The organism is Amycolatopsis sp. DSM 110486, assembly GCF_019468465.1.
Taxonomy (GTDB): Bacteria; Actinomycetota; Actinomycetes; order Mycobacteriales; family Pseudonocardiaceae; genus Amycolatopsis.
On sequence record NZ_CP080519.1, the window covers coordinates 3,948,291 to 4,003,733 of the forward strand.

General features: G+C 70.1%; 55 protein-coding genes (2 of these 55 running past the window's edge). 31 read left to right on the forward strand and 24 right to left on the reverse strand.

Annotated elements, in window-relative coordinates; genetic code table 11:
• The 5 genes in view from K1T34_RS19120 to K1T34_RS19140 are tightly spaced (at most 43 nt apart) and all read left to right on the forward strand, a layout consistent with a single transcriptional unit that may run on beyond the window.
• A protein-coding gene (locus tag K1T34_RS19120) for an SDR family NAD(P)-dependent oxidoreductase (RefSeq protein ID WP_220245602.1) crosses the window boundary here: on the forward strand, positions 1-579 show its 3' portion. The gene continues 153 nt to the left of window position 1, outside the view; 579 of the gene's 732 nt are visible here — the last part of the coding sequence; its start codon lies beyond the left edge, outside the window; the stop codon is at positions 577-579.
• Positions 576-1,985 carry an AMP-binding protein gene (locus K1T34_RS19125; RefSeq protein WP_220245603.1) on the forward strand — a complete coding sequence of 470 codons (1,410 nt, stop codon included), beginning with the start codon at positions 576-578 and terminating at the stop codon, positions 1,983-1,985. The genes K1T34_RS19120 and K1T34_RS19125 overlap by 4 nt, the downstream gene beginning before the upstream one ends.
• On the forward strand, positions 1,982-3,034 hold the full coding sequence (locus tag K1T34_RS19130; RefSeq protein WP_220245604.1) for an acyl-protein synthetase: 1,053 nt from the start codon (positions 1,982-1,984) through the stop codon (positions 3,032-3,034). Before K1T34_RS19125 ends, K1T34_RS19130 begins: the two co-directional genes overlap by 4 nt.
• The gene (locus K1T34_RS19135; RefSeq protein ID WP_220245605.1) at positions 3,031-4,275 is read left to right on the forward strand and encodes an acyl-CoA reductase; all 1,245 of its coding nucleotides are present in this window, start codon (positions 3,031-3,033) and stop codon (positions 4,273-4,275) included. The genes K1T34_RS19130 and K1T34_RS19135 overlap by 4 nt, the downstream gene beginning before the upstream one ends.
• A 43-nt stretch (positions 4,276-4,318) precedes the next feature.
• The gene (locus K1T34_RS19140) at positions 4,319-5,302 is read left to right on the forward strand and encodes a lysylphosphatidylglycerol synthase transmembrane domain-containing protein (protein WP_220245606.1); all 984 of its coding nucleotides are present in this window, start codon (positions 4,319-4,321) and stop codon (positions 5,300-5,302) included.
• 59 nt (positions 5,303-5,361) lie between these two features.
• On the opposite strand, the gene K1T34_RS19145 is transcribed toward K1T34_RS19140, so the two are convergent.
• Positions 5,362-7,293, reverse strand: coding sequence for a DUF6541 family protein (locus tag K1T34_RS19145; RefSeq protein WP_220245607.1), 1,932 nt, complete (start codon positions 7,291-7,293; stop codon positions 5,362-5,364).
• Between the two features lie 293 nt (positions 7,294-7,586).
• On the opposite strand from K1T34_RS19145, the gene K1T34_RS19150 reads away from it, so the two are divergent.
• The 3 genes from K1T34_RS19150 (at position 7,587) to K1T34_RS19160 (ending at position 11,307) form a co-directional block, all read left to right on the forward strand.
• On the forward strand, positions 7,587-9,125 hold the full coding sequence (locus tag K1T34_RS19150) for a hypothetical protein (RefSeq protein ID WP_220247286.1): 1,539 nt from the start codon (positions 7,587-7,589) through the stop codon (positions 9,123-9,125).
• The gene (locus tag K1T34_RS19155) at positions 9,122-10,492 is read left to right on the forward strand and encodes a hypothetical protein (RefSeq protein WP_220245608.1); all 1,371 of its coding nucleotides are present in this window, start codon (positions 9,122-9,124) and stop codon (positions 10,490-10,492) included. Before K1T34_RS19150 ends, K1T34_RS19155 begins: the two co-directional genes overlap by 4 nt.
• A gap of 65 nt (positions 10,493-10,557) precedes the next feature.
• Positions 10,558-11,307, forward strand: a complete 750-nt coding sequence (locus K1T34_RS19160) for a 1-acyl-sn-glycerol-3-phosphate acyltransferase (RefSeq protein WP_220245609.1) — start codon at positions 10,558-10,560, stop codon at positions 11,305-11,307.
• 250 nt (positions 11,308-11,557) lie between these two features.
• On the opposite strand, the gene K1T34_RS19165 is transcribed toward K1T34_RS19160, so the two are convergent.
• The gene (locus tag K1T34_RS19165) at positions 11,558-12,343 is read right to left on the reverse strand and encodes an HAD family hydrolase (RefSeq protein ID WP_220247287.1); all 786 of its coding nucleotides are present in this window, start codon (positions 12,341-12,343) and stop codon (positions 11,558-11,560) included.
• 93 nt (positions 12,344-12,436) lie between these two features.
• Between K1T34_RS19165 and K1T34_RS19170 the strand changes: the two genes are divergently transcribed.
• Positions 12,437-13,324: an LLM class flavin-dependent oxidoreductase gene (locus tag K1T34_RS19170; protein WP_220245610.1), complete on the forward strand. Its 888-nt coding sequence runs from the start codon at positions 12,437-12,439 to the stop codon at positions 13,322-13,324.
• Between the two features lie 187 nt (positions 13,325-13,511).
• Here K1T34_RS19170 and K1T34_RS19175 read toward each other — a convergent pair whose 3' ends face one another.
• Positions 13,512-15,524 (reverse strand): DUF6541 family protein, encoded by a 2,013-nt coding sequence (locus K1T34_RS19175; protein ID WP_220245611.1) that lies wholly within the window; start codon positions 15,522-15,524, stop codon positions 13,512-13,514.
• Positions 15,525-15,612: 88 nt separating this feature from the next.
• Between K1T34_RS19175 and glf the strand changes: the two genes are divergently transcribed.
• The 5 genes from glf to K1T34_RS19200 all read left to right on the forward strand — a co-directional run bounded on the left by glf (position 15,613) and on the right by K1T34_RS19200 (position 20,705).
• Positions 15,613-16,836 (forward strand): UDP-galactopyranose mutase, encoded by a 1,224-nt coding sequence (gene glf / locus K1T34_RS19180; protein ID WP_220245612.1) that lies wholly within the window; start codon positions 15,613-15,615, stop codon positions 16,834-16,836.
• The gene (locus K1T34_RS19185) at positions 16,829-17,389 is read left to right on the forward strand and encodes a phosphatase PAP2 family protein (protein ID WP_255638583.1); all 561 of its coding nucleotides are present in this window, start codon (positions 16,829-16,831) and stop codon (positions 17,387-17,389) included. The genes glf and K1T34_RS19185 overlap by 8 nt, the downstream gene beginning before the upstream one ends.
• The gene (locus K1T34_RS19190) at positions 17,386-18,435 is read left to right on the forward strand and encodes a decaprenyl-phosphate phosphoribosyltransferase (protein WP_220245613.1); all 1,050 of its coding nucleotides are present in this window, start codon (positions 17,386-17,388) and stop codon (positions 18,433-18,435) included. The genes K1T34_RS19185 and K1T34_RS19190 overlap by 4 nt, the downstream gene beginning before the upstream one ends.
• Before the next feature lie 129 nt (positions 18,436-18,564).
• The gene (locus K1T34_RS53405) at positions 18,565-19,224 is read left to right on the forward strand and encodes a hypothetical protein (protein WP_255638584.1); all 660 of its coding nucleotides are present in this window, start codon (positions 18,565-18,567) and stop codon (positions 19,222-19,224) included.
• A gap of 89 nt (positions 19,225-19,313) precedes the next feature.
• Positions 19,314-20,705: a hypothetical protein gene (locus K1T34_RS19200; protein WP_255638585.1), complete on the forward strand. Its 1,392-nt coding sequence runs from the start codon at positions 19,314-19,316 to the stop codon at positions 20,703-20,705.
• 4 nt (positions 20,706-20,709) lie between these two features.
• Here K1T34_RS19200 and K1T34_RS19205 read toward each other — a convergent pair whose 3' ends face one another.
• The 7 genes from K1T34_RS19205 to K1T34_RS19235 all read right to left on the reverse strand — a co-directional run bounded on the left by K1T34_RS19205 (position 20,710) and on the right by K1T34_RS19235 (position 27,074).
• Positions 20,710-21,345, reverse strand: coding sequence for a VC0807 family protein (locus K1T34_RS19205; RefSeq protein WP_220245614.1), 636 nt, complete (start codon positions 21,343-21,345; stop codon positions 20,710-20,712).
• Positions 21,346-21,510: 165 nt separating this feature from the next.
• Positions 21,511-22,125, reverse strand: coding sequence for a hypothetical protein (locus tag K1T34_RS19210; RefSeq protein WP_220245615.1), 615 nt, complete (start codon positions 22,123-22,125; stop codon positions 21,511-21,513).
• Positions 22,125-22,841 carry a hypothetical protein gene (locus K1T34_RS19215; RefSeq protein WP_220245616.1) on the reverse strand — a complete coding sequence of 239 codons (717 nt, stop codon included), beginning with the start codon at positions 22,839-22,841 and terminating at the stop codon, positions 22,125-22,127. The genes K1T34_RS19210 and K1T34_RS19215 overlap by 1 nt, the downstream gene beginning before the upstream one ends.
• Positions 22,838-24,361, reverse strand: a complete 1,524-nt coding sequence (locus K1T34_RS19220; protein WP_220245617.1) for a WXG100 family type VII secretion target — start codon at positions 24,359-24,361, stop codon at positions 22,838-22,840. Before K1T34_RS19220 ends, K1T34_RS19215 begins: the two co-directional genes overlap by 4 nt.
• A gap of 2 nt (positions 24,362-24,363) precedes the next feature.
• Positions 24,364-24,876: a YbaB/EbfC family nucleoid-associated protein gene (locus tag K1T34_RS19225; protein ID WP_220245618.1), complete on the reverse strand. Its 513-nt coding sequence runs from the start codon at positions 24,874-24,876 to the stop codon at positions 24,364-24,366.
• Between the two features lie 72 nt (positions 24,877-24,948).
• The gene (locus K1T34_RS19230) at positions 24,949-25,704 is read right to left on the reverse strand and encodes a decaprenylphospho-beta-D-erythro-pentofuranosid-2-ulose 2-reductase (RefSeq protein ID WP_220245619.1); all 756 of its coding nucleotides are present in this window, start codon (positions 25,702-25,704) and stop codon (positions 24,949-24,951) included.
• Positions 25,701-27,074 carry an FAD-binding oxidoreductase gene (locus tag K1T34_RS19235; RefSeq protein WP_220245620.1) on the reverse strand — a complete coding sequence of 458 codons (1,374 nt, stop codon included), beginning with the start codon at positions 27,072-27,074 and terminating at the stop codon, positions 25,701-25,703. The genes K1T34_RS19230 and K1T34_RS19235 overlap by 4 nt, the downstream gene beginning before the upstream one ends.
• A gap of 211 nt (positions 27,075-27,285) precedes the next feature.
• Here K1T34_RS19235 and K1T34_RS19240 point away from each other — a divergent pair, with 211 nt between their 5' ends.
• The 3 genes from K1T34_RS19240 to K1T34_RS19250 all read left to right on the forward strand — a co-directional run bounded on the left by K1T34_RS19240 (position 27,286) and on the right by K1T34_RS19250 (position 30,779).
• Positions 27,286-27,753 (forward strand): GtrA family protein, encoded by a 468-nt coding sequence (locus K1T34_RS19240; protein WP_220245621.1) that lies wholly within the window; start codon positions 27,286-27,288, stop codon positions 27,751-27,753.
• Between the two features lie 5 nt (positions 27,754-27,758).
• Entirely contained in the window at positions 27,759-29,669 is a 1,911-nt protein-coding gene (locus K1T34_RS19245; RefSeq protein ID WP_220245622.1) for a glycosyltransferase, read from the forward strand.
• A gap of 96 nt (positions 29,670-29,765) precedes the next feature.
• Positions 29,766-30,779 (forward strand): acyl-CoA dehydrogenase family protein, encoded by a 1,014-nt coding sequence (locus K1T34_RS19250; RefSeq protein WP_220245623.1) that lies wholly within the window; start codon positions 29,766-29,768, stop codon positions 30,777-30,779.
• Here the strand turns inward: K1T34_RS19250 and K1T34_RS19255 are convergent.
• The 6 genes from K1T34_RS19255 to K1T34_RS19280 all read right to left on the reverse strand — a co-directional run bounded on the left by K1T34_RS19255 (position 30,776) and on the right by K1T34_RS19280 (position 35,666).
• Complete coding sequence (locus K1T34_RS19255) at positions 30,776-31,975, reverse strand: cytochrome P450 (RefSeq protein WP_220245624.1); 1,200 nt, start codon at positions 31,973-31,975, stop codon at positions 30,776-30,778. The two genes, K1T34_RS19250 and K1T34_RS19255, sit on opposite strands and share 4 nt — an antisense overlap.
• 25 nt (positions 31,976-32,000) lie before the next feature.
• Positions 32,001-32,816 carry an ABC transporter permease gene (locus K1T34_RS19260; RefSeq protein WP_220245625.1) on the reverse strand — a complete coding sequence of 272 codons (816 nt, stop codon included), beginning with the start codon at positions 32,814-32,816 and terminating at the stop codon, positions 32,001-32,003.
• Positions 32,813-33,787, reverse strand: a complete 975-nt coding sequence (locus K1T34_RS19265) for an ATP-binding cassette domain-containing protein (protein WP_220245626.1) — start codon at positions 33,785-33,787, stop codon at positions 32,813-32,815. The genes K1T34_RS19260 and K1T34_RS19265 overlap by 4 nt, the downstream gene beginning before the upstream one ends.
• A gap of 27 nt (positions 33,788-33,814) precedes the next feature.
• Positions 33,815-34,657, reverse strand: a complete 843-nt coding sequence (locus K1T34_RS19270; RefSeq protein WP_220245627.1) for a DUF4097 family beta strand repeat-containing protein — start codon at positions 34,655-34,657, stop codon at positions 33,815-33,817.
• Positions 34,658-34,732: 75 nt separating this feature from the next.
• Positions 34,733-35,260 carry a ribbon-helix-helix protein, CopG family gene (locus K1T34_RS19275; RefSeq protein ID WP_220245628.1) on the reverse strand — a complete coding sequence of 176 codons (528 nt, stop codon included), beginning with the start codon at positions 35,258-35,260 and terminating at the stop codon, positions 34,733-34,735.
• 163 nt (positions 35,261-35,423) lie between these two features.
• Positions 35,424-35,666 (reverse strand): hypothetical protein, encoded by a 243-nt coding sequence (locus tag K1T34_RS19280; RefSeq protein WP_220245629.1) that lies wholly within the window; start codon positions 35,664-35,666, stop codon positions 35,424-35,426.
• Between the two features lie 135 nt (positions 35,667-35,801).
• On the opposite strand from K1T34_RS19280, the gene K1T34_RS19285 reads away from it, so the two are divergent.
• The 3 genes from K1T34_RS19285 to K1T34_RS19295 are packed head-to-tail and all read left to right on the forward strand — an operon-like array spanning position 35,802 to position 38,094.
• On the forward strand, positions 35,802-36,533 hold the full coding sequence (locus K1T34_RS19285) for an ESX secretion-associated protein EspG (protein ID WP_220245630.1): 732 nt from the start codon (positions 35,802-35,804) through the stop codon (positions 36,531-36,533).
• Between the two features lie 32 nt (positions 36,534-36,565).
• Positions 36,566-36,994 carry a hypothetical protein gene (locus K1T34_RS19290; protein WP_220245631.1) on the forward strand — a complete coding sequence of 143 codons (429 nt, stop codon included), beginning with the start codon at positions 36,566-36,568 and terminating at the stop codon, positions 36,992-36,994.
• A complete protein-coding gene (locus tag K1T34_RS19295; protein ID WP_220245632.1) occupies positions 36,991-38,094 on the forward strand; it encodes a hypothetical protein in 1,104 nt (367 codons plus the stop codon). The genes K1T34_RS19290 and K1T34_RS19295 overlap by 4 nt, the downstream gene beginning before the upstream one ends.
• Positions 38,095-38,150: 56 nt before the next feature.
• Here K1T34_RS19295 and K1T34_RS19300 read toward each other — a convergent pair whose 3' ends face one another.
• From K1T34_RS19300 to K1T34_RS19310, 3 genes are read right to left on the reverse strand one after another with little or no spacing between them, the layout of a single operon-like run.
• Entirely contained in the window at positions 38,151-39,059 is a 909-nt protein-coding gene (locus tag K1T34_RS19300) for a glycosyltransferase (RefSeq protein WP_220245633.1), read from the reverse strand.
• A complete protein-coding gene (locus K1T34_RS19305) occupies positions 39,059-39,874 on the reverse strand; it encodes an ABC transporter ATP-binding protein (RefSeq protein WP_220245634.1) in 816 nt (271 codons plus the stop codon). Before K1T34_RS19305 ends, K1T34_RS19300 begins: the two co-directional genes overlap by 1 nt.
• Before the next feature lie 3 nt (positions 39,875-39,877).
• Positions 39,878-40,831 (reverse strand): ABC transporter permease, encoded by a 954-nt coding sequence (locus K1T34_RS19310; RefSeq protein WP_220245635.1) that lies wholly within the window; start codon positions 40,829-40,831, stop codon positions 39,878-39,880.
• Between the two features lie 144 nt (positions 40,832-40,975).
• Here K1T34_RS19310 and K1T34_RS19315 point away from each other — a divergent pair, with 144 nt between their 5' ends.
• Genes K1T34_RS19315 through K1T34_RS19335 form a run of 5 tightly spaced genes read left to right on the forward strand, consistent with a single transcriptional unit; the run spans position 40,976 to position 44,127 of the window.
• Positions 40,976-41,605 carry a hypothetical protein gene (locus K1T34_RS19315; RefSeq protein ID WP_220247290.1) on the forward strand — a complete coding sequence of 210 codons (630 nt, stop codon included), beginning with the start codon at positions 40,976-40,978 and terminating at the stop codon, positions 41,603-41,605.
• 33 nt (positions 41,606-41,638) lie between these two features.
• A complete protein-coding gene (locus K1T34_RS19320; RefSeq protein WP_220245636.1) occupies positions 41,639-42,085 on the forward strand; it encodes a hypothetical protein in 447 nt (148 codons plus the stop codon).
• The gene (locus tag K1T34_RS19325; protein WP_220245637.1) at positions 42,082-42,543 is read left to right on the forward strand and encodes a GNAT family N-acetyltransferase; all 462 of its coding nucleotides are present in this window, start codon (positions 42,082-42,084) and stop codon (positions 42,541-42,543) included. Before K1T34_RS19320 ends, K1T34_RS19325 begins: the two co-directional genes overlap by 4 nt.
• A 32-nt stretch (positions 42,544-42,575) precedes the next feature.
• Complete coding sequence (gene pseI / locus K1T34_RS19330) at positions 42,576-43,625, forward strand: pseudaminic acid synthase (protein ID WP_220245638.1); 1,050 nt, start codon at positions 42,576-42,578, stop codon at positions 43,623-43,625.
• 10 nt (positions 43,626-43,635) lie between these two features.
• On the forward strand, positions 43,636-44,127 hold the full coding sequence (locus K1T34_RS19335; protein ID WP_220245639.1) for a DUF4345 domain-containing protein: 492 nt from the start codon (positions 43,636-43,638) through the stop codon (positions 44,125-44,127).
• Here K1T34_RS19335 and K1T34_RS19340 read toward each other — a convergent pair.
• The gene (locus K1T34_RS19340) at positions 44,031-45,206 is read right to left on the reverse strand and encodes a DegT/DnrJ/EryC1/StrS aminotransferase family protein (RefSeq protein WP_220245640.1); all 1,176 of its coding nucleotides are present in this window, start codon (positions 45,204-45,206) and stop codon (positions 44,031-44,033) included. The two genes, K1T34_RS19335 and K1T34_RS19340, sit on opposite strands and share 97 nt — an antisense overlap.
• Positions 45,199-46,182, reverse strand: coding sequence for a UDP-N-acetylglucosamine 4,6-dehydratase (inverting) (gene pseB / locus K1T34_RS19345; protein ID WP_220245641.1), 984 nt, complete (start codon positions 46,180-46,182; stop codon positions 45,199-45,201). The genes K1T34_RS19340 and pseB overlap by 8 nt, the downstream gene beginning before the upstream one ends.
• A gap of 53 nt (positions 46,183-46,235) precedes the next feature.
• On the opposite strand from pseB, the gene K1T34_RS19350 reads away from it, so the two are divergent.
• From K1T34_RS19350 to K1T34_RS19365, 4 genes are read left to right on the forward strand one after another with little or no spacing between them, the layout of a single operon-like run.
• Positions 46,236-46,982 carry a cytidylyltransferase domain-containing protein gene (locus K1T34_RS19350; RefSeq protein WP_370643739.1) on the forward strand — a complete coding sequence of 249 codons (747 nt, stop codon included), beginning with the start codon at positions 46,236-46,238 and terminating at the stop codon, positions 46,980-46,982.
• Complete coding sequence (locus tag K1T34_RS19355; protein WP_220245643.1) at positions 46,979-47,950, forward strand: spore coat protein; 972 nt, start codon at positions 46,979-46,981, stop codon at positions 47,948-47,950. The genes K1T34_RS19350 and K1T34_RS19355 overlap by 4 nt, the downstream gene beginning before the upstream one ends.
• Positions 47,931-48,476, forward strand: coding sequence for an SMI1/KNR4 family protein (locus K1T34_RS19360; protein WP_220245644.1), 546 nt, complete (start codon positions 47,931-47,933; stop codon positions 48,474-48,476). Before K1T34_RS19355 ends, K1T34_RS19360 begins: the two co-directional genes overlap by 20 nt.
• Positions 48,477-48,515: 39 nt before the next feature.
• Positions 48,516-49,658 carry an epoxide hydrolase family protein gene (locus K1T34_RS19365; RefSeq protein WP_220245645.1) on the forward strand — a complete coding sequence of 381 codons (1,143 nt, stop codon included), beginning with the start codon at positions 48,516-48,518 and terminating at the stop codon, positions 49,656-49,658.
• Between the two features lie 755 nt (positions 49,659-50,413).
• Here K1T34_RS19365 and K1T34_RS19370 read toward each other — a convergent pair.
• Positions 50,414-50,989, reverse strand: coding sequence for a bacterial proteasome activator family protein (locus tag K1T34_RS19370; protein ID WP_220245646.1), 576 nt, complete (start codon positions 50,987-50,989; stop codon positions 50,414-50,416).
• A 103-nt stretch (positions 50,990-51,092) separates the two neighbouring features.
• Between K1T34_RS19370 and K1T34_RS19375 the strand changes: the two genes are divergently transcribed.
• A complete protein-coding gene (locus K1T34_RS19375; RefSeq protein ID WP_220245647.1) occupies positions 51,093-52,292 on the forward strand; it encodes a cysteine desulfurase-like protein in 1,200 nt (399 codons plus the stop codon).
• A gap of 21 nt (positions 52,293-52,313) precedes the next feature.
• Here the strand turns inward: K1T34_RS19375 and K1T34_RS19380 are convergent, their stop codons facing one another.
• On the reverse strand, positions 52,314-53,291 hold the full coding sequence (locus K1T34_RS19380) for an NAD(P)H-quinone oxidoreductase (protein WP_220245648.1): 978 nt from the start codon (positions 53,289-53,291) through the stop codon (positions 52,314-52,316).
• Between the two features lie 83 nt (positions 53,292-53,374).
• Here K1T34_RS19380 and K1T34_RS19385 point away from each other — a divergent pair, with 83 nt between their 5' ends.
• Positions 53,375-54,871: a M28 family metallopeptidase gene (locus K1T34_RS19385; protein ID WP_220245649.1), complete on the forward strand. Its 1,497-nt coding sequence runs from the start codon at positions 53,375-53,377 to the stop codon at positions 54,869-54,871.
• A gap of 71 nt (positions 54,872-54,942) precedes the next feature.
• Here K1T34_RS19385 and K1T34_RS19390 read toward each other — a convergent pair whose 3' ends face one another.
• Positions 54,943-55,443, reverse strand: partial view of a neutral zinc metallopeptidase gene (locus K1T34_RS19390; protein ID WP_220245650.1) — the 3' portion only. 432 nt of this gene lie beyond the right edge of the window; 501 of the gene's 933 nt are visible here — the last part of the coding sequence; the start codon falls outside the window, past its right edge; it ends in the stop codon at positions 54,943-54,945.

Consider the following 55,443-nt stretch of genomic DNA (forward strand, 5'->3'; position numbering starts at 1 on the left):
GCCGCCGCCGGCCTTGCGCTCGACGTCACCGACGCCAAGGCCGTGTCGACGGTCGTCCGCGGGGTCGCGAAGGAGCACGGCAGGCTCGACGTCGTGGTCGCCAACGCCGGGATCATGGAGGACGCGCTCCTCGGCATGATCCGCGAGGAGCTCGTCGACACCACGCTGGCCACCAACGTCGCCGGCACGCTGCACACTGTGCAGGCCGCGGCGCGGGCCATGATGCGTAAAAAATCCGGCGCGATCGTGGTGCTCGCCTCCGTGGTGGGACAGTACGGAAGCGCAGGTCAGACCGTGTACGCGGCGTCGAAGGCGGCGGTGGCCAACATCGCGCGCTCGGCCGCGAAGGAGCTCGGCCGCTCGGGTATCCGCGTGAACGCGGTGGCGCCCGGCGTGATCGAGACGGACCTCACCTCGGGGCTGTCCGAGGACGCGAAGGCGGGCAACGTCGCGAAGACGCCGCTGGGCCGGCTCGGGACCGCCGAGGACGTGGCGAAGGCGATCCGGTTCCTGGTGAGCGACGACGCCGCGTTCATCACCGGACAGGTGCTGGGGATCGACGGAGGCTTGGTGCTGTGACGCTGTGGGGTGCGGGTGCCCGGCTGGTCGACGCGGCCGGGGGCCGCACGCTGGCGGGCGACGAGCTGGACGCGGAGGTCGCGCGCGTCGCGGCCGCGCTCGGTGAGCTGCCCGCGGGTGTGCTGTTCGCGCGGATGTCCGTCGACCTGGTGAGCGTGCTGCGCTACCTCGGCGCCGTCGAGGCCCACCGCGCGGTGGCGCTGATCGACCCGGCGCTCGACGCCGACGTGCTCGCGGGCCTGATCACGCGGTTCCGGCCCGCCGCCGTGCTGGCCGCGCCGGACGCCCCGGTGCCCGAGGGCTACACGGCGTCCGGCGAGAACTGGGTGCGCGAGTCGGCTGACGGCGTGAAGCCGCACCCCGAGCTCGCCGTGCTGCTGCCGACGAGTGGTTCCACTGGCAACCCCAAGCTCGTCCGCCTCTCGCGCACCGGTTTGCTCGCCAACGCCGAGGCGATCGCCGAAGTGCTGAGCGTCGACGCCGACGAGATCGCCCCCACCTGCCTGCCGTTGCACTACAGCTACGGCCTTTCGGTGCTGAATTCGCACCTCGTGCGTGGCGCGACCGTGGTGATCGAAGCGTCGGGCGTGCTCGGCCGCGGATTCTGGGACGCGGTGAACGAATACGGCATCACGTCGCTGTCCGGCGTGCCGTACCACTACGAAATGTTGCGGCGCCTCAAGTTCGACCCCGAGAAGTACCCGACGCTGCGCACGCTCACGCAGGCCGGCGGCAAGCTGCGCGACGAGCTCGTGGTCGAGTTCAACGACAAGATGCGCGCGGTCGGCGGCCGGATGTACGTGATGTACGGCCAGACCGAGGCCTCGCCGCGCATGACCACCGTGCCCGCCGAGCGCCTCGCCGACAAGATCGGCTCCGCCGGCCCCGCGCTTCCCGGCGGCGCGTTCTCCGTCCGCCGCGACGACGGGATCGAGACCAAGCACCCCAAGATCGTCGGTGAGGTCGTCTACCGTGGACCCAACGTGATGATGGGCTACGCCGACGACGAGGCCGGCCTGGCCGCGGGCGACGAGTGCGGCGGGCTGCTCGCCACCGGTGACCTCGGGTACCTCGACGAAGAGGGGTACCTGTTCATCACCGGGCGGCTCAAGCGCATCGGCAAGGTGTTCGGCAACCGCGTGAGCCTCGACGACCTGGAGCTCGCCGTGCGCCAGGCCGCGGTGGGCATCGACGTGGTGGCGGCCGTGCCGGCGGGCGACAAGGTCGTGCTGTGGGCCGAGCTGCCCGAGGGCGACGGCGCCAAGGCGATCTGCAAGGACGCGTCGCGCGCGTTGTCGGAGCGGCTGCACCTGCACACCAGCGGGTTCGACGTGCGGCCGATCGACACGGTGCCGCTGCTGGCCAGCGGGAAGATCGACTACCGGTCGTTGGAAGGACGGGTATGAGTGTGTTCACGCGCTCGCAGGCCGAGCGGGAGGCGCAGCTGCTTCCCGAGCTCGCGGAGCTGACCGCGCACCACCGCGCGAGCTCCGAGGGCTACGACCGGATCCTGACGTCGCTCGGAATCGCGCCGAACGCGCAGTTCGCCACGATCGCGGACCTGCCGTGGCTGCCGGTGCGCATGTTCAAGACCCACGACCTCAAGTCCATCCCCGACGCCGAGGTGTTCAAGACGCTCACGTCTTCGGGCACCACCGGCGCCGGCGCGTCGCGCATCTACCTGGACAAGGACGCGGCGGGCGCGCAGACCAAGCAGCTCGGCGCGACGCTGCAGGAAGTCCTCGGCGGCGAGCGGCTCCCGATGCTGATGGTCGACACCATCGGCATCATCAAGAACCGCCGTTCGTTCTCCGCGCGCGGCGCCGGCGTGCTGGGCATGGCCAACTTCGGCCGCAAGCACACGTACGTGCTCGACGAGAACGACCAGCCCGACGTCGAGGCCGTGAAGAAGTTCCTCGCCGAGTACGGGGACAAGCCGTTCCTGATCTTCGGGTTCACCTTCATGGTGTGGCTCTACCTGTACGAGGTGGCGCGCGACCACGGGCTTGATCTCTCCAACGGCATCCTGATCCACTCCGGCGGCTGGAAGAAGCTGATCGACCGCGCCGTGGACAACACCGAGTTCCGCCTTCGGTTCAAAGAGGACACCGGCCTCACGCGGATCCACAACTACTACGGGATGATCGAGCAGATCGGCACTGTGTTCCTCGAAGGGCCGTCGGGGAACTCCCTGTACTGCCCGGATTTCGCCGACGTCGTGATCCGTGATCCGGAGACGTGGCGCGAGCAGCCGGTGGGCAAGCCGGGTGTGATCGAGGTCGTCTCGACGCTGCCGCGCTCGTACCCGGGGCACGTGCTGCTGACCGAAGACCTCGGTGTGTACAACGGCATCGACGACGGAGACTGGCCCGGCAAGCACTTCTCCGTGCTGGGGCGGCTGCCGAAGGCCGAGGCGCGGGGTTGTTCGGACACGTTCTCGGGGGCGGCCGCATGATGTCTCTGGAGCAGCGGTTCCCTGTTGCGGAGCCGGTTGAGGTTGGTTCGCTGCTGGCCGAGGTGCGCGCCGAACCGCCGGGTGGCCGGCTGACCGTCGGCGACCCGCGCGTGGTCGAGTTCGTCACGAAGTTCGCGCGCAAGCTCCTCGCGCCCGCCCTCGCGCGGCGTTACCCGGAGCTGGCCTCGCTGGGTTTCTTCCTGCGCAAGGGAGAGCTCGCGAAAGCACTGTCCACTTTGGAAACCTCCGGCGACTCGCTGCGGTTCCCGCGCGGTCTCGTGTTTCACGTGCCGCCGGCCAACGTCGACACGATCTTCGTGTATTCGTGGGCCCTTTCGGCGCTGGCGGGCAACCCGAACGTCGTGCGCGTGTCGTCGCGCTCGGCGGGGGCGGCGGAGGCCGTGCTGGAGGCGTTGAACGCGGCGCTGGACGACGTGTCGCCGGCGACCGCGGCGACCATCCGCGCGACCCAGCGCATGGTCACCTACGACCGCAGCGACGAGGTCAGCGGCGCCCTGTCGCTGGCCGCCGACCTGCGCGTGATCTGGGGCGGCGACGGTTCCGTCGCCGCGCTGCGCAAGTACCCGCTGGCGCCGCACGCGCGCGACCTCACGTTCCCGGACCGCTCGTCGTTCGCGGTCGCGTCGGTGCGCGGCTGGCAGGAGGCCACGCCGGAGCAGCGGCGGGCGGCGGCCGAGGGCTTCTACAACGACTCGTACTGGTTCGACCAGGCCGCGTGCTCGTCGCCGCGGGCGGTGTTCTGGGTCGGCGACGCCGACGGTGCGCGCGTGGCGGGCGAAGAGTTCCGGGCGCTGCTGGCATCGGTGCTCGAGGCCAAGCAGCACGTGACCGAGCCGGCGATGGCCGTGCAGAAGCGCGTGTCGGCCTACGGCGCGGCCGTCGACGGGCTCGTGTCGGCGATCTCTTTCGACGGAAATTCCCTGGCGACGCTGGAGCTCACCGACGCCACCGTGATGCCCCGCGAATGGCTCGGCGCCGGCACTTTCGCCAACGCGCACCTCGCCTCGTTGGGTGAACTCGTGCCGCTGGTTCTGCGCAAGGACCAGACCGTGGCCCAGTTCGGATTTACCCGCGACGAGCTGCTTGAGTTCGTGACGGAGCTGGCCGGGCGCGGTGTCGATCGGGTGGTGCCGTTCGGCTCTGCCTTGACCTTTGCGGGCGTCTGGGACGGTTACGATCTGCTTGCCGAGTTCAGCCGTCTGGTCACGGTGCAGACCTGACCAGGGGTGATGCGTCTGTGTTGCGTTGTGAGGAGACTGGTCAGTGACGACCGTTCGAACGCCTGAGGAGGACTCTCCGGCTCCTGCGCAGCCGAAGAAGTCCACCAAGGCGAAGATCCTCGACGCGGTGCGGTGGCTCGCGATCGTGCTCGTGGTGGTCTTCGCGGCCAAGGCGCTCACCGACAACTGGACCGAGTTCTGGCACACGCTGTCCGATGTGGCCTGGCAGTCGTCGGTGCTCAGCCTGGCCGCGCTGGTGCTGGCGATCATGGTGTCGACCTGGGGCTGGCAGGTTCTGGTCGACGACCTCGGCAAACCCATCGGCTACATCCGTGGCGCGCAGATCTGCCTGGTCGGCTCGCTCGGCAAGTACGTGCCGGGTTCCGTGTGGGCGTACCTGCTGCAGATGGAGCTGGGGCGCAAAGCGGGACTCGCGCGGGCCCGCATTTTCACGGGTTCGCTGATCCAGCTGGGCGTCGGCGTCGTGTCGGCGCTGGTCGTGTCGCTGCTGGCGGCGCCGACGGTGTTCAGCAACAGCCCGCGCGCGATGTGGCTGTTCGTGCTCATCCCGGTCGGCCTGGCGCTGCTCCACCCGCGCGTGCTGACGTGGGGCACTTCACTGGTGCTGAAAATTTTGCGGCGCCCGCCCCTCGAACGCCCCTTGACCTGGGCCGTGGTCCTCAAGACCTTCGGCGCTTCGACGCTGGCCTGGGTCCTGCAGGGCGTCCACCTGTGGCTCCTGGCCAACTCCGTCGGCGCGCCGGGCTTCAACGGCTTCGTGCTCTGCGTCGGCGCCATGGCCGTCGCGATGACCGTGGGCACCTTCGCCTTCATCCTGCCCAGCGGCATCGGCGTCCGCGAGGTGGCCCAGGTCGCCGTCCTCACGGCCAGCGGCCTCACCGTCGGCCAGGCCACTGCCTTCGCCGTGGCGTCGCGCGTCATGTTCACGGTCGCCGACCTCCTCACGGCGGGCTTCGCCGCGAGCGCGGCCTGGGCCACGAACCGCCGCATGGTCGCCGCCGCCTGACGCGGCTGGTCGCCGGCCGGCTGCGGTCCGGACCTCAGCCGGCTGAAAAACCCGCCGCCTCAGCCCTTCAACCGGTAAATCACCGCGTCCGAGTTCCGGTACACCTGCTCCAAGAACGGCAACCCGGCCAGCCCTACCAGCCCCGGCGACGCGTACGGCGGGTTCGGCGGCGCCATCGGCCGGCCCTGGATCACCCAGTGGATGTTGAGCCGCTGGACTGCCGAGCGCACCGCCGGGTCCGTCTCGTACTCGCGGAAGTTCCACGCCAGGTACAGCGCGTCCGAAGGGGGAGATGTGCCGTCGTCGTGGGCGGCGACGGTGCGGACGCCCGTGAGGGCATACGTCCAGACCGTGCCGTCGAGACGGTCGTTCATCGCCCACTCGCCCGGGGCCGCGAGGTGGCCGAGCTGGACCATCGCGGCTTCCTCGCCGGGCGTGATGGTCTGGTCGCGGGGGTTCGCGGAGCGGTAGCCGGAGGCGACGCGGTCGCTGTTCGATACCGCGTACAGGCCCTTCGTCGCGCCCACGAAGCCCAGCAGTACGAGCACCGCCAGGATCACCGACGGGACGCGCGGCGGCAGGTGCTCGCCGAGCCACTGCTGCACTGACGCCACGCCGTGGCCCGCGATGAACGACAGCGGCACGATCGCCATCGAAATGAAGCGGTACGGGTCGTCCCACCACGGTCGCGAAAACGCCATCACCAGCGGCAAGTTCGACGACGACACGGCGGCGTACGCGAGACCGGTGATCAGCGCCGTCACGCCGATCCACCGCAGGTCGCCGAGCCGCCGGAAGAAGATGAAGCCCAGCAGCAACGCCGCCGAAAGCCACAGCTGCGGATGCGGTTCCCAGTGCTGGAAGCCCAGCAACGCGCCGATCGCGGTGCTCGCGCGGTACTCGCTCGGCCAGCCCAGGTACGGCAGGCTGCCGTTGGCCAGGCCGAGCGCGCCGAACAGCTGCAGCCACGCCACCAGAACCGACGCCACCGCGATCGGCAGCAGCGCGAGCAGGTCGTGGCCGAAGCGGTGCCAGCGTCGGCCCGGGGAGAACCAGCGTTGCAGCAGCAGCGGCCCGGCGAACAGGATCGCGCCGAACAGCGTCGACGAGTGGATGCACAGCAGCCCGACCGCGGCCGCGACCAGCAGGAATCCGGTGTCGGGCGCCACGCGCTCCAGGTAGCGCCGCAGCACCACGGCCGCCAGCGGCGTCAAAGCCAGCCCCAGCAGGAACGGGAACAGCGGCCCGCGGTTCATCGACTCGTACGTGCTCATCACCGGTGCCGCCGACACGAGCGCCACCGCGCCGGCCAGCACCGCGCGGCCGCGGAACTCGCGCACCAGCACGACCAGCGACAGCGCCAGCAGACCCGGCAGCACGACGGTGTTCACGTCGAGCGTCAGCGGGATCGACGACTCGCCGGTCAGCGAGTACTGGATCGCGGCGAGCAGGTGGTACGCGTTGGGGTAGAAGGGCGGGTGGGCGTCGCCGTACCAGTTGAGCGTGCCCATGCCGAACAGGCTGCCGTCGCCGGTGGTCGCGATGTAGCGGACGCCGTTGGCCGCGTACGGCGCGTCACCGCCCTGCGCGATCGCGCCGAGGTGGCCCATGCCGCGCACGGCGGCGTAGAACCCGAGCCCCGTCGCCAGCAGCAGGCATCCGATCACGCCCCACTGCCCGCGCGCGGACCACACCCGCGGTTCCGCCACCGGCGGCCAGCGCCGCACCGTCAGCCGCCTCAGTCCGAACGCGACAGCCACGAAGACCACAGTGGTCACGCAGAACGTGAGCGTGTTGAACGGAAGCCCCATCGCCGCGGTCCACGGCCCCGCGAGACCGCCGATCGCGTAGCTCAGCAGCGGGGTGAGCCCGGCGAGCACCCAGCCACGCAGGCCCGCGGCCAGGCCGGTGAGCACCCCGGGCAGACCGACCACGAGCAGCAGGACGGCGAGACTCGCCACATCGGACAGCAGCGTGGGTTCGCTCGGCAACAGACTTCCTCGGCTGTGACGGATCCGCTCGGTACCTCCGGGTGGCGGATCGGAATCGGAGTCACAGATTAGCGGGCCCGATATACACCCGAACGGCTTATGTCCGAGAAGCGTAGGGAAGCGATTGACTGGACCAGCGTGAAGTGACGGCCGGAACCGCCAGACAACGCTGTGTATTCCGGCCAATTGCTCACCCGAAAGTGAGGTTTCGTCGCGGGGATTCACCGTGACAGCAGGTGGCGTCGGGGTGGCGGCCGGTGGGGACCGGCCGGGGGCTGGAGGCAGGGGGTCGCGTGGTCTACGCGGTCGTGGGGGGCTGGCTGGTGCTCGGCGCGCTCGTCGTCGCGACCTGGCGCCGGATCGCCACCGACGCCGGGTGGCGGGCGTTCGTGCTGGTGCTCGTGCTCGCGTTTTCGCTGGTGCACCAGCTGTTGTTCGCCACCGTGACCGAAGACGCGCTCGTCACCTTCCGTTATGCGCAGAACATCGCCGACGGCAACGGGCCCGTGTTCAATCCCGGTGACCGGACCGAGGGTTACGCGAATTTCCTGTGGCTCGTGGTGATCGCGTTGCCGCGCGCGGCATTCGGCGCGGATATCCCGACGTCGGCCGTTGTACTGGGTGTTGTCGCGGTGTTGGGGTGCGTTCTTCTCGCGTACTTCCTCACCAATCGCATCGTGCGCCTCGCGCTGCCGGAAGGCGCGGAACCGCAGCCCGCGATCGGTGTCGCGGCGGCCGTGCTGACGGCCGGCGCGAGCGGCCTCGCCGTGTACGGGCCGTCGGGCACCGAGCTGCCGATGTTCGTGCTGCTGGTGCTGGCCGTGGCCTACGCGCTGGTCGCCCGCCGGTCCGTGGTGGCGGGGGTTCTCGTGGCCGGCGCGGTGATGACCCGGCCGGAAGGTCTGGTGCTCGCCGTCGTCGCGGGGCTGTGGCTGGCGCTCGCCGCCGCGCGCGGCCGGCACGACTGGTGGACGCCGGCGGGCTACGTGCTGGGCGCGCTGGTGTTCCTCGTGCCGTGGACGGCCTGGCGCGCCACGTACTACCACCACTTCCTGCCCGACTCCGCCGTGCGCGTCCTCGGCCCCGACTGGCGTTACCTCGCGGGATTTTCACTGGCACACCTGGGTTTCCTGGTGCTTGCCGTTGCCGCTGTGGTGGGGTTGCTCGCACTGCGCACGCCCGAACGCGCGGCCGAACCGCGCGCGGCGCTGTGGCTGCTGTTCGCGTTGGCCTTGTGCTTCACGGTTTTCGTGGTCGTGCTCGACGGCGACACCGGCCCGTCGTGGCGGCTGCTCGTGCCTGTGCCGCCGCTGCTGGCCGTCGCTGCGGTGGGCGCGTACGGCGTCCTGACGGCCGCGAACCCGTCACCGAAGCCGCGCACGGTGTCGCATCTGGTGCCGGTGGTGGCGGCCGTGCTGACCGGGTTCGCGGTGCTCGTGTCGGTGGTGAGCCCGGACGTGCTCAAGAGCGTGCGGGCGTGGCACACCGACAGTGCACAGCTCGCGGAAGTCGGCGACTGGCTCGCTTCGTACCTGCCGCCCGGCTCCGTGGTGAGCGCCGGCGCGCCGGGCGCCATCGCCAGCCGCGCGGGCTCGCGGCTGCTGGTGGGCACCAACCTGATGCGCGCAACGGTGGCCGTCCCCGAGGAATCCGGCTACGCCAAGAGCCAGCACTGCGCCGCCGACACCCGCGCCTGGTACCGCGTCGCGACGTTCCGCCGCACCGGCACGCCGTTCTGGATCTCCGTGTACCCGCGCGCAGACGAGGCCAGCCTGCTCATCGACTACCTCGATCGAGCACCGGACTTCCAGTACGTATCGTGCCCGGGATGACGGTGGCGCGCCGGTCCACGGCCCTCGGGTTCGGGGTCTTCGGCGTGTCCCTGGCCGTGTTGCTGGTGCGCTTTCTCGTGCCGCGCCCCGTGTCCATGTCCGACAACGGCGACGGCTTCCGCGTCCTGTGCGGCGCCGGCATCACGTGGACCAGCAAGCCGGAGCAGTACGTCCACCTGGTGTACGAGGCCACACCCGGCGGCTGCGACCCGACGTACCAGCTGAGCCAGAGCTGGCTCGCGCGGCTGGCGGTGGGGTTCGGGTCGCGGTCGGAGCTGAGCCTGGTCGCGCTCGGCGTGATTTCTTCGGTTGTCGCCGCGGCAGCGGTGGCCGTGGTGGTGGCCGGGTTGCCGTACGGGCCGCGGGTGCGCTTGCCCGTGGCCGTCGGTTTGCTGCTGATGGTGGCGGATTCGGCGTTTTTCGGCTATTTCTCTTCGACTTTGGGCGAGGGGACGGCTTTTCTCGGCATTTTGCTGGCCGTCGGCGGCCTGCTGCTGATGGGGCGACGGTGGCTTTGGGTCGGCGCCGCGGTGACCGTCGTCGGCGGGTTGATGGCGGTGAACGCCAAGGTGCAGACGTTGATGGTCTTGCCGTTGCTGGTCATCGCGGTGCTGCTGGTGACGCGTTCTCGTTGGGTGCCGGGGGTTCTCGTGGTTCTCGCTCTGGCCGGCGGGACCTGGTGGGCTCAGACGGCCGTCGCCCCGGCTGTCGCTCCCGACGGCACGGCGTCTGCCCGACCCGGCGACGACTCGCGCGACATCAACATGGTGAACACGGTGTTCCTGAACATCATCGACGGCCACCACGACACGGCCGCGGATCTGGCGGCTCTCGGCCTGCCGCCGTCGTTTGGGCAATACGCGGGCAACGGCTGGTGGCACCCGCATCCCGTGACGTTGGACCCGCAGTACGCGCAGTACCGCGACCGCTTGAGCCGGCGCGACGTCGTGGAGTGGTTCGTCACGCACCCGGACCGCACCCTGGGCATTTTGAACCGCGCGGCCGGCGATCTGCTCACGGCGCGCCCTCCGTACCTGGCCTCCTTCGACGCTTCGGCCGGCTTGCCGCCGGCAGCGCAGGAGTACCGGGTGCCACTGTGGTCTGGCCTGACGGGGTTGCTGGCGCCCCTGGGCTTGTTCGCCTTGCTGCCCGTGTGGCTCCTCGTCGGCTGGCGCGCGTGGCGACATCGGCGGGCCGCGCTGGGCGTCGCCCTCGCGCTCCTCCTGACGACTGCGGTGGGCCAGTTCGCCGTGGCCGCGTTGGGCGACGGGATCGAGAACGTGAAGCACCAGGTCGTCGCGTTGTTCTGCACGCTGGTGGCGGTGGTGCTCGGTTGTTGCCCGGCGGTGGCGAAAGTTCCCGAATGACGCGTTTCGTGCCGACGATCACTTTGAGTAGCCGCGAAAAACCTACGGTCCCGTAGCCTCGCGGTATGGCCGACTTCGTGTACCCGCCCGTGCTGGTTGCCGCGCGGACGATGTTCCGGGTGCTGGACAACCGCATCCGCATCGAGGGCGCGCAGCACGTGCCGGCGCGCGGCGGGGCGGTGATCGCGTGCACGCACGTCAGCTACCTGGACTTCATCTATTGCGGCCTGGGCGCCCGGCCGGCCAAACGGCTGGTGCGGTTCATGGCCAAGCACGAGATCTTCGCGAACCGAGTGGCGGGACCGTTGATGCGGGGCATGCACCACATCCCCGTCGACAGGTCTGCCGGCCAGGCTTCGTACGAGGAGGCCGTCGCGCGGCTGCGTGCAGGGGAGGTCGTCGGCGTGTTTCCTGAAGCGACGATCAGCCGGTCGTTCACGGTGAAGGCCTTGAAGACGGGCGCTGTGCGCATGGCCGCGGAGGCCGGGGTACCCATCGTGCCGATGGCACTGTGGGGCACGCAGCGCCTGTGGACGAAGGGGCACCCGAAGGACCTCACGCGGCGCCACGTGCCCATCTCGATCCTGCTCGGCGCCCCGATGCACCCGATGCACCCGGGGCTCGCGGACGACTGCGAAGCGGGGACCGCCGAACTGCGCTCCCGCCTGTCGGAGCTCCTCGACCGCGCCCAGGCGGACTACCCGGAATCCCCCACGCCCTCCGAACGCTGGTGGCTCCCGGCCCACCTCGGCGGCACCGCCCCTACCCCGGAAGACGCCGCAGCTTTGGACGCCCGCCCCGCCACCCGGGACTGACTTGCCACTGCCGCTGGCAAGTCGCCGTGTCGATTGGCAAGTGGGAGCGGCAAGCGGCAACTAGCCGGTGAAGTGGCAAGTCAGGCCTCGAGTGGCGAACTCCGTGCCATGGCAAGTGCGCTGGTGAGCGGCAACTCGTCCAGCCCGCTGGCAAGACAGATCGCCAAGTGGCAAGTCGCCGTCACCACAGGCAAGTACCGAAGCCAGCGGCAAGATCCCACCGAGATCCCACTCCGAGTGGCAAGACCGCCTAAAACCACCGCTCCAAAACCTGCGCCACCCCATCCTCCGCAGCCGGCCCCGTCACCTCGTCCGCCACGTCCAGCACTGCGCGGTGACCGTTCGCCATCGCCACCCCGTGCCCGGCCCACTGCAGCATCTCCACGTCGTTCGGCATGTCGCCGAAAGCGATCACCCGCCCGGCCGGCACCGAAAACCGCTCAGCCACATCCGCCAACCCCGTCGCCTTCGTGACCCCGTGCGCCGACAGCTCGATCAGCCCGCCCGAAGACGAGTAGGTGATGTCGACCGCCCCGTCCAGCACCGCCCGCGCCGCCCTCGCCATTTCCTCCGACCCCAGGCCCCGGTGGCTGATCAGCAGCTTGATCGCCGAGTGCCCCAGTACCTCGGCGCGCGGAGCCGTCCGGCCCTCGCCGTCGCCCCACGGGTTCCGGTACTCCGGCTCGATCACAAAACTCCGGACATCCGTGCTGATCCGCTCCGTCGCCAGCCGGCACCCAGGCAGCGCCTTGTCCAGCGCCGAGGCCAGATCGTTCAGCAGCACAGGCGAAAGCAGCCCATGCACCGCCACCACCTCCGAAGAAGCGATATCCAGCAGCACCGCGCCGTTCGCACAAACCGCATACCCCGTCAGCCCCAACGGCCCCGCGATCGGCGGGATCCACCGCGGCGGCCGGCCGGTGCACAGGACGAACGGGACGCCGTCGGCGCGTACCCGTCGCACGACCTCGATGGTGCGAGCGGAAAGGACCTCGGTGGGGCCGAGCAGGGTGCCGTCGACGTCGGACGCGATCAAGCGGGGTTTCTCCACTGGCCCATTGTCCCCGAACCGGGCACGGGCACCGCCCGTTCGAGCGAATGTCGGTGGTTGCCGATACCGTCCACCCTCGTGCGAGCAGGCATCGTGATCCTTCCGGAAGATCGTTGGTGGGCGGCCGAGCCCAAGTGGCGGGCCGCCGAGGAGTACGGCTTCGACCACGCGTGGACCTACGACCACCTGGGTTGGAGATCCCTGGTCGACGGCCCGTGGTTCTCGGCCGTGCCCACCCTCACGGCCGCCGCCATGGTCACGTCCACCATCCGCCTGGGCACGTTCGTCGCGTCGCCCGTGGCGCGGCACCCGGTGCCGTTCGCGCGCGAGCTGATCACCCTCGACGACGTGTCCGACGGCCGGTTCGTGCTGGGCGTCGGCGCGGGCGTGGACTCGAAGAACTACGACGTGCAGGTGCTCGGCGCGCCCGACTTCACGCCGAAGCAGCGCGCCGACCGCTTCACGGAGTTCGTCGAATCGCTCGACGGCCTGCTGATGACCGACCGCTTCGACTTCGAGGGCGAGTACTACCAGGCCCACGGCGCCCGCAACCTCCCCGGCACCGTGCAGCGCCCACGGCTGCCGTTCGTCGTCGCGGCCAACGGACCGCGCACGATGACGCTGGCCGCCCGCTTCGGCGCCGGCTGGGCCACCACCGGCCGCGGCGGCGCGACCACCGACGAGTGGTGGCAGGGCATCGCCGAGCTCAGCCGCGTGTTCGACGAGCGTCTCGACGCCGCCGGCCGCGAGCGCGACTCCGTGCACCGCTACCTGAGCCTCGACGCGGCGCCGGTCTTCTCGCTGAGCAGCGTCGCCGCGTTCAGCGAAGCCGTCGAACGCTCGCGCGAGCTGGGCTTCACCGACGTCATCGCGCACTGGCCGCGTTCGAGCGGCCCGTACGAGGGCCACGAGTCCGTGCTGGAGCAGGTCGTGGAGAACGTGCTGCCCACGCTCAAGAACAGGTAGGCCGTTCAGGTGACTTCATCCCCGCCGGGAAACCGATTTCCCGACCCGGGCGTCAAGCAGGTGAGAAGAGGGGGAGACGGCCCTTCACCGGGCCGCTCTTCTCACCCGTGAGCACCCCGGGGGTGCTGGGGAATGGGAGGTCCTCGTGGCCGCGGCCGGGGCAGCCGCGGCCACGAGGCTCACAAAATCACTTCACGATCGTGTAGATCACCGCACCGGGATTCCGGTAGTCGACCCGCAGGAAATCGAGCCCGTCCAGCCTCTGCAGCCCGGGCGCGATCGGCGTGTCCTTGCGGATCGTGCCGCTGCCCACCAGCACGTGGTGCACGTCCAGCCGCCGCACGGCGTCGCGCACGCGCGGGTCCGTGTCGTAGTCGCGGAAGTGCAGGGCCAGGTACACGGCGTCCGGATCGACGTGGCCGCCGCCGTCGTAGTGGCCGGCCACCGGGTGCACGCCGGCGATCGCGTACATCCACGCGGTGCCGTCCATGCGGTCGTTGAGCACCTTCTCCTGCGCGGGGATCCCCATCGTGCCGAGGTGCTCCATGGCGGCGATCTCGTCGGCGCTCACCGGCGGCGTCACCTCGCCCTCGGGCCCGTTGTAGTACAGGTACGAGACGGCCGTCGCGTTCGCGTTGCGGTAGAACCCGCCGGTCAGCACGGCCATCGCGGCCACCACGACCACGGCCGTCACCAGGCCGAGCCGAGCCAGCACCTGCGGCCGCGAGCGCACCCACGAGCCGCTGCGGGCCAGCCGCGCGATCCACCGCTGCAGCTCCGCCATGCCGTGGCCCGCGAGCAGGCACAGCGGGATCGCGGCCAGCGCCATCAGCCGGTACCGGTCGTTCCACCACGGTCGTGACAGCGACACCACCCACGGCAGGTAGCCGTAGCAGGTGACCAGCACGAAGAATCCCGAAAGCCCGATCGCCGACAGCAGCACCCAGCGCATCCGCCGCAGTGTGAAAAACGTGAGCGTGCCCAGCGCGAGCAGCACCGTCAGCCAGATCTGCGGCCGGCTGAGCACCTGCTGGAACGTCACGAGCAGCTTCAGCGCGAGCGGGATCGGCAGGTTCGAGTTCCACGAGTAGTACGGGTACGCGCCGGAGGTGAACCCGATCGCGCCCAGGATCTGCGGCGCCGCCAGCACGCCGCTGACCACCAGGACCGGCAGCATCCGCAGCACGTCGCCCAGGATCACGCGCCACGCCGGCGTCTCGAGAGCCACGCCGTCCACGCGCTTGCGCCGCAGCGACCGGTACCAGCGCTGCACCACCAGCGGCAACGCGAACAGCACCGCGCCGAACAGCGCGCTCGAGTGCGCCGCGAGCAGCCCGTCGGCCGTCAACGCCAGGATCAGGCCCGTGTCGACGCCCGGGCGCACCAGGAACCGCTGCAGCGCCACCACGGCCAGCGGCGTGAGCACGATGCCCAGCGCGTACGGCAGCAGCCCGCTCGACACCGACTCGTACGCACCCGTCGTGGCGGCCGCCGCGACCAGCGCCGTGCAGCCCGCGTACACCGCGCGCCCGCCGAGCTGGCGGATCAGCGCCACCATCGACAGCGCGAACAGGCCTGCGACCGGCATGGTGATGGCGTTGAGCGTGACCGGGACGCTCGTGCCCGAGATCTGGTAGACCAGCGCGCCGACCAGGTGGTACGCGTTCGGGTAGAACGAGCCGTCGGGGTACCAGTTGATGGTGCCCATACCGGTGAGCGAGCCGTCGCCGGTGTCGGCGATGTAGCGGATGCCGTTCGCGTGGAACACGGTGTCCCAGCGCTGGAAGACGGCCGTCGTGCCGCCGCGCGCCGAGAGCACCACGGCGATCGACAGGCCCACGGCCACGACCAGGCACCCGGCCACGGCCCAGTGCGCCCGTTTGCTCCACTCGATCGGCGGCTCCTCCGCCCCCGGCCGCAGCCAGCCGCGGGCCATCAGCAGCCGCCGGACGCCGTACATGAGGGCCGCCAGACCCACGGTGCACAGGGCGGCGGATCCGACGTTGTACGGGAGCCCGGCGTCGGCGAGCCATGGGCCGGCCAGACCCGCTATGGCGTAGCTGACCAGCGGCGCGAGGCCGGCCAGCGCCCAGCCGCGCACTCCGGCCGCCCAGCCCACCAGGCCGCCGGGTATCGCCAGCACGGTCAGGTAGGTGACGACCGCTACCAAGTAGCTTCCCAAGGTGTCCGGTGCAGGCATGCTTCTCACGTGTGTCGGTGCGTTACGGCCGGCGGTATGCCGAGGTCGGTTCGGGCCACGGTGTCAGGACTGCGTACCCTGGGCGCCCGTGAGCGAGCACACGAACCCCGCCAAGATTACTGAACACGAGTTCGCCGGCTACGACCTCGTCGTCGTCGGGTCCGGTTTCTTCGGGCTGACCGTCGCCGAGCGGGCCGCGGCCGAGCTCGGCAAGAAGGTTCTGGTGCTCGAGCGCCGGAGCCACCTCGGCGGCAACGCCTACTCGGAGGCCGAGCCCGAGACCGGTATCGAGGTGCACAAGTACGGTGCGCACCTGTTCCACACTTCGAACAAGCGCGTGTGGGAGTACGTCAACCGCTTCACCGAGTTCACCGGCTACCAGCACCGGGTGTTCGCCAAGGTCAAGGACCAGGTCTACTCGTTCCCGATGAACCTGGCCCTGATCAACCAGTTCTTCGGCAAGTCCCACACCCCGGACGAGGCCCGTGAGCTCATCGCCAAGCAGGCGTCCGAGTTCCAGACCGACGCCGCCGAGAACCTCGAGGAAAAGGCCATCTCGCTGGTCGGCCGCCCGCTGTACGAGGCCTTCATCCGTGGGTACACCGCGAAGCAGTGGGAGAACGACCCCAAGAACCTGGGCGCGAACATCATCACGCGCCTGCCGGTCCGGTACACGTTCGACAACCGGTATTTCAACGACACCTACGAGGGCCTGCCCGTCGACGGGTACACCGCGTGGCTCGAGAAGATGGCCGAGCACGAGAACATCGAGATCCGGCTGAACGTCGACTACTTCGACGTACGCGACCAGATCCCCGCGGGCACGCCGACCGTCTACACCGGGCCGCTGGACCGCTACTTCGACTACTCGGCGGGCCGGTTCACCTGGCGCACCGTCGACTTCGAGTCCGAGGTAGCGGAGACCGGTGACTTCCAGGGCGCCCCGGTCGTGAACTACAACGACCAGGAAGTGCCCTACACCCGCATCATCGAGTTCCGCCACTTCCACCCGGAGCGGGACTACCCGAAGGACAAGACCGTCATCTTCCGCGAGTTCTCGCGCTTCGCGACGGAAGACGACGAGCCGTACTACCCGATCAACACGCCGGAGAACCGCGAGAAGCTCGAGAGCTACCGCGAACTGGCCAAGGCCGAGGCCCGCGAGAAGAACGTGCTGTTCGGCGGCCGCCTTGGCACGTACAAGTACCTCGACATGCACATGGCGATCGGCTCGGCGCTGTCGATGTTCGACAACAAGATCGCGCCGCACCTCACCGAGGGCAAGCCCCTCGACGGGTCGATCGATGCTTGAGCAGCGTGCTGTTCCGGCCGAGGCCGGAACTCCCGTCGTGACGCCGGCGGCCGAACCGAGTGGTGAGGTCGCCGTGTTGTCCCAGGCCCAGCGCTTCCTGAAGAAGCCGGGCACGGTGCAGGTCGCGCGCGGGATGTCGCTGTTCGGCGAGCACAGCGCGGGCTGGTTCGCGCTCGGCCTGATCGGCGCCGCGGTGGACAAGCCACGGCGCAAGGACTGGCTCGTCGCGTCCGCCGGCGTCGTCGGCGCGCACGCCGCCTCGATCGCCGTGAAACGCGTGGTCAGGCGGCGTCGTCCGGACCACCCGAGCGTCGAGGTCCTGGTCGGCACGCCGAGCAAGCTGAGCTTCCCGTCTTCGCACGCGACGTCCACGACGGCCGCGGCAGTGCTCTACTCCGGACTCACCGGGCGTAACCTGGTCCCCGCCCTCGTACCGCCGATGCTGGCCTCGCGGCTGCTGCTCGGCGTCCACTATCCGACCGACGTACTGGCCGGTGCGGCCCTGGGAGGCCTCGTCGGTGGTCTGATCCGACGGAAGCTGAAGAGACGATGAGCGAAACGACCGACGAGCGTGCCGAGAACTCGACCGACCCGGCTGAATCCGCGAAGGCGGACGAAGCCGTGAAGGTCGAGACGGAGGAAGCTGCCGCTGACGCGGCCGCCTCCTCGACCGCCGTTTCGGAGCCGGCGACCCCGGCTGCCGCTTCGGCCGGCACGAACCCCGTGGCGCTGGTGCTGGGCGTGATCAAGACTGCGCGCCCGAAGCAGTGGGTGAAGAACGTGCTGGTGTTCGCCGCACCGTTCTTCGCGTTCTCGAAGGCGACCAACCGCACCGAGCTGGTCATCGACGCGCTGATCGCGTTCGTGGCCTTCTCGCTGACGGCCTCGTCGGTCTACCTCATCAACGACGCCGTCGACGTCGACGCCGACCGCGCCCACCCGACGAAGCGCAACCGGCCCATCGCGGCCGGGATCGTGCCGGTGCCGGTGGCTTACGCCGCCGCGGTGGTGTTCTTCCTGGCCGGTCTCGCGGTGTCCTTCACCGCGAGCTGGGAGCTGGCCGTGGTGCTCGGCGTGTACGAAGCCGTGCAGCTCGGGTACTGCTTCGGGCTCAAGCACCAGCCGGTGGTGGACCTCGCGATCGTCGGCTCGGGCTTCCTGATGCGCTCGATCGCCGGTGGTGTCGCCGGCGGGATCGCCATGTCGCAGTGGTTCCTGCTGGTCACGGCGTTCGGCTCGCTGTTCATGGTGGCGGGCAAGCGCTACGCGGAGATCATGCTGTTCGAACGCACGGGCGCGAAGATCCGGTCGTCGCTGAAGAAGTACTCGGCGAGTTACCTGCGTTTCGTTTGGGCGACGTCGGCGGCCATTCTGATCATGTCCTACTGCCTGTGGGCGTTCGAGATCCGGCAGGCGGAGCACGATTCGCTGTGGGCTGTCGTGTCTATGGTGCCGTTCGTGATCGCTGTGCTGCGGTACGCGGTGGACGTCGATGGTGGCAACGCCGGGGCGCCGGATGAGATCGCCTTGCGGGACCGGGTGTTGCAGGTGCTCGGGTTGACGTGGGTTGTGACGTTGTTCCTGTCGTTCTACCTGTGAGTCGTTTTACCTGTGAATTGCGCTGGAATTTAGACAGCTGAGCTTCAGGCTGCGCACAGAAATACCGGTCATCCTCGGACGTGGGGGCGAGCAGGCCGCTCGTCCCCACTTCAGCCGGAGGAGCCGAAGATGAGTGACCAGGTCCCGCCGGAGCAGTCCGGTGATGGTGGTTTGCCGCAGGATGCGACGGCGGAGGGTTCGCAGCCCGGTGTCGGTGGTGCGGCTGCTGCTGGTGGTTCTGGGGATGACACGCACGTGACGGCGGAGAACCAGCAGCAGGGGGTTGGCGCCGGCGGGCAGCAGGCGCCGGGGCCGCAGCAGGTCCCGCCGGGACAGCAGCAGGCAGGAGCTCCACAGCCTGGAATGCAGCAGCCGGGTGTGCAGCAGCCCGGCGCGCAGCAGCCCGGCATGCAGCAGCCTGGAATGCCGCAGCCTGGAATGCCGCAGCAGCCGTACGGTCAGCAGCCTCCGCCTGGTGCGTGGGGCGCACCGCAGCCGGCTCGCCGGCCCGGCGGGTTCCGCCGGTTCGTGGGCAACCGGGTGACCCAGCTGGTCGGTGTCGGCGTCCTGGGGCTGCTCGTCGGCGGCGGGATCGTCGGCGGCGTCATGGCCGCGACTCAGCACGACGGGCGGCCGGGGATGTCGCACTTCCGCGATGGCGGTGGTGGTGGCGGGTACCGAGATTTCCGTGGTGGGCCTGGGTTCGGCCAGGGTGGGCCTGGTGGCCCCGGTGGAACTGGAACCAGCAACGGAACAGGAACCGGAACAGGGACTGGTGACGGGATCTGATCGCTCGGTCCCGCGCTGGCTCGTGCGCGGCCTGAAGGGACCAGAGTAGGTCACAGAAAGATCACGGCGGTTGTGTACGGTGTCGCGTGATGCGAAGCGACACCGTCGTCCGGCCGGCCATCGACAGGTGGCTGCCGCTCGGTGTCGCGGCCGTGTCAGCCGCCGTGTTCCTGCTGGCCAGCCGACATTTGGTCGACGACGCATACGTCACGCTGTCCTACGCCCGCAATCTCGCCCTGCACGGCCACTGGGGCCTCGTCGAGCAAGGCACGGCCAACACGGCCACCTCGCCGCTGCACGTAGCCGCTGTGGCCGCCGTGACGGTCGTTGTGCGCGACGCGGTGGTGGGGGCCGGCGTGGTGTTCGTGGCCGCGCAGGTGCTGCTCGCGACAGGACTCAACAGGCTCGCCGAAAAAACCGGCCTCCCGCGCCAGTTCGTGCTGCTCGCCTTCGCCGCCTTGCTGCTCAACCCGCTGCTCGTGTCAGCGGTCGGGCTGGAGGTGTTGCCTGCGGCGGCCGGTGCGGTGTGGATGCTGGTGTTCGCGACGGAACGGCGGCCCGCCGCGCTCGGGTTTGCCGCCGGGGCCTTGCTGCTCGTGCGGGTCGATCTGCTGGTGGTCGCGCTGGTGGTGTTCGTGGCGCGGCCGAGGTTCTGGGAGGGCGTCTGGCGGACGACGTTCGCGGCCCTTGTCGTTGCGGTGCCGTGGTTTGCGTTCAGCTGGTTCGTGCTCGGGTCGGCGGTGCCGGACACCGTCGTCTTTCAGCAGCCGACGGTGCCGTGGCTCGACTTCCCGGCCGCCACGCTGATTTCGTTTCTGCCGGTGCCGCTCGCGGCCATCGTGGCGCTGGTCCGCCGGGACGAAGCCACTCGGCCGTTCGCCGTACTCGCGGGGGCCGGGATCGTGCACTCGGTGGTCGTCGCGTCGCCTGATCCGTGGTCGTACGCGCCCGCGATCGTTGGTGCGACGGTGTTTCTCGCGGCGTGGATCTGCGTGACGCCGCACCGCGTCCCGGCGGCGGCCGCGGCGGGGCTGGTGCTCGCCGCCGCGGTCGGCGTGTATGTGGCGCCCGGTCTGCCGCGACGGTTCGCGCCGATCACGGGCAACCTCGCCGCGACGGATGAGTACCGCGAGATCGGCACGCAGCTGGCCACGCTGGCGAAGGGGCGCGCCGTGGAGAGCCCCAGCGAAACGGGTGCGCTCGCGTACGCGTGCGATTGTCACCTCGTCGGCGAGTTCTCCGACCGCGGTGCCGTCGACCCCGCGATCACCGAGACGAAGCTGCGCAGCAACGAGCTCGGCCGGGCCCTGATCGAAGCCAACTTCCACCACTTCGACCACGGCGTCGCGCCCACGACCCCGGACCTGGTGCTCGAAACGACGCCGCGCGCGCCTCCGCCGACGGCGCTGGCGGCCTGGACCATCGACTCACCCCGCGCCGGCATGCAGCACCTCTACCTGGCGCCGGCGCGCGGGCAGTGACCGGTCAGCGCACGGTCGCCGGCCGCTGCCACACCGTGCGCATCGAACCCTCGCGCACGAGCAGCACCTGCGTCACCACCTGCAGGAGCACGAAGAACGCGATCGACACCACCGTGTCCAACGCGGGCACGTCGTCGATGGGCAGCGTGTACGCCATGGCGATGCTCACGCCGCTGTGCACCAGTCCGCCGACGCCCCAGACCACGGCGAGCACCCGCCACAGACGCCGGAACGACGGCCGCTGCTCCCACGCGTCGTCGAGCTGCGCGCCCTTGCCCGGCAGCAGCGTGCGGGCGGCCTTGTAGGTGACCGGCCGGCGGCCGATGACCAGGCTCGCCAGCAGCCAGACGCCGGCGAGCGAACTGAACCACGCGTTGCGCACCAGCAGCAGCCGCGCGTCGCCGGTGAGCAGCGTCGTCACCACGCTCACGGCGACGATCGCCAGCACGAACAAGCCCATCCCGTCCACTCGCCGCCTCGTGACGGCCGTGTAGAGCACGCGCAACGCCGGAGGCAGGCCGCTCAGCAGCAGCGCCCACACGGGCACCACGCCGAACGCCCTCAGCAGGTAGTAGCCCCCGACGGGTGCGCCGATGTCGATGAGCAGGGCGAACGCGGACGAACGGAAGTCTTTACCCATACGTCCGAGTCTTCGGGGGAACGCGGGCCGGAACCATCGTCGGTCCGGTCACCCGGCATCCACCGATCGGTTGATGCCCGTTACTGGCCCGGCCAAAAGTAGGCCGACCCCCACGCGGCACGTAACCGTTGCCACGAAGCCATTCGGCCGTGACTGTGGTCGGATTTAGTAGCGATCGGCACCGTAGCGGCGCGAGAGGGCCCTTCGCACCTTCATCGGCGCCAGCAGGTCACGCTGGGTCAGCGTGGAGCCGTCGGCGAAGGTGAACCGGATCCCCGGCTCGGGTGGGAAGCTGCGGCCGGGGGTCACGGCGTCGAGCCGCGCCACGACGTCGGCCGGGAACTCCTCGGCCGTCACGAAGAAGTCCTTCGTGTCCGGCTCGGCCACGAACTTCGTCGGGTACACGAGCGCGAGCCGCCGATCCGTCCAGGTCAGGCGCGCGGCGCCGGCGGAGAACGTCAGGTGGTCGGCGATCCGCACGGCCACGGCCGTACGCGCCGCGGCTTCCACGCGGTAGGCCAGCGACGGGTCGTCGGTCCAGTCCTCGTCGGGCAGCCCCGCGGGCGTCGGCCAGCGGCCCGGCGCCGTCGTGACCTTCACCGGCTCGCGCGCCGGCGTGTACGGCAGGTGCAGCGCGCCGCCGACCCACGCGACGACGTGGCCGTGCGCCGGCGGACAGCCCAGCAGCAGCCGTTCCTTCTTGCGCAGCCACACCTTCGCGTAGTCGCGCTCGATGATCTCGTCGACCTCGCCCGCCTGCTTCAGCTCCTGCGCGCGCATCACGCGGCTCCGTTCGTGCGGGCCAGCAGCCAGTCGAACGCCTCGGGCTCGGCCACGCCGAACCGCAGGTCGAGCCCGGAACCGTCCACAAGCGACATCCGCAGGCCCGGTTCACGGCCGCGCGAAGCCACGGCGAACCCCGCGATCTGCTCACGCGGCAGCGACGCCGCCACCTCGAACTCCCGCACCGCCACCGGCTCACCCTCGCGGTTGGCGCCGTACGTCTTGCGCCGGTCCGTGACGATCTCCGCCACGTCCTTGCCGAACTTCGCCATCCCCCGTCCGAAGCCCATCGCCTTGCCCAGCAACGACTTCTCCGGCTCCTCGACGGGCTCCGGCGCCACCACGACCCGCAACAGCAGCAATCGCGAGTTGGTCAGCACCCACAACGCGGGCCGCGCACCTCTCACCAGCTGCTCGGCGAGAAGCCCGGACCGGTCACCGAAAACGATCACGGCGGGTTTCGGCTTGGGGCCGGTCCCGCCGCTGCCGCTGTCCTCGTCACCGGACAACGCCGCGTCCACCACCCCGCCGGCGAAATCCGCCAGCCCCGAGCCGACTTTGCGCATGAGACTCTTCGCGGGATTGCCGAACTCGTCGAGACCACGGACGTCGTACCCGATGACACCACCGAAGGCAGCCCACAACAAACGTTCATGGGAATGCAGGTGTGGCCGCGCCTGCGTGGCGGCACCCAGGGGATCGGCGAGATTCATTCTTCGAGTGAGAACCCTCGGTCGGTCGCCTCGCGGCGCTCTTCGGCACTGTCGGTCTGCGACTGGATGTACCCGTACTTCACACCCTGCTCGATGCCCTGCTCGAGGATGTTGCCCTTGGCCCCGCGCCACGCCGCCTTGCCGACACTCGATGTGCCGCTCATGCCGGCCAGCCGCAAGCCGGTCTCGGTCAGGTTGTGGGTCAGCGCGTCGCTGCCTTCGGTCAGAGCATCGCCGATCACGTTGCCGTCGTCGTCGAGCATCCGCCGGACGTTCGCGAAGTGGTTGGTCGTTCGCGACATGCCCGTTGCGGAGTCGGCCTTCGTGAGGATCTTCGCGAGCGGGTTCTTGTCGATCAGGTCCGCCACGCGTTTCTCGAGGAAGTTGCCGTTGCGCAGGCCTTCCACGCGCTCCACGACCTTCTTCAACGGCCCCGTGCGCAGCTTCTGCAGGATCTTCTCGAGTTCCTCGATGAGCGGCCGAAGCTTGCCCAGCAGCTGCTTGACCTTCATCCCGAGCCGCCCGCCGGTCACCGCGACCTCGCCCGTGGTCGCGGCACCCGCGGCCCCCACCGACGCGCCGGCCGTGATCCACGAAGCCGCCAGGGCCGCGAGCCACTCGATGATCAGGCCCATCACCAGCTCTTGCAGGATGTCGATCACGATCTCCACGAACGCGTCGAACAGGTCCGCCGCCAGCTCCAGGATCTGCTGCAGGCCGCGCACCTCGTCCGCGAACGCCGCCGCGCCCTCGGAGAACTCGCCCATCTGCGTGCGGAACGCGTCGCCGCCGGAGCCTTCCCACGGCTCCTTCGTGAGGTCCGCGCGCTTGCGCTCGTGCTCGCCGGCGCCGTCGAGCCACTGCGCCACCTGCGCCCAGCCCTGCGCGGTGCTGCGCATCTGCTCGGGGTCGCCGATCGCCGGCTCCAGCACGAACTCCACGAGCGGGCTGATCACGATGCCGATGAGGAACCCGAGCCCGTTGTCGATCAGCGACTTCCCGGGGCTCGTCACCAGCTGGATCTGCTCCATGCGCGTGTGCACGGCCGCGATCGCCACGTCCGGTGGGCTGCTCGCAGAAGAAACCTCGGTCGACGTCGACAGCCACGAGCTGCCGTAGCCGCCGTTCTGCTCCAGGTAGCTCTTGCGGCCCGCGTCGCCCGCGTGGTTCACGTCCGACAGCGACCCCGCGCCGCTGCCGCCGTCGGCGAGCTCCTTGCCGAGCCCGGTCACGGCGTCGGTGGTCGCGTCCTCGTGGCCCTGGTACGCCTGCGCGGCCAGCGTGGTCTTGTCCGCGATCGCCTCCAGGAACGTTTTCGCCTGGTCGGCGAGGTCCTGGCACTCCTGCAACGAGTCGAAGTACTTGTACGCCATCAGCTCGCCGAGCGGGCCGAAGCAGTCGTCGCTCACGCGTGCCTGCTGCAGCAGCTGCGCGAGGCTGCCGAAGTGCCCGGCCGCTTCCTTCGAGCCGCTCGCGTGCGCGTTGAGCGCCGCCGGCTCGATCTTGAACCCACTGGTCACGATCACTCCCGCCGAAGAACGGGACCCCCGAAGTCGTCGTCTTCGACGGCTCGCGGGTTCGTCTCGTTCCGAGCGTTCTGCGGCGGTTGTGGCATTTGTGGCGGCTGGCCAGGCTGCCCGGGTTGCCCAGGCGCGGCCAGCGAGCTGGCGGGCGGCGGCGCACTCGGCCCGAGCGGCTCGACGTGCGCGTTGAACGCCTCGCGGAACTGCTCCGCCCGCTCACCCAGCACGGGCTCCACGGTCTGGTTCAGCGCCGCCGCGGCCTGCTGCGTCGCCGAGCGGATGGCGCCGAGGATCTCCTGCTGCAACGCGGTGTGCGAGCGCCGCATCGCCTGCGGGCTCAGCTGCAGCCCGAGCACGGCACCCGACGGGGCGACGGTGACCGTCACCGACCCGTCGGCGTTGCGGGCGTGCCCGCGCAGGTTCGCGATCTGGTCCTTGAGTTCGGCGGCGCGGGCCGCCTGCTCCTGGAACCGCTGGAGCACGGCGTCGAGCCGCGCTGCCTGGCCCGGCATGGTGGAACCCCAGAAAGGTGAAAGACCTTCGTGCACCATATGCGACGAAGGTCCCGCCTCGGGCGTTCCCGGTCAGATCGGCAGTTTCCGGAAAATCGGACGCGGCACGTGCCGCAGCACCGACATCACCAGCCGGAACTGCGCCGGCGCCCACACCAAGTCCTTGCCAGTGCGCGCCGCGGCCACGGCGATGTCGGCCACCTGCTCGGCGGTCTGGGCCAGGGGAGCGTCCTTCAGCCCGGCCGTCATCTTGGTCTTGACGTGACCCGGGCGGACGACGGTGACCTTCACGCCGTGGTCGGCGAGCGCCTCGCCGAGGCCCAGGTAGAAGCCGTCGAAGCCGGCCTTGGTGGAGCCGTACACGAAGTTCGAGCGCCGCACGCGCTCACCGGCCACCGAGGACAGCGCGATGATCGTGCCGTGGCCCTGGCCCTTGAGCTTCTCCGACAGCGCCACGCCCACCGACACGGCGGCCGCGTAGTTCACCGTCGCCAGCTCCACGGCCTTGGCGTGGTCCTGCCAGACCTCCTCGGGGTCGCCCAGCAGGCCGAACGCGACCACGGCCACGTCGATGTCGCCGCCGGCGAACGCGCGGTCGAGCACGGCGGGGTGCGAAGCCGTGTCCTTGGCGTCGAAGTCCACAGTGGACACCTCGGCGCCGCGATCCTTCAGGCGCTGTGCCGCGGCGTCGAGCCGGGGCGACGGACGCGCGGCCAGCACGACCCGCAGCGGCTTCTCCGCGAGGTACTTCTCCGCGATGGCCAGCGCGATGTCGGACGTGCCGCCGAGCAGCAGCAGGGACTGGGGGTTGCCAACGGCGTCGATCACAGTGCGAGCCTCCGGCTCATGTCAGAGGCGAAAACGCCTTCGGGGTCAACGGCGGCGCGGACCTTGCGCCACTCCTCGAGCCGCGGGTACATCTTCGCGAACGTCTCGGCGCCGGTCCGCGAGTCCTTCGCGGTGTACAGGCGGCCGCCCGCGGCGAGCACCTCGTCGTCGAGCTCGAGGCAGAACCGGCTCAGGCCGGTCTTGATCGGGAAGTCCACGCTCAGCATCCAGCCGGGCGAGGGCCACGACATCGGCGCCGGGTTGGCGTCGCCCATGCGCTTGAACACGTTGAGGAACGAGTAGTGCCCCGACGTCGCGATCCGCCGGCAGATGGCCTTGAGCTGGTCTTCCGCGCCGAACGGCACCGAGAACTGGTACTGCAGGAAGCCCTTGGAGCCGTACGCGCGGTTCCACTCCGAGATCATGTCCAGCGGGTGGTAGAACTGCGTCAGGTTCTGGACCTTGCCGCGCACGCCCTTCTTGGGCACGGTCTTCTGCCACAGCTCGTTGATCAGGCCGAAGGTGAGCTTGTTGCCCAGGCCGTTGGGGAACACGTCGGGCAGCGTCGCGAGCTTCGGCGCGTCGAACTTCAGCGGTTCGCTGCGCAGCTTCGCGGGCAGCTGGTCCAGCGTGGCGAGCGAGCCGCGCGAGAACGTGGCCCGGCCGAGCCGCGAGTCCGACGAGATCAGGTCCGGGACCGACATCGAGTAGTCGTAGTTGAGGTCCGAACCGTCGGTGAACAGCGCGAGGGTCTCGTCGAGGCTCGACGTGCGGTCGGCGTCCACGTAGAAATATGCCGACTCCGTCTTTTTCATCCGCACGGTGGCGCGCGTGATGATGCCGGTGAGGCCGATGCCGGCCACTGTCGCCCAGAACAGTTCCGCCTCGTCGCCGTCCGGCGTGAGGGCGCGGACGCGACCGTCGGCCGTGAGCAGGTCCATCGACACCACGTGGTTGCCGAAGCTGCCGGCCGAGTGGTGGTTCTTGCCGTGGATGTCGTTGGCGATCGCGCCGCCGATCGTGACCTGGCGCGTGCCCGGCAGCACCGGCACCCAGAGGCCGTGGGGGAGCGCCTCGCGCATGAGCTTGTCGAGGCTCACGCCGGCGTCGAGGTCGACCAGGCCGGAGTCGGGGTCGATCGAGTGGATGCGGTCGAGCGCGGTCATGTCGACCACCAGGCCGCCGGCGTTCTGCGCCGGGTCGCCGTAGGAGCGGCCGAGGCCGCGCGCGATGACCCCGCGAGGGCCGGCCGACGCGACGGCGGCCGCGATGGTCTCGACATCAGGCGTGCTCAGGACGTCGGCGACGGTCCCGGCGGTGCGTCCCCAGCCGGTGAGCGTGCGTCGCTGTGTGTCGGGTGTCTGGGTCACCCATCCAGTAAACACACTGGTGCGGAGCGCCTCCGTTGAGGGTGGTGGTGGGGGCACGGGTAGGAGTAGCCACGCCGAACGACGCCCGGAACGTGACCCTGAAGCGCTCGCTTCTACACTTTGCGCATCAAGGCACAAGCGTCCGCGCGTCAAAGTCGACACGGACAGGGCTTCCCGAGACGACGACGCATCGAGCCGAGAAGGTATTCCAGTGGTGGCTACGGAACCGCAGAGTGAGACGACGGTGACAACACCGGTGGGCCCCGGTCTGCTCGGTCAGCTCATCCGCTTCGGGCTGATCGGCGGGTTCTGCGCGCTGCTCGATCTGGGTACATACTCGCTGCTCAGGGCTATCGGCATGGACGCGGTGCCGTGGGTCGACATCGCTCGCGCGATCAGCTTCGTCGTGGGTACGACCACGGCGTTCTTCCTGAATCGCCGGTTCACGTTCGCCGGCGGCCGTCGCGATGGCGGCACGCAGGTCGGCAGCTTCATCCTGCTCTACGCCGTGACCTTCCTCGTGGCGGTCGGTGTGAACCAGTGGATGCTGCACCTGCTCCCGGAGTCGACGTGGAAGGCCACGTTCGGCTGGGTCGTGTCACAGGCGACGGCGACCGTGATCAATTTCGTCATGCTCAAGTGGGTCGTGTTTCGTGAGCGGCCGGTAAAGGAGAACTGAGTTCGATGCCCGGTAAAGCAGCCCCGGTCGCGGAGGCGGCCCCCGAAGGCGAGACCCGGTTCGCGGAGCACGCGCCCGAAGGGAGGCTGACGGCCCAGCGCGGGCTGTACGCCGGCCCGGCGCCGATCGTCAGCAAGGACCTCTACGCCGAGCTCGAATGGGGCTCCGCGGTGCGTGACCGCGACGCGCTCACTGTCGAACCGTCGTCGAAGGTCACCGGCAACACCTACTTCGGCCGCTTCCCGGCCAGCTACTGGCAGCGCTGGACCACGGTCACCTCGGTCACCGTGGAAGCCGTGGTCAGCGGCGACGGCCTGCTCTCGGTCGGCGCGTCCGACCTCCAGGGCGACGCCCGCGTGGTCAACGCCGAGCAGGTCTCCGGCGCCAAGGCCCGCAAGGTCACGATGACCGCGAGCCTCGACAAGTTCTACGACGGCGGCGCGCTGTGGCTCGACCTCGAGACCGAGGGCGGCCAGACGCTGCGCGTCGAGCAGGTCCGCTGGACGGTCGACGCGCCGGAGAAGATCCGCCCGACCGCGGTCACGATCTGCACGATGAACCGCGCGGACGACTGCCTCAAGAACCTGCAGGCGCTCGCCGCCGACGTGTCGTCGCTGCACACGCTCGACGCCATCTACGTCGCCGACCAGGGCACCGACCTCGTCGAGTCGCGCGATGGCTTCGAGCAGGTCGCGAAGGACCTCGGCGACAAGCTGCACTACATCAAGCAGCCGAACCTCGGCGGCGCCGGCGGCTTCACCCGCGGCCTGTACGAGGTGGCCGGCCACACCGCCACCGAGCACGCCAACGTGCTGTTCATGGACGACGACGTGCTCCTGGAGCCGGACCTCGTCGTGCGCATGACGGCGTTCTCCAACCGCGCGGCCAACCCGATCATCGTCGGCGGCCAGATGCTCAACCTGCTGCACCCGAACCAGCTGCACGTCGGCGCCGAGTACGCGCGCCTGAACACGCTGGAGCCGGGCCAGCCGGTCACGCACTCGCTGTCCACGGCCGACCTGCTGGGCGTCGACGAGGAGACCCTCAAGCCCAACCGCCAGGAGCGCCGCCTCGACGCCGGGTACAACGGCTGGTGGTCGTGCCTGATCCCCTACGAGGTCGTGAAGGCCATCGGTTACCCGATGCCGTTCTTCTTCCAGTGGGACGACGCGGAGTACTCCTACCGTGCCCGTGAGTACGGCTTCCCGACGGTGACGCTGCCGGGCGCCGGCGTGTGGCACGCGGACTTCCACTGGAAGGACTGGGACGAGTGGCACCGGTACTTCAACCTGCGCAACTCGATCATCACCGCCGCGCTGCACTCGCCGTTCAACCTGAACCTGCTGTCGCGCGTGCTGCTGGCGCAGCTCGTGCGCTACCTGCTGGGTATGCAGTACGGCCTGTCGGCCACGCTGATCAAGGCCGTCGAGGACTTCCTCGAGGGCCCGGAGGTCCTGCGTGACGGCGGTGTCGCCGCGATGAAGGAGATCCGCCGGATCCGCGGGGAGTACCCGGAGACCAAGCGGCACAAGGCCACCGACGTCCCGGGCATCGCGTCCAACGACATCGGCATCATCAACAGCGCGCCGCGGCCCAGCATGCAGCGCCTGGTGCTGATCAAGCGCGTGATCGACCGCGTGCTCGGCCGCAGCCGCTTCGGCCTCGGCGCGGTGCCGATCGACGAGGCGCACTGGTGGCACATCGCGCTGTTCGACACGGCCGTGGTCACGGACGCTTCGCAGGAAGGCGTGCGCGTGCGCACGTACGACAAGGTGAAGATGTTCGACCTCGCCCGGCGCGGTGCGAAGACGATCCAGCGGCTCCGCAAGGAAGGCGCGGGCGTGCAGGAGCAGTACAAGCGCGCGATGCCGGAGCTCACCTCGCGGGAGAACTGGAAGCGTCTGTACGAGCTCTGATGGTCTGAACACCGAAAGCCACCACGGTCGCCTCCGTGGTGGCTTTCGGTGCATTCGGCGGCTTGTTTTCCGTCGAATTAGGGTAGCCTAACTCTTGTGTCGAACCTCGTCGCCCGAGCGCGGGCACTCGCCGATGACGTGCTGTTCCCCGCCGCTGCGCAGGTCGACCTGCGTGGCGAGGTGCCGCGGTCGCACTTCGACGCGCTGGCCGAGGCCGGCCTCTACGGCCTTGCCGCGCCCCCCGACGCCGGTGGTCCCGGCGCGGGTCTGGCCGAGCTCGTCGAGGTGATCGAGACGCTGGCCGGCGGGTGCCTGAGTACCACGTTCACCTGGATCCAGCACCACGGTCTCGTCGCCGGCCTGTCCGGTTCGGCCAACGAGGCGTTGCGCTCCGAATACCTCGCTGACCTGGTCAAAGGCACCGTCCGGGCCGGAGTTGCCTACGCGGGCGTGATCCCGACACCGCCGCGCACCCGGGCCAGGCGGGTCAGCGACGGTTTCCGCTTCGACGGCGAGGCACCGTTCGTGAGCGGCTGGGGTGGGATCGACTTGCTGATGCTCTCGGGTCGAACGCCGGAGGACACCGTCGTCACCACCGTGGTCGCTCCGGTGGCCGGACACGGACTCGACGTCAGTCCGCTGCACTTGATTGCCGCGCAAGGCACCTCGACCGTCCGCATCGGACTGGACGACTACTTGGTGCCCGCCGAACGCGTGCTCGCCGAGGTCTCACACGCCGACTTCATCGCGGGGAACACCTTCGCGTCGCGGCTCAACGGCTGCGCCCCCCTCGGCCTGGCCGAACGCTGTGCCCGCCTGCTCGACGACCTGGGCCAGAACGGAACGGCCACTGCCCTGCGGGCCGAACAGGAACAGATCCGCATCCGCCTCGACTCGGGCCTCACCGACCCCGCATCGCTGCCCGCCGCCCGCGCGGCGGGCGCTGAGCTGGCCTACCGCAGCGCCGGGGCCCTCGTGGCCGCTACCGGCAGCCGCTCCGTGCTCGCCGGCGAGCACGCAGGTCGGCTGGTGCGGGAAGCGACGTTCCTGCTGGTGGCCGCCAGCCGTCCGGAAATCCGCGACGGCCTGCTGGCCCTGGCGCGTCGCTAGCCCTGGTCCCAGGTCACCGGGAGCCGCTGCACGCCGTAGATGTTCTGGTGCCCGGGCCGCAGCGCCACGTCCTCGGGCGCGACGGCCAGCCGCAGCGTCGGGAACCGGCGGACCAGCGCCGGCAGCGCGACGCGCATCTCGACCCGGGCCAGCTGCTGGCCGAGGCACTGGTGGATGCCGTGCCCGAACGTCAGGTGCCCGGGCACGCCCCGGCTGAGGTCTAGCGTGTCGGGATCGGCGAACCGCTCCGGATCGCGATTGCCGGCCTGCACGGAGAAGGTGACCGACTCGCCCGCCTTGATCAGCTGCCCGTCGAGCTCGACGTCCTCCAGTGCCGCCCGCACCCCGGTGTGCGTGATGCTCAGGTACCGCAGCAGCTCCTCGACCGCCTTGTCGGCGAGGTCCGGGTCGGCGCGCAACGCGTCGAGCTGCTCGGGGTGTTGAAGCAGGGCGAAAGTGCCCAGCGCCAGCATGTTCGCGGTCGTGTCGAGACCGGCCCCCAGGAGGAAGGTCGCGAGGCCGGCCAGCTCCTCGTCGGTCAGGTCGCTGGTGGTCAGCTCGCTGAGGATGTCGTCGGTCGGCTCGGCGCGTTTCGCCGGGACCAGCCGGCCGACGTACTCCTGCAGCTTGCCGTACGCGGCGAAGCGTTCCTCGGGGGCGGCGTCCACATCGGACACCGCGGCGGCGTGGCCCTGGAAGGACTCGCGGTCGGCGTAGGGCACCCCCAGCAGCTCGCAGATCATCACGGCGGGCACGGGGTGCGCGAAGGCCTGGACCAGGTCCACCACCACGGGACCCTGCCGGGCCATCGCGTCCAGGTGCTCGGCGGTGACCTGCTCGACGCGTGCGGTCAGCTGCCGCATCCGCCGGACGGTGAACCGGCCGGTCAGGAGCTTGCGGTAGCGGGAGTGCTCCGGGTCGTCGACGCCGGTCAGGTCGCCGGGCGCCGCGGCCGGCACCTCGATGCCTTCCAGGCCGGGCATCGGGTAGTGCGCGAGCTCGTAGCGGGAGCTGAAGCGCTGGTCGGCCAGCACCGCGCGGACCTGCGCGTAGCCGGTGACGAGCCAGCCCTCGTGGCCGTCGGGGTAGGTCAGGCGGACCACCGGGTGCCGCTCGCGGATCGGGCCCAGCTGCGCGGGCGGGTCGAAGGGGCAGCCGGCGGGACGGTCGACCGGAAGTTCGGGCAGGTGCGTCATCTCGGGCCTCTCTCTCGACTGCCGGTCAGTGGGCGTATTCGCGGTTGAACAGGCGCTTCGACCACAGGTAGCCACCCAGCGCCATCACGGCGCACCAGCCGAGGGCGAACCACACGTTGCTGCCGAGCGGCTTGTCCATCAGCAGGCCGCGCAGGGTCTCGATGATCGGCGTGAACGGCTGGTACTCGGCGAACCAGCGCAGCCCGGCCGGCATGGAGTCGGTGGGCACGAAGCCGCTGCCGAGGAAGGGCAGCAGGATCAGCGGCATCGGCAGGTTGCTCGCCGTCTCGACGCTCTTGCTCACCTGGCCGAGCGCGACCGACAGCCACACCAGCGCAAACGTCACCACCAGCAGGAACCCGGCCGTCGCCAGCCACCCGCCGAGCCCGGCCGAGGGCCGGAAACCGACCAGCAGAGCCACGCCGATCACGATCGCCAGGGTGAACGCCGCCTGGATCACGCTGCCCAGCACGTGCCCGGTCAGCACCGAGACGCGGGCGATGTGCATGGTCCGGAACCGCGCGATCACGCCTTCGGTCATGTCCATGGCGACCGAGATCGCCGTGCCCTGGACGGTGGCCGTCACGGTCATCAGGATGATCGCCGGCGCCACGTAGTTCACGTACGCCTCGCGGCCGCCACCTCCGCCGAGCCCGGCGCCCATCGTGCCGCCGAAGACGTAGACGAACAGCAGCAGGAAGACCACGGGCATCCCGACGAGCATCAGCGTCATCGACGGGTAGCGCAGCATGTGCTTGAGGTTGCGGCGCAGCATCGTCGCCGAGTCGCGCAGCGGCTGGAACTTGAGGCCGGCGGGGGCCGGCGCGGTGAGAGTGCTCATCGGGTCGTCACCTTCTCGTGGGTGGTGTTCTCGGTCGCGGGGTTGCCGGTGAGGGCGAGGAAGACGTCGTCGAGGTCGGGGGTGTGCACGGACAGCTCGTCGACCTCGATGGCCTGGTCGTCGAGCCGCCCGATGAGGGCCTTGAGCGAGCGCAGGCTGCCGTCGCTGGGCACGCGCAAGGTGAGCGAGTCGTTGTCGCGCGCCGCGTCGTCGAGCGTGATCATGGCCGTGTCGAGGCCGCGCGGGTCGGCGAAGCGCAGGCGCACGTGGCCACCGGGGATGCGGCGCTTGAGCTCGTCGGAGGTGCCCTCGGCGACGATCCGGCCGTGGTCGAGCACCGCGATGCGGTCGGCCAGCTCGTCGGCCTCGTCGAGGTACTGCGTGGTCAGGAAGATCGTGACTCCGTCGGCCACCAGGCCGCGGACGATCTGCCACATGTTGCGGCGGCTGCGCGGGTCGAGACCGGTGGTCGGCTCGTCGAGGAAGATCAGCCGCGGGCTGCCGACGAGCGTCATCGCCAGGTCGAGCCGTCGCCGCATACCGCCGGAGTACGTCGACGCCGGCTTCTTGCCCGCCTCGGCGAGGTCGAACTGCTCCAGCAGCTGCGCGGTGCGGCGGCGCCGGTCGGCCCGGCCGAGGTGGTTGAGATCCGCCATCAGCAGCAGGTTCTCCTCACCGGTGAGCAGGTTGTCCACGGCGGAGAACTGGCCGGTGACGCCGATCGCGGCACGCACCGCGTCGGGTTCGCGGACGAGGTCGTACCCGGCCACCCGCACGTCGCCGGCGTCGGCGTTGATCAGCGTGGACAGGATCTTCACGGCGGTGGTCTTGCCGGCGCCGTTCGCGCCGAGGAGCGAGAACACCGTGCCCTCTTCAACGGTGAGGTCGAGCCCGTCGAGCACGACGTGGTCGCCGTAGGACTTGCGCAGTCCGGTTGCGGCGATCGCCGGCCGGGAGTGGTTGCTGGTCATGGTTTCCCCTTCGCTGGAAAGAAAAAGTCAGGCGCGGCGGATGATCACGTCGCCGTACGAGGTGCGGCCGCGCACCTCGACGGTCTCGTCGGCTTCCTCGGGACGGGTGGCGTTCTCCATCAGGTTGCGCACGTGGCCGAACCCGGTCGTCACGGAAAGCCAGGCCGCGGTGCCCTCGGCGACGCCGATTTCCAGGTCCCCCATGGAGGTTTCGAGCGTCACCGCGCCGCGCACGATCTCGCCGAGGCGGATGAGACCGGCCGACGTCTTCGCGTCGACCCCGGCGCCCGCGTGCTCGACGGTGATGTCGCCGTTGGCCGACCGCACCCGCGCGTCGCCGCCGACGGAGGCGATCGTGGTCTCGCCGTTGGAGTTCTTGACCACCGCGGTGCCCTCGATCTCGCCGATCCGGATCTTGCCGGTGCCGGTGGAGATCTCGGCGTTGCCCGCGACGCCGTCGACGGTCACGTGACCGGCCGAAGTGGACAGGTGCAGCGGCCCGGTGCGGTCGACCCGCGCGTTGCCGGCCGAAGTCTTGAACCGGCTCTGGCCGAGGACGCCGGCGGTGCGGAAGTCGCCCGCCTGTAGCTCGGCGTTGACCGCGGACCCGGCGGGCAGCTCGATGGTCACGTCGACGGCGCGGGTCTTGCGGGAGAAGTCGAACGTGCGCTTCGGGCCGGTGACCGTGAGCGTGCCGTTGGTGTAGTCGACTCGGACCTGCTGCGCGGCCTTCACGTCGGACTCGTCGTTCTCGTCGCTCGGGCGGACGTCGACGACGGTGGTCTGACGCTCGCTCGCGGTGATCTGCACGTCGCCGACGCTCAGGTCGACGGTGACGGAGATCGGGTCGGGGGTTTCGAATTCAGGCATGGCTGTCTCCACAACTTGTGTCGGTGAACCGTCCCCGCAGGTCAGGGACGTGAGGTGAAGTGGTGCGAAAAGGTGCTAGCGGACCCAGCCGGTGAAGCTCTGCTTCGTCCGCTTGCCGCTGCTCGGCGGCTCGACGCGCTGGTCGCGGTCGGTGCGCTGCAAGGCCGTGGCGGCCGCCCGGACGAGCCAGGCGTTGACGGAGCGCCCCTCCTTGCCCGCGGCCTCCTCGACGGCGGCCTTGAGCTGTTCGGGCAGGCGCACGTTGATGCGTGCGGCGGGACCGTCTTCGGAGATGAGCAGCTCGCTCTCCGGAGCGGCGGCCATGGTCGTGTCTTCGGCCGCGAGCTCGAGCGGCTCGGCCGGCGGCGTGGTCACGACGAACTGCGGATCGCGGCCACGCAGGCGCAGCTCCACGGAGCCCGGAGCCAGGTCGCGGGTGATCTCGTCGGCAGCGGCCGACAGCGCGTCCAGCAGCGTCATCCGGATCGCCGACTCGAGCGACCCGGTCAGCCGCTCGACCAGCTCACGCGACTCCTCGCCACCGGCTTCGGCCAGTGTGGCGAACTCTCGCCCGAGGTTGCTGACGTACGTGGTCAAGTCCATGGCACAACTATGGCACACGAATGGCACCATCGCAATGCCAAAGTGGCTCAGATGTGTGCCGAGGTGGCACCGCGTGGCACCCTGCTGGCTCACGGGCGAAAAAAGTGCAGGTCAGGGCCGTTTTGACCCTGGCCTGGATGTGGCACTTCCCCCAGCGCGGCGGCTAGGCCGACAGCCCGAACTTCCCCTTCCGGCTCAGATCGTCGACGTAGGCGGCGGCGACGTGGGCGAAGTTCACCGACACGGTGTTGCCGTCGCGCGTCCGCACGGAGTGGACCCCGCCGTGCTTGAGCAGGTCAGGGATCTTCTCCTCCACGCCGGCGGATTCGTCGTTCGTGATGGGGAAGATCAGCGGTTCGCCGCCGGAGGTCAGGTGCAGGACGAGCGCGAGTTTCGGATCAGCCATGGCCCCATGCCACCAGCGCCCGATCACCGGCGGCAAGCGGGTTCGCGCACAGCAGAGCACTTCACCGGTCCGAGTAAGGCGCCTGCGAGGCGTCGGCTAGCGTTTCGTCGCGGAAACCCGACCTAGGGACGGACGATGCCGTACTCGTTCACGTTGTCACCCGCGGCGGTGGACCTGCTGCTGGAGCGGCAGGGTCTCGGCCGCACGCCGGCGCCGTTTTCGGTGGCGCACATCGGCATCACCGGCCAGGAACGCGCGGGCGTGCGCGACGCCGTGCTGCGCGACCTCGACAACCGGGGCCTGGTGCACCGCGGTTACCTCGACGACGATCTGGAGCTGGCGCTCACCACGTTCGCCCGAAGCCGCCTCGTCGTCACCGCGACAGCGCAGCTGGACGACGGGCAGCTGTTCGCGCGCGTCGCGTCCACCGGCGACCAGGCCGTGCTGGTGAAGCAGGACAACGGCATGTTGGTCTTCGAGCAGATCCGCCCGACCGGTCTCGTGCCGGCGCTGGTCGACCTGCTGCCGCCCGGGGCCGCTGCGCCCGGCCAGTCCGTGACGATCACGCGCCCGGCGAAGCAGCCCCGCCGGGACGGGTACGACCCGTTCGCCGCGTCGAACGCCCCGCGAAACCCGCAGCTCAGGTCCGTCGAGCGGATCTTCGAAAAGCCGCGGCTGCGGGTCGGGCAGTTCACGATCGGCGCGCAGCCGCCGCTCGTCTGGTTCGACACGGAGCTCGGCCGCTACCTGCTCAGCACCCGCGTCGCCGACGACGGGCAACGCTGGCTCACCTACGCGCCGGCCGACAACAACCGCCTCGCCCAGCAGCTGTTCACGCAGCTGGAGGCGTATTCCGCAAACGCCTGACCGCGGCCGTCGTCGTCAGTAGACTTCGGGTCATGACCTTGGTGGAGCCGGGACAGGTCGCCGGCCTGGACCCGAAGGCCGTCGCTGCCGCGGCGGCCGAGACGACGAAACTCGTGAACGCCGCGAAGTCGGGCAGCTTCACCATCTCCGGTGAAGCGCTCGAGGGCCTGCGCCAGGCGCTGTCCGACATGGTGACGCGCGTGGACCGGCTGACCGGTTCCACGGCCGCGCTGGACCAGGCCCCGCAGCTCGGGAGCCACCCGTACGGGCACGCGGTGGCGGCCCACGACCTCAAGGCCGCGTCGCAGGACGTCGGGTCCGTCCGGTCGGCGCTGGGGCAGTTCCGCGACGTGCTGACCGAGGCCGACGAGGCGCTGGCCCGCGCCGGCGGCGTCTACCGCACCGGTGAGGACAGCGCCGTCGACGCGCACGCCGCCCACAAGACGGGGGACCTCGCATGACCGCGCCGCAGCCGGGGCTCGAGCCGTCCGACGCCGACTACCTCGGCCACACCCACGAGCAGCTCCAGCAGTTCGTGACCACGAACCTCGACGTGAAGCAGGTCGCCGACGTCTCCGCGGCCTACACCGAGGTCACCAAGGCCTTCGACGACTTCGCGACGCAGCTGACCGAGGCCGTCAACAAGTCCAAGGGCTCGTGGGAGGGCAGCGCGGCCGAGAGCGCGCAGGCCTACTTCGCCACGCTCGGCTCGTGGGCCGACGCCACGGCGCAGAACGCGAAGCTCGCCGCGCAGACCGTCGACGACCAGGGCACGGCCGCGCAGAACGCGCGCAATGCGATGACCGAGTCGATCCCGTTCGACTGGACCGACGAGATGGCGCACTGGACGTCGGCCGGCCCGTTCGACCTCGGCGACACCGTCGACCAGTCGCTGAAGAAGCAGCAGGCCAGCCAGTCGGCTCACGAGCAGGCCGCGCAGACGATGTCGGACTACGACCACTCGCTGTACTCGGCCGCGTCGAAGCAGCCGGTGTTCGCGGACCCGCCGAAGTTCGGCACGGGCAGCGTGACCACGGCCTCGGCCGTCCTCCCCGCGGCCGCGACCTCCACCGACCACCACGGCGGCGGTGGCTCCGATTCCGGCGGCCAGGTTTCGTCCGCGCCGAGCCAGATCACGGGCTCCGGCCACGTGCCGCCCGCCCCCAACGCCGCCACCACGGCGTCGAGCTTCGAGCCCGCGGCGGGCCAGCAGCAGGCCGGTGCCGCGGGTGCGTCGGGCGCCGGCGGGATGCCCATGGGCGCGATGCCGATGGGCGGCAGCATGGGCGCTGGTGGTGGCGGCGGCTTCGGCGCCGACGAGGAGTACCAGTCCAAGTTCAGCCGCGGCGGCGGCTTCGGCCCGGGCGAAGGCGCCGCGCCGGGCGGTGCGGGTGGCCTCAGCGGCGCGCCCGCGCGGGCCGGCATGGGCATGGGGATGGGTGGCGGTGACGCTCGCTACGAAGAGGACGAAGCGGACGGCGCGCGCTTCTTCTCCCATGTGGACGAAGACGACGAGTACGGCGCCGACCTGCGTGCCGCTCCGCCGGTGATCGGGGAGTAGCTCTGGCTGTACGAAAAGGGCCCCTCGCGTTCGAGGGGCCCTTTTCGTACTGAGTCTCAGTAGCGGTAGAACTTCTCCGCCCGGCCTTGCCGCACCAGCTTCAGCCACTGCAGGAACGCCTTCGGATCGCGCTTCACGCCCACGAAGTACAGGCCGAAGCGGATCACTTCCAACGCGCCGATCTTGCGCATGCCCGGCTGCGAGAGCAGGTAGCCGCGGTTGCGGTAGGTGTAGTAGCGCTTGACCTCGTTCTCGGGGTCCTGCGCGTGGAACCTCCCGCCCAGCATGGGTTTGAACTCGTCCGAGCCGTCGGGGTGCAGGTAGGTCGTGCGCAGCGACGTGCCGAACGGCAGGCCCGAGCGCACGAGCCGGCGGTGCAGCTCCACCTCGTCGCCGCGGAAGAACAGGCGCAGGTCCGGCACGCCCGTGACATCCAAAGTGGACGCGCGGAACAACGCGCCGTTCATGAGCGACGCGATGCCCGGCAGGAAGTCCGTGCCCAGCTCCGCCGACGAGCGCTTCCACGTGAGCCCGCGCCGCAACGGGAACGCGAGCTTGGCCGGCGCGTTGATGTTCGCCACCACCGGCGAGATCTCCGCGAGGCCGCGCTTTTCCGCTTCCTCCAACAGGATCTGCAGCACGTGCTCGTCGGCGGGACGGCCGTCGTCGTCGGCGAGCCAGACCCACTCGGCGCCGAGGGCGAGTGCGTGGAGCATGCCGAGCGCGAACCCGCCCGCGCCGCCGAGGTTCCGGTGCGAAGGCAGGTACGTGTAGGGCAGCGGGTACGCCTCGACGACGTCCCGCGCCGACTGGTCCGGACCGTTGTCGACCACCACGAGGTGGTCGACCGGCCGCGTCTGCGCGGCGATGATCTTCAGCGAGTCCGCGAGCAGCTCACGACGGTGGCGCGTCACCACCACGCCGACGACGGCGCCCTCGGGCAGCTGCTGGGTCTCGCTGGTCATCATTCCCCGCCGTTCTTCGTGCCCACGGGCTCGATGCCGAGCCGCTCCAGGCCTTCCTGGCTCATGTTCTCGAACGGGTCGCGGCCCTTGTAGCCGGTGAGGACCTCGCGCAGCGAACCCTGCTGCTTGACGTTGCCCTCGTCCATCCAGATCGCGGAGTCGCAGAGCTCGAAGAGGAACTCGTCGGAGTGGCTCGCGAAGACCAGGATGCCGGAGCGCTTCACCAGGTCCTTGAGGCGGTCGCGGGCCTTGTTGAGGAACGCCGCGTCGACCGCGCCGATGCCCTCGTCGAGGATCAGGATCTCGGGGTCGATCGAGGTGACGACACCCAGCGCCAGGCGCACGCGCATACCCGTGGAGTACGTGCGCAGCGGCATCTGCAGGTAGTCGCCGAGCTCGGTGAACTCCGCGATGTCGTCGACCCGCTTCTCCATCTCCTTGGCGGTCATGCCGAGGAAGAGGCCGCGGATGATGATGTTCTCGACGCCGGAGATCTCCGGGTCCATGCCGATGCCGAGGTCGAAGACCGGGGCGATCTTGCCGGTGATCCGGGCCGCACCGCGGGTGGGCTCGTAGATGCCGGCGAGCAGGCGCAGCAGCGTGGACTTGCCGGCGCCGTTGTGGCCGACCAGGCCCACGCGGTCGCCTTCGCGCAGCTTCAGGGTCACGTCGTGCAGCGCCTCGATGATCGGCACCTTCTGGTCCGTGCCGATCTTGCCGCCGACCTTGCCCAGCACGCGCTTCTTCATCGACCGCGTCTTGGCGTCGAAGATCGGGAAGTCGACGTACGCGTTGTGAACGTCAATGCTGACCATGTGTCACACCCAATACGAGACGCGAGAGCGGTAATTGCGCATGGCGACGAGCGCGAGCGCCCAGCCGACGATCGTGAGCCCGCCGACGACGGCCCAGCTGGTCCAGCTCACGGCTTCCCCGAGTAGTGGGGCCCGGGTCACCTGCATGTAGTGGTACAGCGGGTTCGCCTTGATGAACGGCAACGCCCAGGACACGCTGTCGCGCGCGCCACCGGCCTCGAGCTGGTCGACCGGCCAGACGATCGGCGTTGCGTAGAACAGCAGCTGGATCAGGGAGTTGATCACCTGCGGGATGTCGCGGAAGCGCGTCGAGATGATCCCGAGCAGCAGCGCGGCCCAGCACGCGGTGAGTCCCAGCAGCAGGAAGCCCGGAATGGCGAGGAAGATGTTCCAGCTCAGGCCCGGGTGGCAGAACTTGTCCGGGACGCACGCGCCGGTCTTCGTGCCGAGCGAGTACGGCCCGTCGAGCGCGCCGAAGAAGATGATCAGCAGCACGAAGTACACGATCATGTTGTGCGCGAGCAACAGGGTCTGACGCCAGACGGTGCGCAGCACGTAGACACTCAGCGGCGCGGGGAGCTGCTTGATCATCCCCTCGTTCGCGATGAACGTCTCCATGCCCTCGGACAGACAGCCCTGGATGAAGCCCCAGATGATGAACCCGGTGGAGATGTAGGGCAGGAACACCTGGATGGGCAGGTTGAACAGCTGTGAGTACAGCAGGCCCAGCCCCAGCGCGATGACCGCCTGGCTGATCGTGATCCAGAACGGACCGATCACCGACCGGCGGTAGCGCTGTTTGATGTCCTGCCAGCCAAGGTGGGTCCACAGCTGGCGAGCTGCGAGACCCTCCTTGATGTCGGCGATCGCCCTGGAGAACGTCTTGCGGTCCGACGCAGGTGGTAACGGCATCGAGACCTCGGGTTCGGCTACGTGAACCGTGCTGGTGGCATGCACGTGGACGAGGGTACCGATCGGAGGTCTCGTCCTCGGGACGCCCCGGCCCAGGCGTGCGCCGGACCTGTCGATGCCGCACCGGACACGCGGTGTGTCCTGGTAGTTTCTTACTCCATGACTGCTGCTCTCGGTGCGGCGAGCCTGATGGTCGATCTCCTCGCGGCGTACGCCGATCGTCCCGACCCCAAGTCGGTCGCGGTCGTCGGCAACCAGCCCCTGGACCCGGACTCGGCTCGGGCGAAGGCCGTGGACGACTGCGATCTCGTGATCCGCGTCAACGGTTTCGTCGTCGATGAGCCGGAAGGCCCGGAGGTGACCGGGCGCAAGGTCCACGCCGTGGTCTTCAACCGCGCCGTGCGGGCCACTCGCCACGTTTTCCGGGACTACCGCAGCAGGCTGTACCTGCTGGTGGAGCCGGGCCGGCTGCACTGGGAACCGGAGGCGCTGCCGGGCTGGTGGCCCGCTGACCTGGGGTTCGTGCCGGTGCCCAACCGTGAGGTCGTGTTGCCGTTGTCCGACGCGCTCGGCCTGCCGACGCGCACCGAGTCGACCTGGTCGACCACGGGCACGCTCGCGGCGTGGATCGCGCGCACGTCGTTCCCCGACGCGCAGCTGGTCCTCACCGGGTTCTCCTTCATCGACAACCCGAACCAGACTTCGTGGGAGCACGCTGCCGGCGATTCCTGCATCGTGGGTCCCGAGCATCAGATCGCCGCCGAGGGCAGGCTGCTGGACACGTGGACCCGGACCGGCGACACCGTTCTGCTGCGCTGACCCAGTTTTCCGAATCCCGAAGGAACCGTCCCCATGGCAGTCCAGAAACTCCGCTCCGGCCTGTTCAACCGGATCGCCCGGCTCATCGACTTCCGCATCGAAGAGCGGATGCGCGAGACCGTTCGCGACCTGAACCACCGCGTCAACGACCTCGAGCACGCGACCGCCGACCACCGGCGCCGGCTCGACGCCGCGGAGTCGGGCCTCGAGCACGCCCGCGGCGACCTGCTCTGGACCCGCGCCGAGCTCGACCGGATCATCCCCCACATCGCCGCGCAGGAGGCGCAGCTCGAGACGCTGCGGGAGTCGATGGCACTCGTGCCGCGCGCCGACAGCGCTGAGATCGCCGAGTCGCGGTCGCTGATCGAGGAGATCCAGCGCCAGCACGCGCAGATCCGCGTCCGGCTCGCCGGCATCGCGCGGTACGAGGACCGGCTGCGCCGCCTCGAGGACAACCGCCTGGCGCCGTCGGCCCAGTGAGCCCGCTCGCGGCTCGCGAGGCCACCGAGGCCGACGCCGAGCTGCTGCTGGCCTGGCGAAACGACCTGCGCACGCGGGAGGCGTCGCGGTCAAGTGGCGTGATCGAGCTAGCTGACCACTTGCGGTGGCTGCGCGGCGTGCTGGCTTCGCCGGATCGGCTCCTGCTGGTCGTTTCCGACGACGACGGGCCCGTGGGCACCGTGCGGTTCGACCGGGAACGACCGGGGGAGTGGGAAGTCAGCATCACGCTCGCTCCGGCGAGCCGTGGTCGGGGACTTTCCCTCGCTGTGCTCACGCTCGGCGAACGCGTGCTCATCGAGCGTGAGACGGTGAGCGCGATCCTCGCCGCCGTGCACCAGGACAACGCGGCTTCGGCGGCATTGTTCGAGCGCGCCGGGTACGTCGAGTCGGCGCCCGCCGAGAACGGCTTCCGGTGGCTGCGCAAGACTCGGGGGTGACCCGCACGCGCACCACCGGGAGGACGCCACCCATGTCCGAAGTCCGCATCGGCGCCCACACGCTCGGCCCGGACCGGCCGCCGTTCGTCATCGCCGAGATGTCCGGCAACCACAACGGCGACCTCGACCGCGCTCTCGCGATCGTCGATGCCATCGCCGATGCCGGCGCGCAGGCGGTGAAGCTCCAGACCTACCGCCCCGACACGATCACGATCGACGTCGACGGCCCCGCCTTCCGCATCGGCGACGGACATTCCTTGTGGGGCGGGGAAAACCTGTACAAGCTGTACGAAAAGGCCCACACCCCGTGGGAATGGCACGAACCCATTTTCGAGCGCGCCCGCGCGCGCGGCCTGGAGGCGTTCTCCAGCCCGTTCGACCCGACGGCCGTGGAGCTGCTGGAATCGCTCGACGTGCCCGCGTACAAGATCGCGTCTTCCGAGATCGTCGACCTGCCGCTGGTTGACTTGTGCGCCCGCACCGGCAAGCCGCTCGTCATCTCGACGGGCATGGCGAGCATCGCGGAGATCGACGCCGCCGTCCGCACCGCCCGCGACGCCGGCAACGACCAGCTCATCGTGCTCGGCTGCACCGCCAGCTACCCGGCCTCGCCGTCCGAAAGCAACCTGCGTGGCCTGCCGGTGCTCGCCGGCGTCACGGGCACGCTCGTCGGCCTGTCCGACCACACGCCGGGCATCGGCGCGCCGCTGGCCGCCGTCGCGCTGGGCGCGGTGGCGATCGAGAAGCACGTGACGCTCGCTCGCGCCGACGGTGGTGTGGACTCGGAGTTCTCGCTGGAGCCCGCCGAGCTGGCCGCGCTGGTGACCGAGAGTCACCGCGCGTGGGAGGCCCTCGGCCGCCCGGTGATCGGCCCGCGCGAGAGCGAGCAGGAAGGCCTTCGCCTGCGCCGCTCGTTGTACGTCGTGGCAGACGTCCGCGCGGGCGACGAGGTGACCTCGTCGAACGTCCGGTCCATCCGCCCGGCCGGGGGCCTGGCGCCGGCCGAGATCACGACGGTGCTGGGCCGCACCTTCCGCGTCGACGCCGCAAAAGGCACGGCTTTGACCTGGGACCTGATCTAGTCTCGGCCGCATGGCACGAGCGAAGTCGCGCAAGGCGTTGCTGACCGTCCTCGGCGTCCTCGGGGCGATCCCCGTCGCCAGCGGCCTGACCGGGATTTTGGGCGGCCCGGAGCGCGCCCCGGGCGGCGCCCCCGCCGCGCCCAGCGTCGACAGCGAATACCGCTTCGTCAACACCTTCTGGACCGCAGCGGGCCTCGCGCTCTGGTGGTCGCTCCGCCATCCGGAAAAACGCGCGGCGACCACGCGTGTCGTCCTCGGCACGGCCGCCGTCGGCGGGGTGCCCCGGCTGATCTCGGCCCGGCGGGTGGGCGCGCCCCACCCGGTGTTCCGGGCGGCGATCGTGCTGGAGCTGGTGGTGGTGCCGTTGGTGCTGGTGTGGCACGCGGTGGTGGTGCGCGGTGAGGGTCAGACCCCGAAGAAGCTCCGCACGCCGTCCACAACCCGGTCCACATCCGCGTCCGTCAGGGACGGGAAGAGCGGCAGCGACAGCTCCTGCTCGTAGTACGCCTCGGCGTTCGGGCACAGGCCGCGGCGGTAGCCGAGGTCCTCGAAGACCGGGTGCCAGTAGGCGGGGATGTAGTTGACCTGCACGCCGATGCCCAGCCCGCGCAGGTGGTCGAACAGTGCGCGGCGGCGGCCGTCGAGGACGCGCAGCGGGTAGAGGTGCCAGACGGGGTCGGCGCCGGGCCGCGAGGGCGGGGTGAGGACTCCGCCGACGTCGGCCAGAGCCCCGTTGTAGCGCGCGTGGATCTCGGCGCGGCGCTTCTTGAACTCGGCCAAGCGGGTGAGCTGGCTGCTGCCCAGGGCGCACAGGACGTCGGGCAGGCGGTAGTTCAGGCCGAACTCGTGCACCTCCTGGTGCCAGCCACCCTCGTCCGGGTAGCGCTGCAGGGCCTTGTCGCGCACGAGGCCGTGGTTGCGGAAGGCCTGGGCGCGGCCGAGCAGCTCCGGCGACGCGGTCACGACGGCGCCACCTTCGGCCGTCGTGAGGTTCTTGGTCGGGAAGAACGAGAACGTGGTCAGGTCGGCGAGCGAGCCGACCGGGCGGCCCTGCCAGCTGCCGCCCACGGAGTGCGCCGCGTCTTCCAGCAGCAGTGCGCCCGCGTTGTGCGCGACCTCGGCCAGCGCGTCGAGCTCGGCGGGGTGGCCGGCGTAGTCGACGGCGGCCACGACCTTCGTGCGGTCGGTCACGAGAGCCGCCGCGGCCTCGACGGCGAGGTTGCCGGTGTCCGGCTCGACGTCGGCGAAGACCACCTTCGCGCCGTGCAGCGCGGCGGTGGCGGCGGTGGCGACGAACGTCATCGGCGACGCCACGACCTCGTCACCAGGCTTGATCGCGGCGGCCGCGTACGCGACGTGCAGCGCCGCCGTGCCCGAAGTGACGACAACGGCCGGGGTCCCGCCGGTGTGCAGAGCCAGGTCGGCCTCGAACCGCGCGACGGCGGGACCGGTGGTGAGCCAGTCGCCGCGCAGGACCTCGGTGACGGCGGCGATGTCCTCGTCGGTCACGGACTGGCGGCCGTACGGGAGAAACTCCGCCGACGTGCTCTTTCCCGCGGAGGCGGCGTCGGACTCAGCCATACTGCTCGACCAGCTTGCGAAGTTCGTCCGCTTCGAGCCACAGGTCGTTGGTGTCCGAGCGGTACGCGAACCCTTCGGGCATCGGTTTGCCGTCGGCGGGCGCCTCGTAGCCCCAGCCCGCCAGGTGCGGCTGCACGACGTAGCGGTCCGGCAGCTGAACGGTCCGGCGCGCGTCGTCGGGCGCGATCATCTCCTCGTGCAGCTTCTCGCCCGGGCGCACGCCCACCTCGTGCATCGGCGAACCCGGCGCGATGGCCTGCGCGAGGTCGACGAGCCGCATGCTCGGGATCCGCGGCACGTACAGCTCACCGCCGTGCATCTGGTCGAACGAGTCCACCACGAACTGCACGGCCTGCGGCAGCGTGATCCAGAACCGCGTCATGTCCTTGTGCGTGATCGGCAGCGACTCGCCCTGCTCGGCGAGCTTGCGGAAGAACGGGATCACGCTGCCGCGCGAGCCCATCACGTTGCCGTAGCGCACCACGGAGAACCGCGTGACGTGCGCGGCCGCGTAGTGGTTGCCGCTGATGAACATGCGGTCGGCGCACAGCTTGGTGGCGCCGTAGAGGTTGATCGGGCTCGACGCCTTGTCGGTCGACAGCGCGACGACCTTCTTCACGCCGGTGTCGATCGCGGCCTCGATGACGTTCTGCGAGCCCATCACGTTGGTCTGGACGAACTCGAACGGGTTGTACTCACCCGTGTCCACCTGCTTGAGCGCCGCGGCGTGCACGACGTAGTCGACGCCGTGCATGGCGCGCTCGAGGCGGCGGCGGTCGCGGACGTCACCGATGAACCAGCGCAGCCGCGGGTCGTCGTTGAACAGTTGTCGCGCTTCGTACTGCTTCAGCTCATCGCGGGAGAGCACGACCAGGCGGCTGGGGTTCAACTCCGCCAGGGCGTAGGTGATGAACGCCTTGCCAAATGAGCCGGTCCCGCCGGTGAGCAGGATGCTGGAGCCATCCAGCTCGGACATCGACGACCTCCGCGGTTGGGGTTCTTGGTTCTGGCGCGTTGCCGCAGGCCATCATGTCACCCATGCGTGAAGGCCTCGGCGTCAACGCCGTGATCCAGGCCCGGTCCTCCTCGACGCGCCTGCCGGGCAAGGTGCTGCGGCCCCTGGCCGGGCGCAGTGTCCTCGGCTGGGTCGTCCGCGCGGCGGCGGCCGCTCCCGGTGTGGACCAGGTCGTCGTCGCCACCTCGGACGCGGCCGACGACGACGCGGTCGCCGAGGAGGCCGTGCGCTGCGGGGCTCTGGTCGCGCGCGGGCCGCTGGATGACGTCGTGGCGCGCTTCGGCGTGTCCCTGGCCGCCTACCCGGCCGACGCCGTGGTCCGGCTCACCGCCGACTGCCCGCTGCTCGACCCCGCTTTGATCGGCCGGCTGGCGGCGGTTTGGCGCGCGGAACCGTCGCTGGACTACGTGAGCACGACGCTCGTGCGGACGCTGCCGCGGGGCTTCGACGCGGAGTTGGTGCGGGCCTCGGTGCTCGCCGAGCAGGTCGAGATTGCCGAGGGCCCGGACCGCGAGCACGTGACGTCGGCGATCTACCGGCAGCCCTCGCGGTACTCGTGCACGGGCATTGTGGTGAGCCCGGCCGCCGACGACCTGCGCGTCACCCTCGACACCCCGGAGGACTGGGAGCTTCTCTCGGCCGTTGTTTCGGTTCTGGGTGATCAGCCCGCGTCCTGGCGTTCGGTGGTTTCGCTGCTGCGCTCCCGGCCGGATCTGGTGGCTTTGAACGCGCACGTCGAGCAGAAGAAGCTCGGCCAGTGAAGCTCCTGCTCCGCGCCGACGCGTCCGCGGTGATCGGCGCGGGCCACATCGCGCGCGTCGTGGCGTACGCCGAGCGCGCCGTCGCTCGCGGCTGGGACGTCTCTTTCGCGGGCACGACCGACAACGCTGAGTGGCTCGCCTCCCGTTTCGACGCGCTTTCGGTGCCGGTTTTGCCGGTTTCTGACTGGGCTTCCTTGGCCGCCGGCTTCGACGCGGTCCTCGTGGACCACTACGCGCTGGGCGACGTGCGCGCCGAGGTCAACGCCGCGGGCGCGCTGCTCGTGTCCCTTGAGGACGACACCTTCGGCCGCCGGCCTGCGGATGTTGTGGTGGACGCCGGGTTCACGCCTTCGCCCCGCCCTTCGGATGATTCGGGCGTGCTGCTGCGGGGCGTCGAATACACGGCGTTGCGCTCGGGGGTCTTGGCTGCTCGGGCCCGCCGCTCCGCTGTTGCTTCCCCTTCGCCCCATGTCACGGTCGTCTTGGGCGGCGGCGCCGAATGGTCGGGGACGGTCAGCCTGCTGCTCCGCGCCCTCGCCGCCACTGGGCTGGCCTTCTCCGCCGACGCTCTCGTCCGCGGCGAGCCCGCTCTGCCGGTTTTGTCGGCCGGCCAGTCCCTGCGGGTCGCCGCCCCGCACTCGGGCCTGCTCGACCTCCTGGCCACCACGGACGTCGCGGTCAGCGCCACCGGCGTCACCTTCCTGGAGCTCTGCTGCCTCGGCATCCCGACGGCGGCGGTGCAACTGGTCGACAACCAGGGGCCGGGCTACCGCGCCGCCACGGACCTCGGCCTGGCGGTGGGCCTGGGCGACGCCGGTTCGCTGGCGGATCGGCTGCCTGCCGTGGTTTCCGCACTGGGTTCGCTGCTGTCGGACGCCGGCTTGCGGTCCTCTTTGTCCTCGGCCGCCGCGTCCACTGTGGATGGACTCGGCGCGGACCGGGTCCTGGATGTCATCGCTTCGAGCTGAGGGGGATTCGACGGATTTCTCAGGCGTTTTCGGCACTGAGCACGCCTCGCCGCAGGACATCGACTGGGCGGCGGTGGAAGCCGCCTTGGGTACCGCGCTGCCCGCCGACTACCGCGCCTACGCCGACACCTATCCGGCCCTGTACCTGGACAAGCTGATCACCATCCGGCACCCGCTGGCCGTGAGCGAGTGGGCGAAACTCGTCGAGGGCGCGAAGCCGGTGCTCGAGTCGTTCGCCTACGGGCGCAGCCAGGTTCCCGACGCCGTGCCGTACCCACTGTTCCCCGAACCGGGCGGCCTGCTGCCCTGGGGGTACGACGACGACGGCGCCGACTACTTCTGGCGGACCGCCGGCTCGCCCGACGAGTGGACCGTGCTCGTCTTCGACAGCGGCGAGTGGTGGGAGTTCCCGCGCGGCTTCGGCGCGCTGTGGATCGAATGGGCCGGCGGGCGGATCACCACTGCGCCGCTGGGCCGGGAAGACGTCCTGCTGCCCGGGTTTTCCGTCGAGCGCGTGGGTGATTGAGGACCGAACCTGTCCTCAAGGGGTTTTAGCGTTTTCGGCATGACTCTCACCCCGTTCCGCGTCAACGTCCCGCAAGCCGACCTCGACGACCTGCACGAACGGCTCGCCCGGACGCGCTGGCCGGACCAGCCCGAGGGCGTCGGGTGGGAGCTGGGGATTCCGGTGGACGAGGTGAAGGACCTGGCCGAGCACTGGCGCCTGCGGTTCGACTGGCGGGCGGCCGAGGAGCGGATCAACGCGTTCCCGCAGTTCACCACCACCATCGACGGCGAGAACGTGCACTTCCTCCACGTCCGCTCGCCCGAGGAGGGGGCCACGCCGCTGCTGCTGACGCACGGCTGGCCCGGGTCGATCGTGGAGTTCCTCGACGTGATCGGACCGCTCGCCGACCCGCGCGCGTACGGCGGGGACCCCCGCGACGCGTTCCACGTGGTCGTCCCGTCGATCCCCGGCTTCGGCTTCTCCGGACCGACCCGCGACCGCGCCTGGGGCCCGGCCCGCGGGGCGCGCGCCTGGGCTTCGCTGATGACCACCCTCGGCTACGACCGCTTCGGCACCCACGGCGGCGACTGGGGTGCGTTGATCTCCCGCGAGCTCGGCGTGCAGTTCCCTTCGCGGGTGCTCGGGGTGCACGTCACCATGCTGCCCACCGCCGTCGCCCGCTCGGAGTCGGACTTGGAGGGCTTGACCGGTGCCGAACTTTCGCTGGCCGAACGGTCGTTGGAGAAGTCCCGCGCCTTCCAACACACCGGAACCGGCTACGCGATCATCCAGTCGACCAAGCCGCAAACGCTTGCGTACGGCCTCACCGACTCACCCGCCGGCCAACTCGCGTGGATCGCGGAAAAGTTCCGCTCCTTCTCCAACACCACCCACGACCTCATCGACCGCGACGACCTCCTCACCGACGTCGCCGTCTACTGGTTCACCGCCACGGCCAACTCGTCCGCCCGCATCTACGCCGCGTTGGAGGGTCCGTGGGGCGCGCCCCTCCCCGTTTCCACGGTCCCCACCGGCGTCGCGGTGTTTCCCGACGACATCGGCCTGCCCCTCCGCCCCCTCGCCGAACGCACCGACAACATCGCCCACTGGTCCGAGTTCCCGGCCGGCGGCCACTTCCCGGCCCTCGAACAACCGGACGCGCTGATCGGTGACATCCGGAAGTTCTTCGGGAGCTTGTGAACTTGGGGGTGTGAACGGTCCCTTCGCGCTTGGCCGTCGGCGCGAGGGGACCTTTCGCGTTCACGTGGCGGCGCGACGGGACGGTTCGCGCTCGCCGGCACGACTGGACCGTTCGCACCCACCCGGCGGCGTTAGGGGACGGTTCATGCCTGGGCAGCGCGGCGGCGAGGAGACCGTTCGCGCGGGCGGCTGGGCGTGGAAGGACCGTTCGCGCTCGGTCCCGGCACGAAAGGACCGTTCGTGCTGCGGCGCCGGTTCGGGCGGACCGTTCGCGGCCGCCCACGGGACGAGAGGACCGTTCGTGCTCCGGCAGCGGAGCGGGGGGACCGTTCGCGGCTATGCGGCGGCGCGCTGGGACCGTTCGCGCCCACCGGTATGACCGGCCCCTTCGCGCTTGGTCGACGGCGCGACCGGACCGTTCGCACTCAGTCGACGGCGCGACCGGACCGTTCGCACTCAACCGGCGGTGCGAAGGGAGCGTTCGCACCGAGTTGGCGGCGCGAGGGGACCGGTCGCGCTCCGGCAGTGGTGCGAGAGGACCGGTCGCGCGCGAGCGAGGGCACGAAGGGACCGCTCGCGACCACCAACCAACCCGACCAACCAACCCAGCCAACCCGACCAACCGCGAAAAGCCCACTCACCCCAAAACAGCAAGAAGGGACCGTTCACACGCCACCCAGCGCACGAACGATCCCCTCATCACCAACGCCTCAGCGCGTCGAGCAAGACCTCAACACCCTCAAGACGTCAAGACCTCACAAATACTGCCCAGTCCCACTGATCCCAGGCCTCTGCCCCTCAGCACCAGGACCACCCGGCATCACCGCACCCGACGACCCCGCCGGTAACCCCCGGCGCATCTGCTCCAGCTGCACCCGCGCCGCCATCTGCTGGGCGAACAGGGCCGTCTGGATGCCGTGGAACAGCCCCTCCAGCCACCCCACCAGCTGGGCCTGCGCGATCCGCAGCTCGGCGTCCGACGGAGTCGAGTCGTCCGCGAAGGGGTGCACCAGGCGCTCCAGTTCCTCGCGCAGCTCGGGCGCCAGGGCCTCCTGCAGCTCGCGCACCGAGTTCTGGTGGATCTCGCGCACCCGGTTTCGGCTGGCGTCGTCCAGCGGGGCCGCGCGGACTTCCTCCAGTAGCTGCTTGATCATCGTCCCGATGCGCATCACCTTGGCGGGCTCTTCGATCAGCTCACCGACGGCCTCGTCGGCATCGCCGTCAGGCACGGTGGAGCCGACCGGGACCCCGTCGGGGCCGACGACCACCACGTGGGGGGTCGACTCGGCGTCGGAAGTCTGCCGGAAGTTCGGCTCGCTCATGGGCTCCATCCCAATCAGAATCGCTGGCGGTCGTGTCCGAGCCTAGCGCCATCCGCGGCCCCGGACCCAACCCCGCGGTAACCGCTAAACCGCACGTCCGTACGGTGTCACCATGGCGTTCGACGTCGCTCGTATCCGTGGGTTGTTCCCCGCGCTGGGTGACGGCTGGATTCACTTCGACGGCGCCGCCGGAATGCTGGTCCCGGAACAGGTCGCTTCGGCCGTTTCGACGGCCATGCGTGCCCCGGTGTCCGGGCCGGGGGGAGCGTTTCCGGCCTCACAGCGTGCGGAGAGCATTGTCACCGCGGCCAGGCGAGCAGTGGCAGATCTGGTCGGGGCGGACCCGGCTGCCGTCGTGCTCGGGCCGAGTGCGCCGGTGATGCTGAGGCGCCTCGTCGACGCGCTGGCGGAGCGCTGGACGATCGGCGACGAGGTCGTCGTGTCCCGGCTCGACGAAGAGGCGAACCTCGCGCCGTGGCAGCGCGCCGCGAAGCGTGTGGGCGCGGTCGTGCGCTGGGGTGAGATCGACATCGAGACGTGCGAGCTGCCCGCGTGGCAGTACGAGAACCTCGTGTCCGCCCGCACCAAAGCCGTCACGGTCACGCTCGCGTCCGGCTCGGTCGGCACGCGACCCGACGTCCCGACGGTGATCGAGTTCGCCAAGCGCGTCGGCGCGCTCGTGGTGGTGGACGCGACGTACGCGGCCCCCTTCGTGCCCCTCGACCTCGCCGAGCTGGGCGCCGACGTCATGGTCGTCTCCGCACAGGCGTGGGGCGGCCCGTCGGTGGGCGCGCTCGTGTTCCGCGATCCCGAGATGCTCGAACGCATCCCGTCCGCCTCACTCGACCCGGCCGCCCGCGGCGCCGCGCGCCTCGAGCTCGGCCCCCACGCGTACCCGCTGCTGGCCGGACTCGTCGCCTCGATCGACTACCTCGCCGGCCTCGACGACGCCGCGTCCGGCTCGCGCCGCGAAAGACTCGTGACGTCCCTCGGCTCCGCCAAGTCGTACCACGCTGGCCTGCTCGCGCAGCTGTCCACGGAGCTCCGCTCGCTGCGGCACGTGATGGTGATCGGCGACGCGATGCGCCGCATCCCCGCGCTCGCGTTCGCCGTGCAGGGCAAGAAATCGCCGGAAGTCGCGGAGTACCTGGCGTCGCAAGGCCTATGCGCCTTCGCCGACGACGGATCGGCCGGCGTGTTCGCGTCGCTCGGCGTCGGCGAGGTGGGTGGCGCGGTGCGCATCGGGCTCGCGCACTACTCCAACGTCTTCGAGATCAACCAGCTCGTGCGCGTCCTGGAAGAGCTGCGCTGACGACCAGCGCAGCTCCCCGGCTCAGGACTTCGCGGTCAGCAGGATCTTCCCGAACACGTCGCCGTCTTCCAGCATCCGGTGCGCGGAAGCGGCCTCGGCCATCGGCACGACCTGGCCGATGATCGGCTTCACGGACCCGTTCTCCACCAGCGGCCACAGGCGTTCACGCACGTCGGCGACGATCGCGGCCTTCTGGTCCAGCGGGCGGAACCGCAACCCGGCGGCGAACACGCTCGCGCGTTTGCCCAGCAGGCTGCCGATGTTCAGCTCGCCCTTGATCCCGCCCTGCATGCCGATGATCACGAGCCGGCCGTCGGTGCGCAGTGCGTCGACGTTGCGCTGCAGGTACTTCGCGCCCATGTTGTCGAGGATGACGTCGGCGCCCTTGGCCTCGGCCCGCAGGACCTCGACGAAGTCCTGATCCTTGTAGTTGATCGTGATGTCGGCGCCGAGCTGGCGGCAGCGTTCCAGTCGCTCGGGCGAACCGGCGGTGACGGCGACGGTCGCGCCCAGCGCCTTGCCGACCTGGATCGCGTGGGTGCCGATGCCGCCCGCGCCGCCGTGGACCAGCAGCGTCTGGCCTTCGGCGAGCTTCGCGTGCATCACGACGTTGGCCCACACCGTGCACGCGACCTCCGGCAGCCCGGCCGCCGCGAGCAGCTCGACCTCACCGGGCACGGGCAGGAGCTGGCCGGCGGGCACGACCACGCGCTCGGCGTAGCCACCGCCCGCGAGCAGCGCGCACACCTCGTCGCCGACCTGCCAGCCTTCGACGCCCTCGCCCAGCTCCGCGATCGTGCCGGAGCACTCGAGGCCGATGGTCTCGCTCGACCCGGGCGGTGGCGGGTAGTTGCCCTGGCGCTGCAGCAGGTCCGCCCGGTTGACCGCGCCGGCGGCCACGTCGAGCAGCACTTCACCGGGGCCGGGGCTGGGGTCGGGGACTTCGGTCCACTCGAGAACTTCGGGACCGCCGGGTTCGCGGATCGTGATCGCGTACATGCGCCCGACTGTATCGCCCACGTCGCAGTCTCCGCCGAATGCCGCATTGACGTTCCGGACACCGGGCACAAAGGTGAGCAACCATGTCATTAACTCGTAAAAGACTCATCCCGCCGGTGATCCTGGCGGCCTGCGCGACTCTGGCACTGGGCACCACCCCGGCCGTGGCCGCGAAGAGCGACGATCTCGCCAAGCAGCTGACGAAGAAGGTGACCCTCGACGGCGTCAACCGCCACCTGATCGCGCTGCAGCGCATCGCCGACGCCAACGGCGGCACCCGAGCCGCGAGCACCGACGGGCACAAGAAATCCGCCGAGTACATCGCGGGCAAGCTCGAAGCCGCGGGCTTCAGCGTCACGCGGCAGGAGTTTCCCTTCACCTACAACGAAACCCTCGCCGAGACGCTCACCGTCGACGGCGCCGGCGTGCCCGTGATCGCGATGGAGTACACGCCGTCGACGCCGGTCGGCGGCATCACCGCGCCCCTGGCTGTCGTTCCCGCCGACGCCACCCCGGGCTGCGAAGCGAGCGACTACACCGGCGTGACCGGCAAGATCGTGCTCGTGCCGCGCGGCGCGTGCCCGTTCGCGCAGAAGCAGCAGGCCGCGGCCGACGCGGGGGCGATCGGCGCGCTCATCTCCAACAACGAACCCGGCCCGCTCAACGGGACACTCGGCACCCCCGCCGACGCGCGTATCCCCACCGGCGGCCTGTCGCAGGCCGACGGCCAGGCGCTCGCCGCGAAGGACGGCGCCACCGTGCAGCTGGAGCTGCGCACCTTCCAGGAAGCGCGCACCAGCTACAACGTGATCGCCGAGACGAAAACCGGCCGCAAGGACAACGTCGTGATGCTCGGCTCGCACCTCGACAGCGTCCCGGCGGGCCCCGGCATCAACGACAACGGCACGGGCTCCGCGGCCCTGCTCGAGACCGCGCTGCAGCTGGGCGCGAAGCCGAAGGTGAACAACGCTGTGCGCTTCGGCTTCTGGAGCGCGGAGGAGTTCGGGCTCGTCGGGTCCACGTACTACGTCGATTCGCTGAGCTTCGAGCAGCAGCTCGACCTCGCGCTGTACCTGAACTTCGACATGATCGGCTCGCCCAACGCCGGCTACTTCGCCTACGACGGCGACGATTCCGACCACGTCGGCGCGGGCCCCGGCCCGTACGGCTCGGCGCAGATCGAGAAGACGTTCGTCGACTACCTGACCGGCCGCGGCGTCGCCATCGAGGGCACCGACTTCACGGGCCGCTCGGACTACGGCGAGTTCATCGCCGTCGGCATCCCGGCGGGCGGCCTCGACACGGGCGCCGAGGTGCTCAAGACCCAGGCCCAGGCTACGAAGTGGGGCGGCACGGCGGGTATCGCGTTCGACCCGTGTTACCACCAGGCGTGCGACAACCTGGGCAACGTCGACCGCGTCGCCCTGGACCGCAACGCCGATGGCCTCGCGTGGGCGCTGGGTGTCTACGCGACCAGCACGGAGTCGGTGAACGGCGTCGCGCCCGGCAAGCCGGGCAAGGCCGCGAAGAAGCACTCCGCGCACAAGCTCGCCGCGACCGGAGACACGGCGGCCGCGTAGGTTCCGAAACAAGGAAGGGCACCTTGAGGGACTCAGAGTCCCTCAAGGTGCCCTTCCTTGTTTTGCGCGGGTCAGCCCAGGTTGTTGGTGCTGAACGTGTTGCAGCGCGCCGGCTGCCCTGAGGTGAAGCCGGTGGTGAACCACTTCTCCCGCTGCGCCGACGTGCCGTGGGTGAAGCTCGACGGGTCCGCCTGCCCGCTGCCGAGCTTCGTCTGGATGTAGTCGTCGCCGATGCGCGACGCCGTGTCGAGGGCGCTGGCGATGTCGTCCTGAGTGATGTTCTGCACCAGCGGCTTACCGGATTCCGTCGGTGTCGTCGAGGCGTGGTTGGCCCAGACGCCGGCGTAGCAGTCGGCCTGCAGCTCCAGCCGGACGGAGCCCGACGTCGGCCCGGTGCCGGTGCCGCGCTTGGAGGTGCCGGTGAGGTTCTGGACGTGGTGGCCGTATTCGTGGGCCAGCACGTACGCCTCCGTGAACAGCCCGCCCTGCGCGCCGAAGCGGGTCTTGAGCTCGTCGAAGAACGAGAGGTCGATGTATACGTCGGAGTCGGCCGGGCAGTAGAACGGGCCCGT

Coding starts and splice junctions, on each gene's coding strand:
- K1T34_RS19130 (WP_220245604.1), top strand. CDS start 1,982: ATGAGTGTGTTCACGCGCTCGCAGGCCGAGCGGGAGGCGCAGCTGCTT.
- K1T34_RS19135 (WP_220245605.1), top strand. CDS start 3,031: ATGATGTCTCTGGAGCAGCGGTTCCCTGTTGCGGAGCCGGTTGAGGTT.
- K1T34_RS19155 (WP_220245608.1), top strand. CDS start 9,122: ATGACGGTGGCGCGCCGGTCCACGGCCCTCGGGTTCGGGGTCTTCGGC.
- K1T34_RS19160 (WP_220245609.1), top strand. CDS start 10,558: ATGGCCGACTTCGTGTACCCGCCCGTGCTGGTTGCCGCGCGGACGATG.
- K1T34_RS19175 (WP_220245611.1), bottom strand. CDS start 15,524: ATGCCTGCACCGGACACCTTGGGAAGCTACTTGGTAGCGGTCGTCACC.
- K1T34_RS19185 (WP_255638583.1), top strand. CDS start 16,829: ATGCTTGAGCAGCGTGCTGTTCCGGCCGAGGCCGGAACTCCCGTCGTG.
- K1T34_RS19190 (WP_220245613.1), top strand. CDS start 17,386: ATGAGCGAAACGACCGACGAGCGTGCCGAGAACTCGACCGACCCGGCT.
- K1T34_RS53405 (WP_255638584.1), top strand. CDS start 18,565: ATGAGTGACCAGGTCCCGCCGGAGCAGTCCGGTGATGGTGGTTTGCCG.
- K1T34_RS19200 (WP_255638585.1), top strand. CDS start 19,314: ATGCGAAGCGACACCGTCGTCCGGCCGGCCATCGACAGGTGGCTGCCG.
- K1T34_RS19205 (WP_220245614.1), bottom strand. CDS start 21,345: ATGGGTAAAGACTTCCGTTCGTCCGCGTTCGCCCTGCTCATCGACATC.
- K1T34_RS19210 (WP_220245615.1), bottom strand. CDS start 22,125: ATGCGCGCGCAGGAGCTGAAGCAGGCGGGCGAGGTCGACGAGATCATC.
- K1T34_RS19215 (WP_220245616.1), bottom strand. CDS start 22,841: ATGAATCTCGCCGATCCCCTGGGTGCCGCCACGCAGGCGCGGCCACAC.
- K1T34_RS19225 (WP_220245618.1), bottom strand. CDS start 24,876: ATGCCGGGCCAGGCAGCGCGGCTCGACGCCGTGCTCCAGCGGTTCCAG.
- K1T34_RS19245 (WP_220245622.1), top strand. CDS start 27,759: ATGCCCGGTAAAGCAGCCCCGGTCGCGGAGGCGGCCCCCGAAGGCGAG.
- K1T34_RS19255 (WP_220245624.1), bottom strand. CDS start 31,975: ATGACGCACCTGCCCGAACTTCCGGTCGACCGTCCCGCCGGCTGCCCC.
- K1T34_RS19260 (WP_220245625.1), bottom strand. CDS start 32,816: ATGAGCACTCTCACCGCGCCGGCCCCCGCCGGCCTCAAGTTCCAGCCG.
- K1T34_RS19265 (WP_220245626.1), bottom strand. CDS start 33,787: ATGACCAGCAACCACTCCCGGCCGGCGATCGCCGCAACCGGACTGCGC.
- K1T34_RS19270 (WP_220245627.1), bottom strand. CDS start 34,657: ATGCCTGAATTCGAAACCCCCGACCCGATCTCCGTCACCGTCGACCTG.
- K1T34_RS19275 (WP_220245628.1), bottom strand. CDS start 35,260: ATGGACTTGACCACGTACGTCAGCAACCTCGGGCGAGAGTTCGCCACA.
- K1T34_RS19280 (WP_220245629.1), bottom strand. CDS start 35,666: ATGGCTGATCCGAAACTCGCGCTCGTCCTGCACCTGACCTCCGGCGGC.
- K1T34_RS19285 (WP_220245630.1), top strand. CDS start 35,802: ATGCCGTACTCGTTCACGTTGTCACCCGCGGCGGTGGACCTGCTGCTG.
- K1T34_RS19290 (WP_220245631.1), top strand. CDS start 36,566: ATGACCTTGGTGGAGCCGGGACAGGTCGCCGGCCTGGACCCGAAGGCC.
- K1T34_RS19295 (WP_220245632.1), top strand. CDS start 36,991: ATGACCGCGCCGCAGCCGGGGCTCGAGCCGTCCGACGCCGACTACCTC.
- K1T34_RS19300 (WP_220245633.1), bottom strand. CDS start 39,059: ATGACCAGCGAGACCCAGCAGCTGCCCGAGGGCGCCGTCGTCGGCGTG.
- K1T34_RS19305 (WP_220245634.1), bottom strand. CDS start 39,874: ATGGTCAGCATTGACGTTCACAACGCGTACGTCGACTTCCCGATCTTC.
- K1T34_RS19315 (WP_220247290.1), top strand. CDS start 40,976: ATGGTCGATCTCCTCGCGGCGTACGCCGATCGTCCCGACCCCAAGTCG.
- K1T34_RS19320 (WP_220245636.1), top strand. CDS start 41,639: ATGGCAGTCCAGAAACTCCGCTCCGGCCTGTTCAACCGGATCGCCCGG.
- pseI (WP_220245638.1), top strand. CDS start 42,576: ATGTCCGAAGTCCGCATCGGCGCCCACACGCTCGGCCCGGACCGGCCG.
- K1T34_RS19335 (WP_220245639.1), top strand. CDS start 43,636: ATGGCACGAGCGAAGTCGCGCAAGGCGTTGCTGACCGTCCTCGGCGTC.
- K1T34_RS19340 (WP_220245640.1), bottom strand. CDS start 45,206: ATGGCTGAGTCCGACGCCGCCTCCGCGGGAAAGAGCACGTCGGCGGAG.
- pseB (WP_220245641.1), bottom strand. CDS start 46,182: ATGTCCGAGCTGGATGGCTCCAGCATCCTGCTCACCGGCGGGACCGGC.
- K1T34_RS19350 (WP_370643739.1), top strand. CDS start 46,236: ATGTCACCCATGCGTGAAGGCCTCGGCGTCAACGCCGTGATCCAGGCC.
- K1T34_RS19360 (WP_220245644.1), top strand. CDS start 47,931: ATGTCATCGCTTCGAGCTGAGGGGGATTCGACGGATTTCTCAGGCGTT.
- K1T34_RS19365 (WP_220245645.1), top strand. CDS start 48,516: ATGACTCTCACCCCGTTCCGCGTCAACGTCCCGCAAGCCGACCTCGAC.
- K1T34_RS19370 (WP_220245646.1), bottom strand. CDS start 50,989: ATGGAGCCCATGAGCGAGCCGAACTTCCGGCAGACTTCCGACGCCGAG.
- K1T34_RS19375 (WP_220245647.1), top strand. CDS start 51,093: ATGGCGTTCGACGTCGCTCGTATCCGTGGGTTGTTCCCCGCGCTGGGT.
- K1T34_RS19380 (WP_220245648.1), bottom strand. CDS start 53,291: ATGTACGCGATCACGATCCGCGAACCCGGCGGTCCCGAAGTTCTCGAG.
- K1T34_RS19385 (WP_220245649.1), top strand. CDS start 53,375: ATGTCATTAACTCGTAAAAGACTCATCCCGCCGGTGATCCTGGCGGCC.